Raw genomic sequence first — 57671 nt, 5'->3', positions numbered from 1 at the left:
CTGACCGAGTATGGTATGCGGCATTCCCTAACATCAATACGGCTAGCGGCATTATTCAAAATGCTTCCGCCGTGGGTACCGTTTCGCCGGCCTTGGTGGCTGAAGCACGATTCTTCCGGGCCTTCGACTACTTCCTGTTGGTACAAACTTTTGGTGGGGTGCCATTGGATTTAGGTTCGGGAGAACTGGAGTTTAACACCAACCCGATTAGAACCTCAGTCCGTAACACGGTACCCGAAGTCTATACTAAAGCGGTTTTCCCGGATCTGTTGAAGGCTATTGCTGATTTGCCGGCTAATCCGCGGGTTACGGGCGGCGTAACCAAAACGGTTGCCCGTCTCTACCTGGCCAAAGCCTACCTGACGTATGCCTGGTGGCTGGAAAACCCGAACAATATTCCGACGTATCCGGCCGCGCAGCGGGTAGATCCGAACGGCAAAAACGCCCAGTGGTATTACCAAGAGGCTTATAATGTGGCCACCGAGGGTATTGATAACCCAGGGCCATATCGTTTGCTGCCTACGTACTATGACGTGAACGTGGGCACGAATGACCGCAATGCGGAAACGATGTTGTACGCCGACCACACCGAATCCAGCGAGCAATACAACGGAAGCAGTTTAAGCTTTGGTAGCGGTGGGGCCCCTGATAACTTTGCCGGCTGGATGCTGACCTGGAACTACACCGCCATTAGAAGCTTTAAAACTTCAGATGCAACCGGCACCGGCAATGCGTCTTCCGTGCAGCGGGAAGCCGTGCAGCCGTTGGGGCGTCCTTGGGTTCGGATGGCTCCTACCATCGGCGCTGTTGCCACCACCTTTGCCGACAAAACCAACGATTCGCGCTACGATGGTACGTTTACGACAGTATACCGCGGCAACTGGCTGAAAGGAACGGGCGTTCCGGAAGCGACTTTGTATAATGCTAACAAGCTGCCGGTAAACCAGGGCGATGCCATCCTGACGTTCCTGAATGCCGATCCGGCTACTGCTATTACCTACCCCAGCGGGGCCGGTGGCAGTGGGGTAGGCGCAGGCGTACTACCCGGCCGTGCCGATTGGGTAATTGCCCCCAATGGTATCAGTCGAATTGTTTATCCGGGGCTGTGGAAACTTGGTCCTTACCGCACGGATAACGGTACGGGCTTAGGACAACCCAATGCCGCCAGCACGCGTCCGTTCAACATCGCCAAGTTCTCTGAGCTATACTTCGTAGCTGCCGAAGCAGCCGTGAAAGGAGCAACTCCTAAAACAGATAAGAGCGCCCGCGAATTGATCAATGTGATTCGGGCCCGGGCCGGCAAGTGGCGTTTCGACAATAACGGCAACGTGCCCAAAGTGCAGGATAATAGCGCTGCCATGGTAGCGGCTACCCCAACCGCTATAGACATTAACTACATCCTGGCCGAACGCTCGCGCGAGTACTACGGCGAAGGCTACCGTTGGTTTGATCTGGTGCGCACCCAGAAATGGAACGAGCTGGCTGGTACCTACCGTATTGCGGGCAACAACTACGGCGACCATACGCCTGCTACCGTCACGCGGACCATCCAACCCTACCACTACCTACGCCCCATTCCGCAGGGGCAGCTTGATGCATTAGACATGCCGGCAGAGGCAAAAGCCGCTTACCAAAACCCCAGCTACCAATAGGCTGATGCAAAAGATTGGCTGCCCGTCTTGGGCAGCCAATCTTTTCTTTTTTCTCTGAGGCGTTGTGTGCGCAGAAGGATAGTAAACTGTATAGTAGCACGCACGGCAAGTTGCTGGTACGTGTGAGGAAGCGCGAGCCCGTCTTTTTAGGTATTGAGATTATCGGTTGCTACGGTCGTCCCTGGCAACTGCGGATTAGCTGCGAGCAAGCGTATTCAAACACTGACGCATGAATTCCTTTCTAAAAGTAGTATTGTTTTCCTGTACCTGCGTGCTGCCCGCCCCGGCAGCATTCAGCCAAATTCGCCTGCCAAAGCTCGTGAGTAATGGCATGGTACTACAGCGCGAGAAACCCATCACCATCTGGGGCTGGGCCGCAGCGGGGGAGAAGGTCACCATCACTTTTCAGGGTAAAACCTACCGCGCCACTGCCGATACCAAGGGGCAGTGGCGCGTGAGCCTACCCGCCATGAAAGCCGGTGGCCCTTACGACATGACCCTGACGGCCAGCAACCAGCTGAAAGTAAGCGACATTCTGCTTGGGGACGTGTGGCTGTGCTCGGGTCAATCGAACATGGAAACCACTATGACCCGCGTGCGCGACAAGTACCCCGAGGAGGTAGCCACCGCCAACAACCCGCGCATCCGCCAGTTCAACGTGCCGATGAGCTACGCCTTCACCGGCCCCAAGGCCGACCTGAAAGGCGGCAGTTGGGTACCCGTAACGCCGCAAACCATTGGCGACTACTCGGCCGTGGCCTACTTTTTCGCCAAGGATCTGTACGCTAAGTACAAGGTGCCTATCGGTATTATCAAAGATGCCGTAGGTGGTTCGCCGGCCGAAGCCTGGCTGAGCTCCGACGCCCTCAAGCAATTCCCTACCTATCAGCAAGCCGCCGAAAAGTACAAGGACAGCACCCTAGTAGCCAGCATCCAGCAGCGCGACCAGGCTGCGGGCCGCGACTGGCAGCAGCGCCTCTACAAAGCCGACCAGGGCGAAGCGCCCGGCCAAACCAAATGGTCGGACCCCAGCTACAACGCCGCCGACTGGGCCACGATGAACGTGCCCGGCTACTGGGCCAACCAAACCCCGTTGGGACCCGTGAACGGTGTGCTCTGGTTCCGGAAGGAAGTGGACGTACCGGCCAGCATGGTGGGCAAGCCCGCTCGCCTGGAACTGGGTACGCTGGTGGATGCCGACTCTACCTATATCAATGGGCAACTGGTAGGCACTACCGGCTACCAGTACCCGCCCCGCAAATACGATTTTGGGCCGGGTGTATTGAAACCTGGCAAGAACCTGATTGTGGTGCGCCTGGTCAGCAACGGTGGGCGCGGGGGCTTCACCCTCGATAAGGAGTACCGCTTGATGGCTGGCGGCCAGACGCTGGATTTGCGCGGCCCCTGGCAGTACAAGGTAGGCGCTACCATGTCGCCCGCACCCGGTAGCACCACCTTTCAGTACCAGCCCGGTGGATTGTACAACGGCATGATTGCCCCCGTAACGCCCTACGCTATCAAAGGCATTCTGTGGTACCAGGGCGAATCGAATGCTGGCCGTACGCAGGACTACCAGACCCTGATGAACAGCCTGATTGCCGACTGGCGCCAGCACTTGCAGCAGCCCAATTTGCCTTTCCTCTTCGTGCAGTTACCCAACTTCAATGCCGCCAAGAAGGAGCCCGGTGAAAGCGGTTGGGCTATGATTCGTGACATTCAACGCCGCCTGCTTGAAGTGCCCAACACGGGTATGGCCGTGACGCTAGGTCTGGGCGAGTGGAACGACATTCACCCTGTAACCAAGCAGCCTGTAGGGCACCGCTTGGCTTTGGCCGCTCAAAAGGTAGCCTATGGTGACAAGAACGTGGTGGCCTCGGGTCCTCTCTATCAGTCGATGCAGAAAAACGGCAACAAGGCTACCCTTACGTTTTCGGGGGTAGGCAGCGGGCTGGTTGCCCAGGGCAAAGGGCCGTTGGAGGGCTTTGCCGTAGCTGGAGCCGACCACCAATTTCATTGGGCGCAGGCGCGCATTGAAGGCAATAAAGTGGTCGTGTGGAGCGACCAAGTGCAAGACCCCGTAGCCGTACGCTACGCCTGGGCCGACAACCCCGAAAACGCCAACTTAGCCAACAAAGAAGGCCTTCCCGCTTCTACATTCCGCACCGATGATTTCTAATTCTAAACGCTTTCTAACGAGCCTATTGCTGGCGGGCCTAAGCCTCAGTACCCAGGCACAGCAGTCGACCACGGCCCTCTACCTAGACCCCAAGCAGCCGCTGAACACCCGCGTCAACGACCTAATCAGCAAGCTCACGCTGGAAGAGAAGGCCGATCAGATGATGTACAACAGCAAGGCCATTGAGCGGCTGAACATCCCGGCGTATAACTGGTGGAACGAGGCCCTGCACGGAGTAGGGCGGGCCGGCGCGGCCACGGTGTTTCCGCAAGCCATCGGGCTGGGCGCTACCTTCGATGAGGACCTAGCCCAACGCGTATCCACCGCTATATCCGACGAGGCGCGGGCCATGTACAACGTGGCCGTAGCCAAGGGCTACCGCCAGCAGTACAGTGGCCTCACCTTCTGGACGCCCAACATCAATATCTTCCGTGACCCGCGCTGGGGTAGGGGACAGGAGACGTACGGCGAAGACCCTACTCTGACTGGTCGGATGGGCGTGGCCTTTGTGCAAGGCTTGCAGGGCAACGACCCGCGCTACCTCAAAACTGCTGCCTGCGCCAAGCACTTTGCCGTGCACAGCGGCCCCGAGAAACTGCGCCACGAGTTCAACGCCCAGGCCTCGCCCCAGGATTTGTGGGAAACCTATCTGCCTGCGTTTCACCAGCTAGTCAATGCCAAGGTAGAAGCCGTGATGTGCGCCTACAACGCCACCAACGGCGAGCCATGCTGCGGCAACAGCTACCTGCTGCAAGACGTGCTGCGTGGCCAGTGGCAGTTTAAGGGCCACCTTGTGAGCGACTGCTGGGCATTGGTGGATTTCTACCAAGGCCACAAAGTGGTGAAAACGCCCGCCGAAGCCGCCGCCCTAGCCCTGGAGCGGGGCGTAAACCTGAACTGTGGCAGTGTGTACCCCTCCCTACCCGAAGCGGTGCAGAAGGGACTCACCACCGAAGCGAAAATGGACAGCTCGCTGGCTATTCTGCTGCGCACCCGGTTCAAGCTGGGATTGTTTGATCCGCAGGGTAGCAGCCCCTACGACAAGCTGGGTGCCGAGACCATCAACAGCGCCAAGCACCGCGCCCTTGCCCGCGAGGCGGCCCAGAAGTCCATTGTGCTGCTCAAAAACAACGGCGTGCTGCCCCTGCGCAACGACTTGCCCAAGTACTTCGTGACCGGCCCCAACGCCGCCAACCTCGACGCGCTGCTGGGCAATTACTATGGCGTGAACCCATCGATGAGCACCATTCTGGAAGGCTTGGTGGCCGGCGTAAGCCCGGCCAGCCAGATGCAGTACCGCCCCGGCGCCCTGCTTGACCGACCTAACCAAAACGGTGTGGACTGGGTGAGCGGCACGGCCCGCACCGTGGATGCTACGTTTGTGGTGCTGGGTATCAACGGCCTGTTGGAAGGGGAAGAAGGCGAATCCATTGCCTCGCCCTCATTTGGCGACCGACTCGACTACAACCTGCCCAAAAACCAGATTGATTTCTTGCGCGGCCTGCGCAAAAACAACGACAAGCCCATCGTGGCCATCGTGACAGGCGGCTCGCCCATGAATCTGGCCGAAGTGCATGAGCTGGCCGATGCCGTGGTGCTGGCCTGGTACCCCGGCGAGGAAGGCGGCAACGCCATTGCCGACGTAGTGTTTGGCAAGGTAGCGCCCTCAGGCAAGCTGCCCATCACCTTCCCCAAATCTCTGGAGCAACTGCCTGCCTACGAAAACTACTCAATGCAGGGCCGCACCTACCGCTACATGACGCAGGAGCCGTTGTATCCCTTTGGTTTCGGGCTGAGCTACGGCAAATTCGAGTATGGTGGGCTGAAGCTGCCCAAGAAAGCAGCCAAGAATAAGCCCGTGGAGGTGGAAGCTACTGTGCGCAATGCAGGTAAAATGGCCGGCGAGGAAGTGGTGCAGCTCTACGTAACGCATCCGTCCCGCGCCGGGCAGCAAGTGCCGCTGTTTGCGCTGAAGAACTTCCGCCGCGTGCGCCTGGAACCGGGTGCCAGCGCCACTGTGAAGTTTACACTCACGCCCGAACAACTGGCCTTGGTTAACGCCCAAGGCAAAACAGTAGCCGCCAACGGACCCGTTACGATTTCGGTGGGTGGCGCCCTCCCCGGCAAGCGCAGCCAGGCGCTAGGGGCCAGCGCGCCAACCGTGGCTACAGTCGTCGTACGGTAACAAGATGGTGTTCAAAGCAGGATGAACTCCGTAGACCATACAAGAAAAAAATAGGTTTATTGCAGCTATCGGAACCGTTTTCGAAAACGGTTCCGATATAAAAAAGGCTTTTACGCTTCGTTTAAGCGGTTTTCAGACTGGTATCCTGCTTAGTGCGGGTGTATATTTCGAGAATATTAACCCTACCTTTTCCTTCTATGAACTACCTGCTTGGGTATGATATCGGCAGCTCGTCGGTGAAAGTTGCGCTCCTGAATGCCGACACGGGTAAGTGCCTGGCCAGCGCCACCTCACCCCGGCAGGAAATGGAAATCCTGGCCGTGCAGGCGGGCTGGGCCGAGCAGCGTCCTGAGCGCTGGTGGCAGGAAGCCATCAACGCCACTCAGGAGTTGAAGGCCAGCTACGGTTTCGATGCGACGCAGGTAGCAGGCATCGGCATCACCTACCAGATGCATGGGTTAGTGCTGATGGATAAGGCCGGCAAGGTCTTGCGCCCCGCCATCATCTGGTGCGACAGCCGCGCCGTGGACTACGGCAATGCGGCCTTCGAGGCCTTGGGCGAAGAATATTGCCTGCAAAATTTCCTCAACTCGCCCGGCAACTTTACGGCGTCTAAGCTGAAGTGGGTGCACGATAACGAGCCGGAGGTATACGCGCAAATCTACAAAATCCAGCTGCCCGGCGACTATATCGCCTTTCAGATGACGGGTGAGCTGCAAACCACCGTGTCGGGTCTGTCGGAAGGCGTGTTCTGGAACTTCCGCGAGCAGGCGGTAGCGCAAGAGCTGCTCGACTACTACGGTCTCGACCATGACTTGCTACCTACCTTGGTAGATACCTTTGCCGAGCAGGGCCGCCTGACGCCCGAAGCCGCCCAAGAGCTAGGCCTGGCACCCGGAACACCCGTGAGTTACCGCGCCGGCGACCAGCCCAACAATGCCTTCTCCCTGAACGTGTTGCAGCCCGGCGAAATTGCCGCTACGGCCGGCACCTCGGGCGTGGTCTACGGCATCAGCGACCAGCCGGTGGTAGACTCCCGCTCTCGCGTGAATGCTTTTGTGCACGTGAACAGCCAGCCCGATCAGCCCCGCAACGGCATGCTGATGTGCATGAACGGCACGGGTATTCTCAATAGCTGGCTGCGCAAAATTGTGGGCGAGCTGCCTTATGATGAGATGAACCGCTTGGCTGCCCAAGCGCCGGTAGGGGCCGAGGAGCTGCTGTTTCTACCCTTCGGCAATGGCGCCGAGCGCATCCTCGAAAACGAACCGACCACTGCCGAGCTGCTGGGCCTCAGCCTTACGCGCCACGATCGTACCCACGTACTGCGCGCCGCGCAGGAAGGCATCGTGTACGCGCTCAACTACGGCATTGACATTATGCGGGCGGCGGGTGTGCAGGTGCACACCGTGCGCGCCGGCAACGCCAATATGTTCCTGAGTCCGGTGTTTCGGGAGGCCTTTGTGAATACGGCTAACGTAACACTGGAACTGTTTAACACCGACGCCGCCCAGGGTGCAGCCCGCGGCGCTGGGGTAGGAGTGGGACTCTACGCCTCGCCCGCCGACGCCTTTGTGGGCCTGGAGCGTATTCTCACGCTGGCGCCTACCTCCGAGTTACAAACCCAATATCAGGAAGCCTATGCCCGGTGGCACCAGGCGCTTACCCAACAGATTCTTTCAACTTCAACCATTTCCCACCATGTCGAGCAACACGCTAACTAAGACGGAGCATTTCAAAGGCATAGACGTTATCAAGTACGAAGGCCGCGAGTCGGACAACCCATTGGCGTTCAAATGGTACGATGAGAACCGTGTGGTAGCCGGCAAAACCATGAAGGAGCACCTGCGCTTCGCTGTGGCTTACTGGCATACCTTCACCGGCACTGGCGGCGACCCGTTTGGTCCTGGCACCAAAGAGTTTGGCTGGGATGCCAAGGGTGATATCCTGGGCCGCGCTCACGATAAGATGGACGCTGCTTTCGAGTTTTTCACCAAGCTGGGCACGCCTTACTACTGCTTCCACGACGTGGATTTGGTGGACGAGGCGTCTTCCCTGAAAGAGTACGAAAGCAACCTGCAAGCCATCGTGGGCTACGCCAAGCAGAAGCAGCAGGAAACTGGTGTGAAGCTGCTATGGGGCACGGCCAACGTATTTTCGAACCCGCGCTACATGAACGGCGCCAGCACCAACCCCGACTTTTCGGTGCTGACCTATGCCGCTACCCAGGTGAAAAACTCGCTGGACGCGACTATCGCTTTGGGCGGTGAAAACTACGTGTTCTGGGGTGGCCGCGAGGGCTACATGACCCTGCTCAACACCAACATGAAGCGCGAGCTGGCGCACATGGGCCGTTTCCTGGCTACGGCCCGCGACTACGCCCGCAAGCAGGGCTTCACCGGCAAGTTCTTCATCGAGCCTAAGCCCGCTGAGCCTACCAAGCACCAGTACGACTTCGACGCCGCCACGGTAATCGGCTTCCTGAAAGAGTATGGCCTGGAAGATGATTTCATGCTGAACCTGGAAGTGAACCACGCTACCCTAGCTGGGCACACGTTCCAGCACGAGTTGCAAGTGGCCGCCGACGCCAACATGCTGGGCTCGATGGACGCCAACCGCGGCGACTACCAGAACGGCTGGGACACCGACCAGTTCCCCAACAACCTGAACGAGCTGGCTGAGTCGATGCTGGTGATTCTGGAGGCCGGGGGCTTCAAGCACGGCGGCATCAACTTCGACGCCAAAACCCGCCGCAACTCCACCGACCTGGAGGACATCTTCATTGCCCACATTGCCGGTATGGACGCCTTCGCCCGCTCGCTGGTGATTGCCAACGACATTCTGGAGAAGTCGGCCTACAAGAAATTCCGCACGGAGCGTTACGCCTCGTTCGATTCGGGTGCGGGCGCGGCCTTCGAGCGCGGCGAGCTGACCTTAGAAGACTTGCGTCGTCTGGCCTTCGAGCACGGCGAGCCTACCCCTCGCAGCGGCAAGCAGGAGTGGTTGGAAAGCCTGATCAACCAATATATTTAAGCTGAAAAGATGAAATGCTCTCCCTGGTTGGCTGCCTAGCAACGAACCGGGGGGAGCATTTTTTCCATGTATGTATTCCCGCCACCCCACAAGGGGGTAGGCGCGGGGCGGTATGTCCTGTTACGATCTTCCTTATCGACTTTCCAATGAAAACTAAAAGCAGCCTATTGTATCTCGGTTTGGCTGGCTTCTGCCTGGGATTTGTGCAGAAATCGGAGCCGACCCTGAAAGATGCTTATAAGAAGGATTTCTACGTGGGGGCAGCGCTCAACTACCGCCAAATCGGCGGACAAGACGCCCAGGCTACGGCCCTGATCAAGCAGCAATTCAACACCATCAGCCCCGAAAACCTGCTGAAGTGGGGTCCGGTGCACCCGCAGCCCGACAAGTACAACTTCAAGCCTGCCGACGACTACGTGGCCTTTGGCCAACAGAACAAGATGTTCATTGTAGGCCACACGTTACTATGGCATCAGCAAACGCCCAATTGGGTCTTTGAGGGCGAGAACGGCCAACCCGCTAGCCGCGAGGTGCTGCTGAAACGTCTGGAGGACCACATCAACACCGTAGTGGGCCGCTACAAAGGCAAGATTGGCGGTTGGGACGTAGTGAATGAGGCCATCGACGACCAGCAGGGCGACCTGCGCAAGACCAAGTGGCTGGAAATCCTGGGCGAAGATTTCGCCGCCAAAGCTTTTGAGTACGCCCACAAAGCCGACCCCAAGGCTGAGCTCTATTACAACGATTATAGCCTCTACCGTCCTGAAAAGCGGGAAGGCGTGATTAAACTTGTGAAAGGCTTGCAGGCCAAGGGCATCAAGGTAACGGCCATCGGCATGCAGGGCCACTACGGCCTCACCAAGCCTACCATTGCGCAGGTGGAGGAAAGTATTGTGGCCTTCGCGAAGCTGGGTGTGCACGTCAACTTCACGGAGCTGGATATTGATGTGCTGCCGAACCCCAGCCGCCGCCAAGGCGCCGACATTGCCGAGACCTTCGGTGCCGATGCCAAGTACAACGTCTACACCACCGGCCTACCCGACTCGGTGCAGCAGCAACTCACGAAACGATATGCCGACCTATTTGCGTTGTTCCGGAAGCACCGCGACGTGATTGACCGCATCACCCTCTGGGGCGTGACGGATGCCGATTCTTGGCTGAACGATTGGCCCATCAAAGGCCGCACCAGCTACCCGCTGCTGTTCGACCGTCAGTACCAGACCAAGCCCGCCTTCCGGGCTGTGGTGCAGGCTGCGCGGTAGGGGCGCGTTGCACCACAGCTCATTTTCGTGGGCGTTGTGGTCAACTTCCCTACCTGCCATGTGCAACGACGGGCGCGTGCAACGCGCCCCTACTACCCTGTTTCCTACCCGCGCGTTAACCCACCTACTATGCCTTCTTTATCTATTCCCCGGCGCTTCATCTTGCTGCTTGTTACCGGCCTGACGCTCGGTGCCACGCAGCCCGCTCAAGCCCTTGATGGCACTTCCTACGTCACGTCGAAAAAGCAAAAGGGCAGTTTCGCGCTGGAAGCTGGCGGCAAAGCCGCGCCACTCTACGCCAGCGCTCAGGACTGGCCAGGCGTGCTGCGAGCGGCTAAAGATTTGCAGGCCGACATCCACCGCGTGACCAGCGTGACGCCTACCCTCACCACCGACCAGGCGCCGAAGGGTAGGGAAGTGGTACTGATTGGGACCATCGGCAAGAGCCCGCTCATTGACCAATTGGTGCGCGACAAGAAGCTCGACGTGTCGGGGGTAGTGGGCAAGTGGGAAGTGTTTGTGGAACAAATAGTTGACAAGCCGATGCCCGGCGTAGACCGCGCCCTGGTGATTGCCGGTAGCGACAAACGCGGCACCATCTACGGCATCTACGATTTGTCGGAGCAGATGGGGGTATCGCCGTGGTACTGGTGGGCCGATGTGCCAACCAAGCCCCAAAAGGCCTTGTATGTGGCGGCGGGTAGGCACACGCAGGGCGAACCGAAGGTGAAATACCGCGGCATCTTCATCAACGACGAGGCGCCGGCCATGTCGGGCTGGACGAAGGAGAAGTTTGGCGGCTTCAACTCAAAGATGTACACCCACATGTTTGAGCTGATCCTACGCCTGAAAGGTAACTACCTCTGGCCTGCCATGTGGGGCAACGCCTTCAACGACGACGACCCGCAAAACCCCGTGCTGGCCGACGAGTACGGTATTGTGATGGGCACCTCCCACCACGAACCCCTCACTCGCGCCCACGACGAGTGGCGCCGCTATGGCAAAGGCCCCTGGAACTACCAGACCAACGCCGACGTGCTGCGCGAGTTCTGGCGCGGTGGCATGCAGCGCATGGGCACCCGCGAAAACGTAGTGACCATTGGCATGCGCGGCGACGGCGACGAGCCGATGAGCGAGGGTAGCAATATTGCCCTGCTGGAGAAAATCGTGGCCGATCAGCGCCAGATTATTGCTGATGTAACTGGCAAGCCCGCCGAGCAGACGCCCCAGCTGTGGGCGCTCTACAAAGAAGTGCAAGACTACTACGATAAAGGAATGCGCGTGCCCGACGACGTGACCTTGCTCTTGTGCGATGACAACTGGGGCAACCTGCGCAAACTGCCCAAACTGGGCGAGAAGCCCCGCGCCGGCGGCTACGGCATCTACTACCACTTCGACTATGTGGGTGGCCCGCGCAACTACAAGTGGTTGAACACGAACCCGCTGCCACGCATCCGCGAGCAAATGCAACTGGCCCACGAGTACGGCGCAAACCAGATTTGGGTGGTAAACGTGGGTGACCTAAAGCCGATGGAGTTGCCTATCAGCTTCTTCCTCGACTATGCCTGGAACCCCGACAATATAAAAGCCGACGAGGTAGGCGAATACACTCGACAGTGGGCCGCCCAGCAGTTTGGCGAAAAGCACGCCGCGGGCATTGCCGATATTCTGGCCAAATACGCCAAATACAACGCCCGCCGCAAGCCCGAGCTGCTGAGTCAGAACACCTACAGCCTGATCAACTACAGCGAGTTTGCCACCGTGGTAGCCGACTACAACCAACTACTGGCCCAGGCCGAAACCATTGGCCGGCAACTTCCCGCCGCAGCGCAAGATGCCTACTTCGAGCTGGTGCTACACCCCGTGCTGGCCTGCGCCAACCTGAACGAGTTGTACTACACCGTGGCCCTAAACCATGAAGCCGCCCAGCATAACCGAGCCAACGCCAACGAGTTGGCAGCCAAGGCCAAGGCGCTGTTTGAGAAAGACGCCGAGATTTCGAAGCGCTACAACGCCATTGCCAGCGGCAAATGGAACCACATGATGGACCAGATGCACATCGGCTATAAGGCCTGGCACGACGAGAAGGCCGACAAAATGCCGGAGGTGCAAACCATTGCCGCAACGGCGGCTACGGCGCCAGCGCTATCTGTTGCCGCGGCCGTGCAGAAACCGCAGCCGCAACCCGCGTCGGGCGCGGCCTTCGTGGAGGCTGATGGCTACGTGTCCGTAGAGGCACCGCACTACAGCAAGGCTGTGGATGGTAGCCAGGCGAAATGGCAAACTATTCCGGACCTGGGGCGCACGCTGGGCGGCATCAGCACATATCCAACGACGGCGCCCATTACGCAACCTGGCGGCAACAGTCCACATCTGGAATATCAGATGCAGCTTTCTACGGCCGGCCCCGTCACTGTACAAGCCTACCTGGCGCCTACCTTGAACTTTACGGGTGGCGAGGGGCTGCGTTACGCTGTGTCGTTCGACGACGAAGCCCCGCAAATCGTGAATCTGCACACGGGCATGGTAGCCGACAACGGCAACCGCCCCTGGGAAAAAGCTGTGGCCGAGAATATCATCCTGAAAACCACTCAGCACACCCTTGCCACGCCCGGCAAGCACATGCTGAAGTTCTGGCGCGTTGATCCGGGCGTGGTGCTGGAAAAGCTGGTGGTAGACTGCGGCGGACTGAAGCCCAGCTATCTGGGTCCGCCGGAAAGTGCTACGGGTACCAAGCCAGCTCCTGCGGCAACGAAAAACAGCGTGGGGCAGCGCTAGTGCTACCCCGCATGGCGTGCTCTATTTCGTTACCTTTTCGGCACCGGACTCTCTTTAGCGCATACAACCAGAGCATTGTTTATCATGACGCATCGTTTTCTACTTCTTTCCGCTTGCTTGCTGCCCCTGCTCGGCCACGGGCAAAGCACGGTCTTGCAAAGTTTTCCCCTCTCGGCGGTGCAGCTGCTGGACAGCCCATTTCAGCAGGCGCAGCAAACCGATAAGGCTTACATACTGGCCCTCGACCCTAACCGGCTGCTGGCCCCCTACCAGACCGAGGCCGGCATTCAGCCAAAAGCGGAGCGCTACGGCAACTGGGAAAACACCGGCCTCGACGGCCATATTGGGGGGCACTACCTCTCGGCGCTGGCGCTTATGTATGCCGCCACCGGCGACGCGCAAGTGCAGCAGCGCCTCACCTACATGATGGACGAGCTAGACCGCTGCCAGCAGAAAAACGGCAACGGCTACCTTGGGGGCGTGCCGGGCGGCAAGGCTATGTGGCAGCAGGTGAAAGCCGGCAACATCAAAGCCAACAGCTTTGGGCTGAATGATAAGTGGGTGCCGCTTTACAACCTGCACAAAACCTACGCCGGCCTGCGCGACGCCTACCTGATTGGCGGCAACGCCAAGGCCAAAGACATGCTGATCAAGCTGACGGATTGGTGCCTGGACCTTACGGCCAACCTCACCGATGCCCAAATTCAGGACATGCTGCGCAGTGAGCACGGCGGCCTGAACGAAGTATTTGCTGACGTAGCCAGCATCACCGGCGACGCAAAGTACCTGAAGCTGGCCCAGCGCTTCTCGCATCAGGCCGTGCTAGAACCGCTGCTGGCTAGCCAAGATGTACTCAGCGGCATGCACGCCAATACGCAGATTCCGAAAGTTATTGGGTTTGAGCGCGTGGCAGAAGCTGGTGGCAACCCTACCTGGTCCAACGCAGCCACGTTTTTCTGGAAAACCGTGGTGGAAAACCGCACCGTATCGATTGGGGGCAACAGTGTGAGTGAGCACTTCAACCCGGTTGATAACTTCTCCTCCATGCTCGAAAGCACGGAAGGACCGGAGACGTGCAACACCTATAACATGCTCAAGCTCAGCAAACAGCTGTACCTGCGCAGCGCATCTACCCGCTACCTCGACTACTACGAGCGGGCTATGTACAACCACATTCTTTCCACGCAACACCCCGAGGAGGGCGGCTTCGTGTACTTCACGCCCATGCGCCCGCGCCACTACCGCGTGTATTCGCAGCCGCAGGAAAGCTTCTGGTGCTGCGTGGGTTCGGGGCTGGAAAACCACGGCAAGTACGGCGAGCTGGTGTATGCGCACCGCAACCAGCAGGAGCTATTGGTGAATCTGTTTGTGCCCTCGCGCCTTGCCTGGGCCGAGCAGGGACTCATCCTAACCCAGCAGACGAAGTTTCCCTTTGAGGAACGCTCGCAACTGCAATTGCAGCTGAAAAAGCCGCGCACCTTTGCCCTCAGCATCCGGCAACCCAACTGGGTGCCGGCCGGCCAACTAACCATTCAGGTAAATGGCAAAGCCGTGACGCCTACCACCGCCGAGCCGGGCTACGCTACCGTAACGCGCAAGTGGCGTTCGGGCGATGTGGTGACGGTGGCTCTACCCATGCACACCACCGCCGAGTACATGCCCGACCACTCGCCCTGGGTGTCGTTTGTGCACGGGCCGCTGGTGCTGGCCGCCGTCACAGACACCACCGATCTGGCCGGCTTGCACGCCGACAGCAAACGCATGGCGCACGTGGCAAGCGGTCCGCTCTACCCCGTGGAGGATGCCCCACTGCTTGTCTCTACCAGCCCGAATGTGGCCGAAGGTATCAAGCCTGTAGCTGGCAAGTCGCTGACATTCAGTGCTGCTGGCCTCATCAACTCCGATAAGTACCGCAACGTGCAGCTAGTGCCGTTCTACCAGATTCAGGATGCGCGCTACATGGTGTATTGGCCCGTGACAACGCCCGAAGGCTTGGCCGCCCGTAAGGAAGAAATCCGCCGCCGCGACGCCGAAAAACGCGCCCTGGAAGCCCGTACTATCGACCAGGTAACGCCCGGTGAGCAACAGCCCGAGTCGGACCACAATTTCCAAAGCGACCGTTCGGAGACGGGCATTCACAGCAACCGCCACTGGCGGCACGCTACAGGCTGGTTCAGCTACCAGCTGCGCAATCCTAACCGGGCCGCGCGTGCGCTGCGCGTCACTTACTCCGGCGGCGACCGAAATCGGCAGTTCACCATTCTGGTCAACGGTGCGCCGCTGACTCAGGTAACGCTCACGGGCAATCAAAAAAGCGACTTCTACGATGTGGAGTACGCCCTACCCGAATCTCTGCGTCGCGCCAACGCCCCTACTACCCTTACGGTGAAATTTGAGGCGGCAGCGGGCTCCACGGCGGGCGGCGTCTACGACGTACGGCTGCTTAACTAACGTCCTACTTACCGCCAGCTACTCCTTCTGCTAAACAATTCGAAACATCATCGCCATCCGAACCCGATACTATGTTACCAAAGCGTCCGAGACTATTCATCACTGCCCTAGCAGCGCTACTGCTACAAAACGCTGTTTCTTCTGCACAATCGATTGAGTTAGTCAATCCTATCCTGACCGGCTTCTACCCCGACCCTAGTATTACCAAGGTAGGCAAGGACTACTACCTAGTGAATTCAACGTTTTCCTACTTTCCCGGCATTCCGGTGATGCACAGCCAGGACCTCAAAAACTGGAAGCAGGTAGGTAACGTGATAGACCGGCCTTCGCAAATGACTTTCATGGGCGACCGGATGACCCGTGGGCTGTTTGCGCCGGCCATTGAGCACCACAACGGCACGTTCTACGTGACGTGTACGCTGATCGACCACAAGGGCAACTTCGTGGTGACGGCCAAAAACCCAGCGGGCCCGTGGAGCGACCCAGTGTTCCTGCCCGAGGTGCGCGGCATCGACCCTTCCCTGTACTTTGAGGGCGACAAAGCCTATGTTATCTACAACAGCGACCCGCCCGGCACGCCCCTGTACGATGGGCATCGCTCCATCAAGATTATTGAGCTGAACCCGCAGACGTTAAAAACCGTGGGTGAAGCCAAAATAGTGGTGAATGGGGGAGTAGACCTCAGCAAAAAGCCCGTCTGGATTGAAGGACCGCACTTGATGAAGCGGGGCGACTGGTACTACCTCTACGCGGCCGAGGGTGGTACGTCGGTCAACCACACCGAGGTAGTGTTCCGCGGCAAGACGGCCCTGGGGCCGTTTGTGCCTTATGAGAAGAACCCCATTCTCTCGCAGCGCGAACTGCCCAAAGACCGCAAAGACCCTATCACTTCGGCTGGTCACGCGCAGTTTGTAGAAGGACCCGATGGCAAGACGTATGCTATTTTCCTGGCTGTGCGACCCTACGAGGACAACTTCTATAACACGGGCCGCGAAACGTTTATCGTGCCTGTGGAGTGGAAGGATGAGTGGCCGGTAACGGTGCCTGGCCCCAACGGAGTGCAGTATTCCTACAAAGCCAACTTCCCCGAGGTAAAGCAGAAAGGCGCCCTACCCCAGAGCGGCAACTTCGCTTACACGCTCACCTTCGAGAAGCAACTCGACCCCGCGCTACTGTTTATGCGCACCGTAGACAGCACGAATTTTTCGCTGAGCAAAGCCAACGGCCTGACATTGAAATTGAAGCCGGAAACAGTGGCCGAAACTGGCAACCCGGCCTTCATCGGCAAGCGCCAGCAGCACATGTACGGCAGCGCCGAAACCGAACTGACGTTTGCGGCCAAGGCAGCTAACGAAACGGCGGGATTGGTGGTATTCCAAGATGAGAAGCACTTCTACTACCTCTGCAAGTCGGTGGAGAATGGCAAGCCCGTTGTGCAGCTGCTCAAGAGCACGGCCGACGCGAAGAACACCGAACTGCTGGCGAAAGCGCCTTTGAAAGCGGCGACCGGCAAAGTGCAGCTGCGCATCAACGCCGACGGTGATACCTATAGCTTCCGCTTTTCAGAGGACGGCAAAAAGTATACACTGTTGAAAGACAAGGTGGATGCGCGCTTCTTGAGCACGCAGGTGGCGGGTGGCTTCATTGGCTGCCTCTACGGTATGTATGGCACCTCGGCCGGGCAGCCCACCACCAATACGGCCTCCTTCAAGTGGCTGAAGTACGAGGGCCACGACCCCATGTACAAGAAATAAGACGCGGTCCGCTAGCTACGCTTCCACCTTCCTTTCTCTATGCGCTTATACTCAGTTATTTGCTTGCTCGTGCTACCCCTTGCTGCTGCCCAGGCCGCTAAGCCCATCCAGATTAGTAGCCCCGACGGGGCCGTGCAGGTGACGGTAGATGTAACGGCCCAAGGCCAGCCTACCTACGCTGTGCGCTACCGCCAGGCCGAGCTGCTACGACCCTCGCGCCTGGGCCTCCGCCTTGCCAGCGCCGACCTCACGCAGGGCCTCAAACTCACGAAAGCCGACAAGCAAACCGCTGTGGCCGACGACTACCAGCTGGCCACCGACAAGCGCGCCAACTGCCGCTACCGGGCCAACCGGCGCGTGCTGCACTTTATGGGGGCGGCCGGGGCGCCGCAGCTCAGCGTGGTGTTTCAGGTGTCGAATGATGGGGTAGCGTTTCAGTATGTGCTAGAGGGACCTAGTAAGGAAGTACAGCACATCACGGCCGAAGCCACTTCCTTTCATTTGCCGACTAGTGCTAAAGGCTGGCTGCACCCACACGCCAAAGCCCAGACGGGATTTGCAAACACGCAGCCCTCGTATGAGGAAAACTACCAGCGCGGCATCGCGGCCGGTACGCCTTCTACCATCGGGCAAGGGTGGTCGTTTCCGGCCTTGTTTCAAACCGCCGGGCACTGGGTGCTGCTGACCGAGGCCGGCATGGGCCGCACCTACGCCGGCACCCACCTGGCCCACGAGTCGCCCGATGCCGAGTATGCCGTGGCCTTTCCGCAGGCTCCCGAAAAAACGACGCCCGACGCGGCCCTGCTGCCCGAAAGCAGCTTGCCGTGGAGTACGCCCTGGCGCGTGGTGGTAGTAGGAAATTCGCTGGCGCCCATCGTGGAATCGACGCTGACGACGGACCTGAGCGCGCCCGCTACAACGCCGGTGCTCACCGAGGCGCCCGGCAAATCGTCGTGGTCGTGGGTGCTGATGGGGGACCAAAACACCACCTACGACGTGCAGCGCCGCTTCATCGATTACGCCGCTACTATGGGCTGGCGCTACTGCCTCGTGGATGCCCTCTGGGACAAGCAAATCGGCTACGACAAAACCCAGGAGCTGGCTCAGTACGCGCGCTCCAAAAACGTAGGCCTGCTGGTGTGGTACAACTCGAACGGCCACTGGAACCAGGCTCCGCAAACGCCCGCTAACGTGCTGTTTGAACCCGAAAGCCGACGCAAGGAGTTTGCGCGCATCAAGCAGATGGGCGTGGCCGGGGTAAAAATCGACTTCTTCGGAGGCGATGGGCAGTCGTTTATGAACTACTACCAGGATATCCTGACGGATGCTGCCCAGGCTGGCCTTCTGGTCAACTTTCACGGCACGACCATCCCGCGGGGCTGGAACCGGACTTACCCCAACCTGATGACGATGGAGGCCGTGAAGGGCTTCGAGTTCCTGACCTTCGACCAGCGCAACACCGATCAGGAGGCCACCCACTGCGCTACACTGCCCTTCACCCGCAACGCCGTGGGCCCAATGGACTTCACGCCCATGGCCTTTTCGGAGATACGCGGCAAGGAGCGTCGCACGTCCAATGCCTTTGAGCTGGCGTTGTCGGTGCTGTTTCAGTCGGGTATTCAGCACTATGCCGAGGTGCCCGAGGGCATGGCCGCGCAGCCCGCTTACGTGCAGGATTTCGTGAAGAAGCTACCGCCGCGCTGGGCTGACGTGAAGCTGATGGACGGCTTCCCCGGCGAGTATGCGGTGCTGGCCCGGCAGGCCCCCGGCGGCGGGTGGTATGTGGCCGGCATCAACGCCACCGACGCACCCAAAACCATTCAGGTTGACCTCGGCAAGCTAGGCCTCAAAAACGGCACGCTCATCACCGACGGCGACACCAACCGCAGCTTCAGCACGCGGGCCGTGGCGGGCAGCACCGTCAGCGTGACGTTGCCCGCGCGGGGCGGCTTCGTGGTGCAGCCCTAGGCCACTGATCGGCCTCGTCTCCCTACCATCTACCAAACGGTCAGCCCGTGCGAAGCGCCGCACGGCCGCTCATTTGCCTTATCTCTATGAACGCACGCTTTTCTTTCCTTCACCGCAGCCGGGTTGGCTTGCTGCTGCTAGGCTTGCAATGTGCTGGCCTAGGTAGCGCGGCGGCCCAGCGCACCTCCAAACCCAAACAGGCGCCCACTACGCAAAAAGGGGCTTTTTACACGGGCAAGTACCCGAATTTGCTGCGGGAGGCAGGCTACAGCCAAGCCGCCATCGACCAGAAAGTAGCGCAGGCCTACCACGACGTGTTTGAAGGGCCCAACAAGGTGTATTTCGAGGTAGGCGACTCGATGGCCTACGTGTCGGATGTGAAAAACCACGATGCCCGCACCGAAGGCATGTCGTATGGCATGATGGTGGCCGTGCAGATGAACAAAAAGCAGGTGTTTGACCGCCTCTGGCGCTGGTCGAAGAAGAACTTGCAGCACCAGAGCGGCCCGCTGGAAGGCTACTTCGCCTGGAGTTTCAGCACCACCACGATGAAGCTCAATTCGGAGGGGCCCGCCTCCGATGGCGAGCTGTACTTCGTCACTAGCCTGCTGTTTGCCGCCAACCGTTGGGGCAACAACACCGGCATCAACTACTACCAAGAGGCCCGCCGCATCCTGGATGCCTCGTGGAAAAAGGATGGCACCGGCGGCGTGCGTAACCTTTTCAATACCGAGCACAAGCAAATCACCTTTGTGCCGGTAGGGGACATGTACAACTGGACGGACCCATCCTACCATGTGCCGGCCTTTCTGGAAGTGTGGGCCACTTACGCCAAGGACGGGCACGAGCCGTTTTACCGGGCATGCGCCGATACGGCGCGGGCGTTTCTGCACCGTGCCTGCGCCGCTCCCACGGCCCTCAACTACGACTACACCGAGTTTAGCGGCAAGCCCCACGCGACCAAGTGGGCGCCGCCCGCCTTCCGCTACGACTCGTGGCGGGTGCCCATGAACATTGCCATGGACTACGTGTGGTTTGGCAAGGACAAGGCCTGGCAGGAGCAGTATGCTCGGCGCTTCCAAGGGTTTTTGCGCGGCAAGGGGGTGAACACCTTCGAGGACCAGTTCAACGTGGATGGCTCACGGCCCGAGTTTATTCTACAGGCCGGCGACGTCAAGAAATTGCGGCACTCCCTAGGCCTAGTGGCCACTAGCGCCTCGGCCTCGCTTATGCACCAAGACCGGGACCTGGCCTTTGTGCACGCGCTCTGGAATGCCAAGCTGGCCCCCTATGAAGACGGGTACTTTGACCCCTACTACGACGGCCTGCTGTACCTGTTTAGCCTGCTGCACCTGAGCGGCAAATACCAGGCTATCAAGCCTGCTTAAATCCGATTCTCTACTCACCTCAGCGTTCGTGGTCTATGCCTTATTCTTTGAAACGGAGTGTTTTAGCTATTGGGGTGTTCTTCGCCTCTGCGGTAGTGACCCCGCTGGCGGCGCAGGTAAAGCAGGCGCAAAACCCTGTCATCTTCGCCGATGTGCCGGACCTGTCGATGATACGGGTGGGGGATACCTACTACATGAGTAGTACGACCATGCACATGACGCCGGGCGTGCCCATCATGAAGTCGAAAGACCTGGTGAACTGGCACTTGGTGAGCTACGCCTCCGACACGCTGGGCAACCAGGATGAGCTGACGCTGCGCAACGGCAAGAGCACGTACGGCCGCGGCTCGTGGGCCAGCAGCCTGCGGTTTCACCAGGGCACCTACTACGTCTCGACCTTCGCCCAGACCACGGGCAAGACCTACATCTATTCCACCAAGAACATCGAGAAGGGTCCCTGGAAAGCCGTGTCGTTTAAGCCGAGCTACCACGACCATTCCCTGTTTTTTGATGATGATGGCCGTGTGTACCTAGTATATGGCGCCGGTAAGCTGCAGTTGATTGAGCTGAAGGCCGACGCCTCTGGCGTGAAGCCCGGCGCTACCGAGCAGGTGCTGATCGAAAACGCCAGCACCCCAGCCGGCCCCAACCTAGGCCTACCCGCCGAAGGTTCGCAACTGTTTAAGATCAAGGGCAAGTACTACCTCTTCAACATCACCTGGCCCAAGGGTGGTATGCGCACCGTGGTGGTGCACCGGGCCGACAAGCTCACCGGTCCCTACGAAGGGCGGGTGGCGCTGCAAGACCTAGGCGTGGCCCAGGGCGGCCTCATCGACACGCCCGATGGGCGGTGGTTTTCCTACCTGTTCCGCGACTACGGCGCCGTAGGCCGCATCCCGTACCTGGTGCCCGTGACGTGGACTGACGGCTGGCCGGTGCTAGGTAGTCCGACCGGCAAAGTACCTCAGACGCTGGCCCTACCCGCCAGCAAAGGCCTGATTCCGGGCATTGTAGCCTCGGATGAGTTTAGCCGGCGCAAGGGCGAGCCTGCCTTGCCGCTGGTGTGGCAGTGGAACCACAACCCCGAAAACTCCCTCTGGTCGCTGACTGACCGCCCTGGCTACCTACGCCTCAAAACTGGCCGCACGGATACCACCTTCCTGCTGGCCCGCAACACCCTCACCCAGCGCACCATCGGCCCGACTTGCGCCGGCACTACGGCTCTAGATGTATCGCACCTTAAGGATGGTGATTTTGCTGGCCTAGCCCTGCTGCAAAAGCGCTACGGCCTGGTAGGAGTGGAGTCGCGCAACGGCAAGAAGTCCATCGTCATGGTTAGCGCCGAATCGGAGAAACCCGTGGAGCTGCAACGCCTGCCGCTGATGCAGAACACAGTGTACTTCAAGGCGGAATGCGACTTCACCGAGCGCAAGGACGTGGCGACCTTCTACTACAGCCTCGATGGCAAAATGTGGAAAGCCATTGGCGGCCCGCTCAAGATGGCTTACACGCTGCCCCACTTCATGGGCTACCGGTTCGGGCTGTTCAATTACGCCACGAAGCAGGCGGGCGGCTACGCCGATTTCGACTACTTCCGAATTGCGGAGACACTTACCAGTGCTAAGTAGCTTTTACCCAACGGTCATGCTGAGCGCAGCCGAAGCATGACGGCCTCTTTTGACTTCACACTCTATCTGAAAATCCTACCCTCGATGCTGAAACACAAACTATCCTATATCCTAACTGGCCTAGCCTGCCTTGTGGGCGGCGCGGCCCAGGCGCAAAACCCGATTATTACCAACCAATTTACCGCAGACCCCACGGCGCGCGCGTTCAATGGGCGGGTGTACGTGTACCCCTCGCACGATATTCCGGCCGCGCCCGGCCGGGGACGGGCCGGCTGGTTTGTGATGGAAGACTACCACGTGTTTTCCTCGACTAACCTCACCGATTGGACCGACCATGGCGTCATCGTCACGCAAAACAAGGTGCCTTGGGTGAAGCCCGACAGCTACAGCATGTGGGCACCCGACTGCATTGCGCGCAACGGCAAGTACTACTTCTACTTCCCGACCACCCCCAAGGACACGACCATCAACAAGGGCTTCACCATTGGGGTGGCCGTGGCCGATAAGCCTACCGGGCCGTTTGTGCCGCAGCCGATGCCCATCAAGGGCGTGCGCGGCATCGACCCCAACGTGTTTATCGACCAAGATGGGCAAGCCTACCTGTATTGGTCGCAGGGCAACATTTACGGCGCCAAGCTGAAGGAGAACATGCTGGAGCTAGCCTCCGAGCCCGTGACGCTGGGCGAGCTGCCGACCAAAGGCTTGAAGGAGGGGCCCTACCTATCCAAGCGCAACGGCACGTACTACCTGACTTATCCGCACGTGGCCAACAAAACCGAGCGCCTCGAATACGCCACCAGCACAAGCCCCTTAGGTCCGTTCATAGTGAAAGGCGTGATTATGGATGAGTCGCCGACGGGCTGCTGGACCAACCACCACTCCCTGTTGGAGCTTAAAAATCAGTGGTACTTATTCTACCACCACAACGACTTGTCGCCCAACTTCGACAAAAACCGCTCGGTGCGCATCGACAGCCTGTTTTTCGAGCCCGATGGCGCCATTCGCAAAGTAATTCCTACCCTGCGTGGCGTGGGCCTCACCGATGCCAAGCAGAAAATTCAGTTGGACCGCTACAGCCGCCTGAGCAGCAGCGGCGCTACCATCGCCTTCCTGGATACGGCCAACAAGTTCCAGGGCTGGAAAACGGTGTTTGCCAACAACCAGGGCTGGGTGCAATACAACGGGGTAGCCTTTGGCAAACAGGCGCTCAAGACGGTGACGCTCCGCACAATGGCGGCTGCCGGCGCTACGGTGCAACTGCGCGCCGATGGAGCCACCGGTCCGGTGCTAGCCCAAGTAACCGTGCCCAAGGGTAGCAAATGGCAGGAGGTGAAAGCGCCCTTATCGGCCTTTAAGCCCGGTACCCATACGCTAGTTGTGTCCTCCAAAACAAACACGCCCGTAGCCATTGACTGGGTCAAATTTGACTGAGGGGTAACGAAGCCGTGCGCTTGCAAACCATCTGATATTCCCACCTATTACCTGGCCTGCTAGGCCTCTTCCCGAGGTATGAGAAATATAGTCCCCGCCATTCTGAGTGTTATGCTACTGAGCACTGGTAGCGCCTTAGCTCAAAAAACCATCATGGAAGCCCCTAGGGGCTTTGACCAGCCCGCTGCCGGCATTGCCACCGGTAAGCTGGACAGCATTAGCTATACCTCCAAAACCGTGGGCACGGTGCGCAAGGCGCTGGTGTACACGCCGCCGGGCTATTCCAAGAAAAAGAAATACCCAGTGCTCTACCTGCTGCACGGCATTGGCGGCGACGAGAAGGAGTGGCTCAAAGGCGGCCGCCCGCAGGTAATTCTGGATAATCTGTACGCGGCCGGCAAGCTCAAGCCCATGCTGGTAGTAATGCCCAACGGCCGGGCTATGAAGGACGACCGGCCCGTGGGCAATATCTACGGGCCGGATAAGGTAGCCGCCTTCGCCAACTTCGAGCAAGACCTACTCACCGACCTCATTCCCTACATCGAAAAGCACTACCCGGCCCTCAAAAATCGCGAGGACCGGGCCATTGCCGGCCTGTCGATGGGCGGGGGGCAGTCGTTGAACTTTGGGCTAGGCCACCTCGATAAGTTTGCCTGGGTAGGGGGCTTTTCATCGGCCCCGAATACCAAGCAGCCCGAGCAGCTGGTACCCGACCCGGCGAAAGCTAAAAAGCAGCTCAAGCTCCTCTGGATTTCGTGCGGCGACCAGGACGGCCTGCTGCCCATTAGCCAGCGCACCCACGACTACCTCTACGAGCACAACGTGCCGCACGTGTACTACCTGGAAGCCGGTGGGCACGACTTCAAAGTCTGGAAAAACGGGCTTTATATGTTCTCGCAGCAGCTGTTTAAGCCCGTGGATGTAGCCGCGCTGCCCACCTACACGGTACTGGGCGCGCCGGCCTCCACCAACGTGCGCAACGCTAAGTACCCCCAGATTCTGCCCGACAACCGCGCCGTATTTCGCCTGAAAGCCCCTGGCGTGCAAAAGGCCCAGCTGGACCTAGGGCGTAAGTACGACATGGTGAAGGACAGCACGGGCACCTGGACCGTCACCACTGATACCCTGAGCCGCGGCCTGCACTACTACTCTCTGGTGCTCGACGACTTACCTATTGCCGACCCCGCCAGCGACACCTTCTACGGCATGGGGCGCATGGCCAGCGGCATTGAAATACCGGGCCGCGGCACCGGCTTCTACGCTCTGCGTGACGTGCCCCACGGCGAGGTGCGGGAGCGGCGGTACTTCTCCAAAGTCACCAACTCATGGCGGCGGTTTTTCGTGTATACGCCCGCCGGCTACGATGCCAACACGGCCGCTAAATACCCGGTGCTGTACCTGCTGCACGGCGGTGGCGAAGACGAGACCGGCTGGGCCAAGCAAGGCAAAACCAACGTGATTCTGGATAACCTGATTGCCGACAAAAAAGCCAAGCCCATGCTCGTGGTGATGCTCGACGGCAACATGGGTGGCCCCGGCGGCCTAGCTGGCTTCGGCGAGCCTACGCTAAAGCGCTTTGAAGACGAGCTCAAGCAAACTGTGCTGCCGGTGGTGGAGAGCAACTACCGCGTAGCGCCCGGCGCTCAGAATCGGGCATTGGCGGGCCTGTCGATGGGTGGCCTACAGACGCTGTACGCGGGCATAAAAAACACCGACATGTTCAGTTACCTCGGCGTGTTCAGCTCGGGCTTCTTTGCCAATAACGCGGCTTTGTCGGACCCGCAGTATGCTTATATGAAGGCCAACGCGGGCACCATCAACACCAACCTCAAGCAGCTGTGGCTCTCGATGGGCGGGCCTGAAGACATTGCCTACGCCAACAACAAAGTGATGCGCGCCAAAATGGACGAGTTGGGCATCAAGTACGTGTACAGCGAGTACCCCGGCGGCCACACCTGGCCCGTGTGGCGCCACGATTTGTATCAGTTTGCCCAAAAGCTGTTTTAAGCAGCTAGCCGCAGCTAAGAAGTCTTAGAAGACCGTCATGCTTCATCTGGCGTCCGCTTATCGAAGCATCTCTCCCGCTTTGCAAGGACGATGTAGAGACGCATACTTGCGTCTCCTTGTTGAACGACTGGCCTAGGACCGCTAGCTAAACAATATCAGCACGCGGGAGACGCAAGTATGCGTCTCTACATCATCCTTGCAAAGCGGGAGAGATGTTCGACAAGCGGACGCCAGATGAAGCATGATGGCCTGAATAAGTCTATAAAACCCATTCCAACCCTCACTTTCTTAGGAAGTTAGCGTCCCATCCACCTACCTATGAAAATACTCCGAGGGCCAGCGCAGGCCTTTCTGATGCTACTCTGCTGGGCAGGTACTCTTGGGACGGCGGTGGGCAAGCCCAAGCCTACCCCGCTACGACTGTGGTACGACAAACCAGCCGCCAACTGGAATGAGGCCCTACCCCTCGGCAATGGCCGCCTGGGGGCCATGGTGTTTGGCGGGCCCCAGCGCGAGCGGTTGCAGCTGAATGAGGAGACTATTTGGGGTGGTGGGCCCAACAACAACGTGAAGGCTGATGCGCTGCCGGTGGTGCGCCAGCTCCGTGAGCAACTGCTGGCCGGACAACTGGTGGAGGCGCAGGCCCAGGCGCAAGCCCAGATGCAGCCCGCTGGCAACAGCGGCATGCCCTACCAAACGGCCTCAAACGTGTACCTCGACTTCCCAGGCCACGACAACGCCACCCACTACCAGCGCGACCTGGACATCGGCCGGGCCGTGGCCTCGGTGAGCTACGAGGTAGGCGGGGTGGCCTACCGGCGCGAAATGTTCAGCTCCCTGTCCGATCAGGTGCTAATCGTGCGACTCACGGCTAGCAAGCCGGGCCGCATCAGTTGCCTGATCAGTGAGGAAAGCCCCATGCAGCACACCCGGCACGCCGAGCAAAACCAGTTGGTGCTGGATGGTCGCGGAAGTGAGCATGAAGGGCAGGAGGGGAAGGTGCGTTTCCAGACGCGGGTGCAGGTTGTGGCCGAGGGCGGCACCTTGCAAGCCACCGACGCGGGTATTCGTTTGGATGGAGCCAACAGCGCTACGCTTTACATTTCTATCGGCACCAACTTCAACAATTACCATGATGTAAGCGGCGACCCGGCCGCGCGGGCCGCAGCCTACCTTGCCACTGCCGTGCGCAAGTCCTACAAGCAAGCCCTGGCCGACCACGTAGCAGCCTACCAGCGCTACTTCAACCGCGTGACGCTGAACCTGGGCGTGACGCCTGCTGCCCAGCTGCCCACGCCCCAGCGTCTGACTGGTTTTGCCCAGGGCAATGACCCCGCGCTGGCGGCTTTGTATTTTCAGTACGGCCGCTACCTACTCATTAGCTCCTCGCAGCCGGGTGGGCAGCCCGCCAACCTGCAAGGCATCTGGAACGACCAGCTCAAGGGACCCTGGGACAGCAAGTACACGGTGAACATCAACACCGAAATGAACTACTGGCCCGCCGAAGTCACCAACCTGACCGAGCTGCACGAGCCGCTGTTCGGGATGATCAAAGACCTGAGCGTGACCGGTCAGCAGACCGCCCGCCAGATGTATGGGGCCCGCGGCTGGGCCCTGCACCACAACACCGATATCTGGCGCATCACGGGCCAAGTTGACCCGCCGCAGTACGGCCTCTGGCCCATGGGCGGCGCCTGGCTGAGCCAGCACCTCTGGGACCATTACCAGTTCACTGGCGACCTAGGTTTTCTGCGCACCTACTACCCTGTGCTGAAGGGCGCGGCCACGTACTTCGTTGATGCTCTGCAGGAGGAGCCGACCCATCACTGGCTGGTGGTAGCTCCTTCGGTGTCGCCTGAAAATACGTATTCACTTCAAGGCAAGCAGATTGCCCTTGTTGCTGGCACCACCATGGACAATCAGTTGGTGCTTGACCTGTTCTCGAAAACCATCCGGGCCGCCGAGCTGCTGCAGTTGGATATGCCGTTTGCGGATAGTCTGCGCCGCTTGCGCGAGCGGCTGCCGCCCATACAGATTGGCCAGCATGGGCAGGTGCAGGAGTGGCTGCAAGACGTAGACAACCCCCAGGACCAGCACCGCCACATTTCCCACCTCTACGGCCTGTTTCCGAGCGGACAAATTTCGCCCTACCGCACCCCGGAGCTGTTTGAGGCTGCCCGCGTGACGCTCACTCAGCGCGGCGATGTGTCTACGGGCTGGTCGATGGGGTGGAAGGTGAACTTCTGGGCGCGCATGCAGGATGGTAACCACGCCTACAAGCTGCTCACCGATCAGCTGCGGCTGCGCTCCGGCGCGGGTGGCAACACGGGAGAGGGCGGTGGCACTTACCCGAACCTGCTGGACGCCCACCCGCCGTTTCAGATTGACGGCAACTTCGGCTGCACTGCTGGGCTAGCCGAATTGTTTGTGCAGAGCTACGATGAAGCTATTGACATTTTACCTGCCTTACCCGACGCCTGGCCTACGGGCGAAGTAACTGGCTTGGTAGCCCGCGGCGGCTACGTAGTGGACCTGGCCTGGGACAAGGGCAAGATTACTCGTGCGCGCATCACTTCGAAGCTAGGAGGCAACTGCCGCATACGGGTGCATAGCTCTATAGCGGCTGCTAGCGGCTTGACGCTGCGGGAAGCGCAGGGCGAAAACCCCAACCCGTTTTACCAAAACATAGCCGTTAAGCCGCCCCTGGTTTACTCCAAAACTACCCCTAGGCGGCCCACGCTGGCCCCGTCGTTTGTGTATGATTTTCCCACCGAAGCCGGCAAAACCTATTCCCTAAAAGCCCAGTAGCTCTGCGGTTCTTTCCTACTCAGCCCATTCCTAGCCCTATGAAAAAGACCTTGCTTGTCGCCCTACTAGCCCTTGGGGCCTACCTACCTTCGCAGGCGCAGAACCCGATTATTAAAGATGTATTCACGGCCGACCCCGCCCCACTTGTGTACCGCGACACGCTGTTTCTATACACCGGCCACGATACGGCTTCGGTGCAGGAAACCAACTACAAAATGCCGGACTGGCGCATCTATTCCACCACCGACATGGTGCACTGGAAAGACTACGGCACGCACCTCTCGCCCCGCACCTTTGCCTGGGCCACCGGCGATGCCTACGCGGCGCAGTGCGTGTACCATAAGGGCAAGTTCTACTGGTTTGTATCCACGTTCCATAAGAAGGACGACAACAGCCAGGGTGGCGCGGCCATCGGCGTAGCCATGTCGGATAGGCCTACCGGGCCGTTCAAGGACGCCATTGGTAAGGCGCTCATCGTGAACGAGATGACCAAGGACAAGCCGCATGCCTGGGACGACATTGACCCCACGGTTTTTGTGGACGACGACAAGCAGGTATATATGTACTGGGGCAATGGCAGTTGCAAGTGGGTGAAGATCAAGGATAACATGACTGAGCTGGCTGGCCCCATCAATACCTTCACGCCCAAAAACTACATCGAAGGGCCCTGGCTGTACAAGCGTAAAAAGCTCTACTACCTTGTGTATGCCAGCGCCGGTACCAAGCCTGAGATGATAGAGTATTGCACGGCCCCCAGCGCCACCGGTCCCTGGACCTATCGCGGCATCATCCAGGAAAACGTGCCCAACAGCTTCACGACTCACCCCGGCATCATCGACTACAAGGGCAAGAGCTATTTTTTTTACCACAACGGCTCCTTGCCCACTGGCGGCAGTTACCGCCGCTCCATCTGCGTGGATGAAATGCACTACAACAAGGATGGCTCCATCCAGCCCATCGTGCAGACTACTAGTGGGGTAGGGCCTGTGAAATAAGGTATGGCACCAAAATGTAGGTTGTGCAAAGGCAACCGTTCGGGTAGTAGAAATCCACGACGGCGCCCACGTGCGGTAGCGAGCTAGTGCTGGCAGGGCTGCGGATCTACCTTGTTGATCATGCGGAAGCGCATAAACTTGCGCAGCAACGACGGGCTTTTGTGCAGCAGCTCATCGTTGGGCGCGGCCGAGGTCAGCTCAAACGTGCGGCGCTGCCCGTTGCGAATGTACTCCACCCGCGCTGGCCGCACATCAGCCACCCGATTTTTCAACTGAAAGAATGTTATCAGCTTGCCTTCGTCGGCAATTCGTTGCAACTCAGTGTCCGACGAGGCTACTACCTCAATCATGTCTTTCTGAAAGTCGAATATCTGTGCACTCACCGGAATAAACAGGTGATTGGTGATGCCCCCTTCTGTGCGCAGGTTGGAAAACATGGCGAATGAAGATTCTGTTTTCAGGCCGATATACGGACTGATACCATTCAGGAAAACCAGTAACGGAAGGAGGCAAAAGAACGCGTTGGGTAACGTAAAAAGGCGCGTAGGGAAATACTGCCGCGCTTTATATAGAGAAAGAAGAAAGAGTAGTATATATAAGAAACTATAGGCGCCCCATATTATCTGAAAATAATCAGTAGAAATTTTACTGATTATTTTAATGCCACACAGTAGAAATACGAAAAGCGCAGTCCATAGCAAAGTGTGAGACAGTGTAAACTGAGAAAAACGTTGTTTAAATGCGAACCAAGAATTAATTGAGTTTTTATAGAGACGATGTATAGTAGTACTAAAATTATAACCAGTGAATAAAAAATAAGCGGCAAAAATCATGGATGAGAAATCATAGAAACCATTGTAGGAATTAAAGGCAATGACGCAATGAAATACAAGACCAACTACTAAACCGATATTGCGCGTTTTTCTAAAAATAAGTAGTAACGGAATTAATGTTTCAATCGCAATAGTTAAGTAGATATTGGCTAATATAAATGCAGGTGAGTTCGGCAGGAGGGCTTCTGCGTGTTGGGCTTTATACAGCACAGCAGCGCAGCTAGCACTAGGTGAGAAGAAAGCCCAATTGAGCTTGTGGAGCACAACAAAGAAGTAGAGAACGAGTAACTCTAACCGCACAGCAGGTGCAAAAGCCCGTAGAAAAGCTGCTCTATCTACTTGCAAGCTGCGCTTCTTGATTACTACCCACAGCAGGGCCTGTAGAATAGTTAGATTCACGAAAGTGGTGAAAAGCCAGTGGTTGCTAATGGCAGGTAGACTAAAAAAGACTTCGTACAGCTGCAACTCAATAAGCGCCAGCAGCCGGACGACAGAAGATGGTTTGCTCAGCACGACGAAGGCAGCGAGCGTTAGAAGTACGTAATGCAGCTGGCTGGTGTAAATACGGGACTGCGCCATGTGAAAGAGCGTAGCAACGGCCCATAATGCGCAGAAAATGGCGTAGCGCGTGGCATCAGTAGCCGGCTGCTCGGGCGTAGCTATAGAACCGGAGAATAAGGAGCTAAGCCCGCTGTGTTGTGGGCGCAGTTCCGCCTGGGTTACCTTATACATGTAACGATACTAGTAGTGTTAACTCGACTTAAATAAGCTGAAGAAAATATTATTTAAACAGCTGGTGGATAATATAACGCAGTAAAAGGATGAGCACAGGGTGTTCTATAAACATCATAAATGCCTTGGTATTGTATGAGTCTGCTTTCATCCATTTTATGCTGGAAAAAATCGGTAGATAATAAATATGACGTGCTGATAGAATGCACCAGCTGCGACTGTTGTGCATTAGTCCTAAGTAAATAATATAGTCTCATTTTTAATTTTATCATCAAAGTAGCATTCTTGTTGATTTTGTAATAGTCTTGCACAAACCGCGCAACTCCTTGCTTATCCAATTGCAAAAAGTTGAATTGATGCAAAATAACGCCAGCTGTGGCGTCATGCAGCGGTACAGCATAGGCGCCAAGACTAGGTAGCGTTACGGCACCGACGCCCAATCCTACTGTTTTTAAAAATTTTCTGCGTAACATATGGTGGGAGTATTACGGTCGTTCAAATAAATCGTCGTTAGAAAGACTGGTCGGCAGCGTGAAGCGACAGGGCCGATAGGGTAAGTGTAGGATTGGCAGGCGTATAGGTGGGAAAACTACCGCTGCCCAATACAAATAAATTGCGATACTGGTGGTGACGTAAGTGTTTGTCTACTACGCCATCTTGGGCAGTGACGCCCATACGGGTAGTACCCAGGATATGCGCTTCGGAAGAATAAGGGTCTTCGTACATAATTTTCTCGACGGGCAGACATGACAGCACCTGAGGCAACTGTTGTTTCATGCGCTCGATTCCACGCAAAGCATAGTCGGAAGGACCACCAAAGTGCACCATTGGCTTCATGATGTCGGCCGTAGTGGTTACGTAGTTTTCAGCAGTGGGCATATCCTCAAATATCATCCGAAAACTGGCCATATGGCGCCATTTCCCCCTTTCAGGTCGGAAAAAGGGTGTGTTGCTAGACTCCATTAGACAGGCCGCTGCCTCCCGGCGATGGTCACCGTCGTAGAGCATATAGCCGTTGGCGTTCACCCAGGTGCTACCCCCTACGCATTCCAGATTATCGAGGTAGACGTTCGCCTGTAGGCCTAGTTGCTCGCCCAGGCCGCGCCCCGTATGGGCGTTGGTATCGCCAGAGTTGAGCAGGATATTGGCATTAAACAGCGCATTAGTACCCAACGCTACTACTTCGCCGGCTACATGGTAGTCGCGGTCGTTTTGGCGAAAGCTCACCTTCCGAACACGATCTTGCACCAACTCCAAACCATACACCTGTGCACCCGTCAATAGCTCTACACGTGGATCATCGTACGTGCCGAAGTTGGAGTTGTCGACGGTGAATTTGGCATTTACAGGACATACGCTGCACACGCCGTTGGCACAACAGGGGTTGCGGCCATTCATAGGAATACGGGCGCGGGCGGTGGGCTGGTTGATATAAAGCTTGCCGTACTTTTTGTGCAAGATTTTATCGACCTCCGTAAATAAGTGTGGAGGCTGCGCGTAAGGTTTACGGCGGGGAAATGGTGTTTCGGCTGGGCCGGAAATGGCCATCAGGTCTTCTACCTGCTCGTAGTAGGGGTCCAGTTCGTTGTATTGTATGGGCCAGTCGTTGCCGACGCCATACAAAGTTTTCATTTGGAAATCATTAGGGAGGAACCGAGGTGTACAACCGTACCAACAGTTGGAACTGCCACCATAGCCCACAGTAAACAGCCAATCTTTACGGGGCTGGGCATTTATAAAGGTCTCCTGGCACTCAGGATTGCGGCCGATATAAGATGTTTGTTCGCCTTGTTTTTCCTTCACGCGCTCTGCCCAAGGCACTGCGTGGCCTCGCTCCAACACCAGGATTTTTTCCGTAGCAGGTCGCTTCGCAAGGTACTGTTGTAAAAAGAAGGTGGAAGCAAATCCTGTCCCAACTACTATCAGATCGTACGCGGTATGTTTCATTACGCTAGTTAATTACTAGCAAAATTAGATAATTTATCATATTTATACTATATAATATAAAAATAATAATAATAGATAAATATACAATAAATATGATTATATTTTGCTACTGTTGAGTAAGAAGATATAAAGCAAAACTATATAAAAAGCTATAAACTAGGAATATACGTTATTTATATGCTCTATATTCTTACAAGGCTAAGCACCTTGTATAGCATGCCATAGCCAAGTGAACAGCACAAAGAGACCCCAAGCAAGCAGACCGAAAAACAGGAGCATACCAATAAGCACCAACGCAATCAATCCTTTGCCGCTGCCTTGGTATTTGCCTTCTACATAGTGCTCCCTTAGCAAGCGCACATTGCGGTCATTGGCTTTATAGGCGAAGTCAAAGACATTGCCGAGGATAGGAATAGCGCCGACGATGGTATCGAATAGCACGTTGAGGACCATACGCACTACGACACTACCCTTCGCGCCGTGACGCATCATGGTCACAAGCAAGACGGTAGATATGGCAAAGGTTGATAAATCCCCGACGATGGGTAGGAGGCCCAATACGGGGTCTAGACCAAAGCGGAAGCGAGTGCCGGGCATCCGAAACTGGCTGTCCATCAAACGGGCTATGCGTTCTACCCATACCAGACGATCATCTTCAACGAGGGTAGGCGTGCGGGGCGAAGTAGGGGTAGTAGGCATAAGGAGAGTGGTGAAATGGTGAGTAGTAAGCCGTGAGTGACAAAGAATTAAACACACTTCATCACCTTGTAGCTTTACTTTTTCGTGGGCAGCAGATCAATCCAGCCATCTTCACTAACCACAATGGCTAGGCAAGGATACTGACTGGATTCTACGTAACGCAGGGCTGAATTGTAGCGTGAGCCGCGCGAAGAATCGCCTTTGGCCGTGGCGAGGCCATCAAGGATGGCCCCGATGCCGTAGCAGGTGCCGGCCGGGTCGATAACCACGGCCCCGTCGATGTTGGTGACCAGGCGCAGCAAGCCGGGTGTCATCAGGCGGGGCGCCACTTGAAAGCACTGCCGTGTGAGGCGGGCCGCTTCCTGCGCCGCGCCCTCCGAAATCAGCAGGATGGTGCCATTGGGCTGGTTGGTAGCCTTTTGGGTGAGCAGCCAGAGGCGGTCTACACCCTCCGTTTCCAGGTGCGGAAACACAAGCTGCACCACACGACCAAAGTTGTCCTGGGCCACGGTGCCCTGGGGTAGGCGAGGCGTGTTCGACACTACGCGCATCATTACGTTGCCGTCGTGGCTCAGCTCCCAGCTATAGTGGCGGGTGAAATGCACAGTGAACACCGGCTCGTATTGTGGGTCGTCGGTGTCTACCAGATAGCCCAGACCAAAGACATCGGTGGCATCGCTTACCAGCGAAGCGCGGTCTTCGCTCATTTCCAATAGCTTACGGATAGAGCGATGGTCGCGCAGGGGAATAGGGGCGTCCAGCGTCAGCACTGGCTTGATAGCCGGGTGATGACGACGGCCTACTAGCATGGTGCCCACGCCTTCGTCGCCCTCGTGGCGCAGGGCGGCTACGCCATTGCAAGCATCGTAGAGGCCGTGGGTGCCAGCGGCGGCGCGCAGCATAAAGCGGCGACCAGCGGCGCGTAACACCTCGTTGTAGTCGCGGTCGAGAATGGGGTGGTCCTCATCATTCTCTGTTTCGCGCAGGGCTCGGCCACAATCGTGCAAAAACTCCTGCACCACAGCATCGAGCAGGGAGTTGGACCGCCCGCCTGGTACTGGCGGCAACATATAGTAGCTGTTGTAAGCTTCAGCAGATAGCTGCAACACCACAAACACCAAGTACCCGTGCACGTTGATGGGGGCTGAGCAGAAGTTCACCCGGTTTTCCTGCTGCTGCTCTACCAGTTGCGCAAGCGTATGCTCGGTGGAGCGGCGTAAGAGCTCATACCAGCGGGCTTTTTCGTAACGGTCGTGGTCGAGAGGGTGCAGGTGGTAGACCACCTCGCGGGGGCCTTCGGGCTCCAGGGAGGCCGCGTATTCTTTCACCCCGGCAAAGCGCTGGGGGGCATAGCGGTGCTTGGCAGGCTCTATCACAATGGCGCCGGGGTCGTCGGCCTCTTTGGCGGAGGCCAGACCCAGTAGCAGCACTTCGGGCTTCAGATTACGGTCGAGCAGGTTGAAAACGCCATCGGCTGAAAGCTGGGCCGAGACGCGAAATAAGCTTTGATGTTCCCACATAGGGTAGGGCGGGTCGGGAGAGAATAGAGGGGTATACGGAAAAAGCGGGCTAGTAGTCGGGCGAAACCTGGCAATAGAGAACACCAGTGGGTTTGGGAAACATTGGGGTATCTTGTATCTTCGGGAAGAAGTCGTCCACCGTTACCCCCGCCCGTATGCTGGTTGATTTACTGTTAGGTGGTCTGTGCGCCATTATGTTCCTACCCCTCACTACGGGATACTGCGCTTACAGCTACGGCCGTTCGTTCTGGCTATGGTTCGCCCTGGGCTGCTTCCTTCCCATTGTTTCTTTTTTCGTGCTATTCGCCCTCATCGCACGTCGCCAGCTCAACCCCGGCCAGCAACTCGTAGACGAAGCCAAGCAAATTCTGGCGCAAGCAGCGGTGAAGAAAGGGTAGAGGTTTTTGAGGGTAGGGGGAGTAGGAGGGTAGAGCATAGAAGCGGTAAAACATGTGTCATCCTGAGCGCAGCGAAGGACCTTATCACAGTAGAACGAGTCGTTAATACGTCTGTCGTTCGACCGTCATAAGGTCCTTCGCTGCGCTCAGGATGACACATGTTTTACCATCCAAACCTCACACGCCCTCTACCCTCACACCTCCTTACCCTCATACCCTCAAAAACTCCTGTATACCCTTCGCGGCCCAGGCGCCGGTGCTGAAGCAGCCTTGCAGCAGATAGCCGCCGGTGGGGGCTTCCCAGTCCAGCATTTCGCCGGCCACGAAGGTGCCCGGCTGGTGGCGCAACATCAGGTGCTCATCTATTGCTTCCCAAGCCACGCCTCCGGCCGTACTGATGGCCTCATCGAGAGGGCGCAGGCCGGTGATGGGTAGGGGCAGGGACGTGAGTAGGGAAAAAAGGCCATCGGGCGTAGTAGGGAGCGGTCCGGCCGGAGCCAGCTCGCGCAGCAGTGTAGGCACGGGCGGCCCCAGGCGCAACGTCTTACTCAGAAAGGAGGCCAGCGAAGCTCCGCCGGGTCGGCGGGCCAGGTGCTGCCGGAGTCGCGCGTCCGGCAGGTCGGGCTTGAGGTGCAGATGCAGCAGGGGTGGTTCGCCCGCGGCTTGCATGGCCCGCAGGTAGGGCGTGAGGGCGTAGACGGGCGTGCCCTCCACGCCATAGTCGGTGAGGAGTAGCTCGCCACGCACAGTGTGAGTGCCACAGCACAGCACAATGTTTTTGAGCGGCTGGCGCCCTACCTTCTCCCGGAAAAAAGCCGACCATGCCACCTCCGCCCCGCAATTGGCCGGCGCAAAGGGCACGCACTCCACCCCGGCTGCCAGGAGCAGAGGCAGCCAACGGCCGTCGGAGCCGGTTTTGGCCCAACTGGCACCGCCCAGGGCCAGCAGGGTAGCATCGGGCCGGACGATGAAGTCTTCCCCCGTGGCCTCGTTACGCAGGTGGTGCGCGCCGGGAGCATCGCCGAAGCCTAGCCAGCGGTGCCGCGTGTGCAGCTGCACGCCCAGTGCCCGTAGCCGGTCCAGCCACGCCCGCAGCACGTGGGCGGGCTTGTGGTTGGGGGTAGGAAACACGCGCCCGCTAGTGCCCACAAAGGTGTCGATACCCAACTCGGCCAGCAAACGGCGTAGCTCAGCTGGCGAAAACAGGTGCAGGTAGCGCGCAAACTCGGGGTGGCGCGTGCCGTAGCGGGTAGCAAACGCGGACGGTGGCTCGCTGTTGCTAAGATTGAAGCCGCCGTGGCCGGCCACCAAAAACTTGCGGCCTATGGTAGCTTGCGCCTCATAGAGCGCAACGGCGTGGCCCGCTTCGGCTAGCTGCCAGGCCGCTAGCAGGCCGGCGGGGCCGCCCCCCACAATGGCAACGGTAGCAGGCATGGTGATAATCAACAAAGCAAAACCATCCGGCAACTATCCGGGTTTATCGGCGCAAGATACGGCCGGTGGCCAGCTATATCGTCAGTGTACGCGAAATAGCGTAAGTTTCGGCTTTGCAGCGCAGATTGCCGTATAGGCAGCTACTGTTGGATTTACTTTTCTGTATGGGTTCATACACTATTCTGATTGGCTTAAGTATAGCCGTCATTCTTTCTTACTTGTTCAACCTGGCCGCCCGGGCCACTAAAATTCCGTCGGTACTGATGCTGCTGCTCACGGGCATTGCCCTGAAGCAGGTAGCAGAATATACCGATTTCGGGTTGGGCATTCCGAAGGTCGTGCTGGAGATATTCGGGATTATCGGCTTGATTATGATTGTGCTGGAAGGTGCGCTCGACCTCAAGCTCAGCCGCGACAAAGCCCCCCTTATTCGGCGTTCTTTTATAGCCGCCGCTATTATGCTGGTGGTGCAATCAGTCGCTATTGCGTGGCTGTTGCAGCTCTACGTGGGTGGGCCGTTCCAGAGCTGCCTGATCAACGCCGTGCCGCTGGCCGTGGTGAGTAGCGCGGTGGCCATTCCTAGTGTAGCCAGCCTGGCGGGCGAAAAACAGGAGTTTATCATCTATGAGAGTACGTTCTCCGACATCATGGGCATCCTGTTTTTCAACTTTGCCATTCAGGATAATTTCGCGCAAGGGGCGTCCATTCTCACCTTCTCGCGCGATGTTATTGCGGTACTCATTGTGGCCGTGGTTAGCACGGCGGTACTCACGTTCTTGCTGTCGCGCATCACGCTGCACATCAAGTTTTTCCTGATTTTCGCCTTCTTAATTCTGCTTTACAGTTTGGCCAAGGAGCTGCACTTGTCGTCGCTGGTGCTGGTGCTGGCCTTTGGTCTGGCCGTGAATAATGCTGAGTTATTCCTGAAGGGCAAACTGCGTGAGTGGTTCCACCCTGAGCGCCTAGCCAACGACCTGCACCAATTCAAGAACATCACCGGCGAGTCGGCCTTTCTGATTCGTACGTTCTTCTTCCTGCTGTTCGGTTTCTCTATCAATCTGAACAGCATCATCAACATCACATTGCTAGAACAGGGCATCCTCATCGTAGCTATCCTTACCCTGATCCGCTACATCTTCTTGCGCTACGTGGCCAAAACCGACCTGATGCCGGAGCTGTTTATTGCCCCCAAAGGTCTGATTACCATTTTGTTGTTCTACAGTATTCCGCCCCAGCACTTCATCGGCGAAGTCAGCGAGAGCATCCTGTTCGTGGTTATCCTCCTTACGGGCGTCCTGATGATGGTAGGCCTGCTGATTACGCCCAAGCAACCGGAGTTGGGAGAGTATTAAATGGTGAAGTTGTGCATGTCAAAGCGCCTGTCATCCTGAGCGCAGCGAAGGACCTTATCACATTGAACAAGTCGTTGTTACGATAGTCGTTCATGCGTGATAAGATCCTTCGCTGCGCTCAGGATGACAGGCGCTTTGACATGCACAACTTCACCATTTAATACTCTCACTACCTAGTCCACCTCGCGTAGAAGCTGGCGGCGGTAGCCGGCTAGGATGGAGGCGCGCAGGATAAAGCCTATATAGCGGCCCTCGGAACTGAGCACGGGTAGGGCGTAAGCATCGTGGTCTTCAAGCAGGTGTAGCGTGTCCAGGATGCTGTCGGAAGCGTGGATGATGGCGGCGGGCTCGCGCATCAGCTCGTGCACGTGGGTAGTAGTGTAGTGCTCGTCGTCGAACAGGGCATCGCGCACAGAGTCAAGCGATACGATTCCAAGTAGTTGGTTGTCTTTGTCGAGCACTGGGAAGATATTTCGGGTGGCGTGGCGGAACACGTTCACCAGCTCGCCCAGCGTATCGTCGGGGTGTACCGGGATGAAGTCGGTTTGCAGGAGGGCGCGCAGGTCTAGCTGTGAGAGCAGGCCCCGGTCGCGGTCCTGGTGCATCACCACGCCCTGCTTCACCAGCTTGCGCGTGTACACGGAGTAGGGTTCGAAGTACTTGGCTACCAGGTAGGAACACGAAGTCACGACCATCAAGGGTACAAACAGCGCGTAACCACCCGTGATTTCGGCAATGAGGAAGATGGCCGACAGCGGCGCGTGCACTACCCCGGCCAGCATGCCTGCCATACCCAGGGCAATGAAGTGCACTTCCGGCACCGGATGCACACCGCTCATATTCAGGAAACGAGCATACACGAAGCCCGCCATGGCGCCCACAAACAGCGAGGAACCGAACATGCCCCCGTTGCCGCCTGCCCCAAAGGTAAAGGTGGTAGCAAATACCTTAAACAGCACGCTACCAATGGCCACGGCTAAGATCAGCCACACGCTTTGGTCGCCATACACGGAGAACAACGAGCCGTCGATGATGCGCTCGGGATGGCCGTTGAGTAGAAATTGCACCATCTCGTAGCCCTCGCCGTAGAGCGGCGGGAAGATAAAGACTAGAATGCCCAACAGCGTGCCGCCCATCAGCACCTTACGAAACGTTCCGGTCTGCTTTTCCCAAAACTTATCGGCCATGAAGTACACCCGGATCATGTACACCGACAGCAAGGCCGTGAACAAGGCCAACATGAGGTAGTAGGGAATAGCCTCTACGGGCCAGCTGGTGGTAATCAGCACAAACGGCTGGCCGGCGTACAAGGCTTTCGACACCACGGTAGCCGTGGCCGAGGAAATCAGCAGGGGAATAAAAAACGGCGCCGATAGCTCCGACAGAATGGCCTCTACGGCAAACAGCACACCCGCAATGGGGCTGTTGAAGATGGCGGCTACCCCGGCGGCCGCGCCGCAGCCTACCAGTAGGCGCCGTTCGCGCCGCCCAATGTGCAGCAGTCGCGCCATGTTGGAGCCAATGGCCGCGCCCGTCACGGAAATAGGAGCCTCCGTACCCGCCGAGCCACCAAATGTGACCGTGAAAAAGGCAGTTACAATCTGCGAATAGAGCTTGCTGCGCGGGATGATGCTGCTCTGCCGGGAAATGTTGTAGATGATGGGCGTGATGCCCCGGCTAAGTGTACCGCCCAAAAACCAGCGCGTAAATAGCACCGACAACGAAATACCGATAATGGGGTAGAGCGAGCGGGCAAATACCACATACTGCTCGGGCACCCACTTGAATATTAAGTGCTGGGAGAAATGAATGGAGTTCTTGAGCACTACCGCCGCCAGACCCGCCAGAACGCCTACCAGAATGCTGAGGATAATGAGATAGAGCCGGTCGTTGATGTGGCGTACGCGCCACATCAGTAACGGCCGCAGCAATCGGTGCAGACGACTTTTAGGCATGGAAACAGAAAAAAATAAGCAGGGTCATCCTATAACTGCAAAGGACATGAAAAGCCGGCAATATCCGCGCCGCAAGGTGAATGACGCATGAAATAACTCAATAATGAGCCAAGGAACTGGCTAACGCTCATTATAAGACGTTATTTTCACTACGCACTACTGCGTGGCATTGGGTAGGGCGTAGCCAGCGGCTTGTAAGGCGGCGCGTGTTTCCTGCATTAGATTGCTTTTCAGCTCCAATACCACGCGGCGGTAATCCTCGGAGAACGTCCAGAAGTACACGCGTAGGTCGACGGTAGTGCCGGTGCCTTTCTCTTGCAGCACATAAGGCGTGCGCGGTTCCTGGTTTTGCACGCCCTGCGTATTTTGTACTTTTTTCAAAATCAGGGCCATCACCTTTTCTGGCCCGGCATCTTGGCCGTAGTCTACGCTGAGCAAGAAGTCCTGCCGTATGCTGCCGTTGCGGGTGAAATTGGTGAGAGGCTCCTTTAGCACCACTGAATTGGGTAAGTAAATGTGCTTGCCGTCAAAAGTTCTAATGATGGTGGTGCGTAGGTTGAGGGCTTCTACGTGGCCCTGCAAACCCTTCACTTCCACAGTGTCATGAATTTGGAAGGGGCGGTTGAAGGCCAGAATCACACCGGCCAGAAAGTTCTCGGCAATGTCCTTGAACGCAAAACCTACAATGAATGCCGATAGTCCGGCCGCGCTCAGCAGCCCCGTTACTACCCCCGAGAAGCCGATAACTTGCAGGGCCAGCAGGAAACCAGCTAGTACCAGCACCCACTTGCTGAATTGAATGAGAAAATCGGCTAGCAGTAAGTCGTCGGAGTGGTTGCGCACCCGCGCACCGAGCAACTTGCTGGCGCGGTTGGCGACTACCAGGGCGACCACCACGATAAGCAGCGCAATAATGAGTTTGGGAGACAGGTACAGGAACTGTTTCCAGTAGGTGGCCAGTACCCGTTGCATATCATGCAGCATAGAAGGTAGGGAAGAGTAACTACACAAAAAGCCCCGACCAGCGGGGCAGAGACATGGTGTACTCTACGCGGGGTCGGGGCAATGTGTTAGGCAGAACAGTAAACCCTACCTGGTTTTGAACTGCTGAATGGCGTTGCGCGTGAAATCCGATAGCGCAAGCCGCCCGCTGATGGCAGCTCGCTCAGCCAGAAGCGTATCCCAGTTTTCAGTGCCGTGCCAGAGCACCCGCTTCAACTCCGCCAAGGCCTCGGGATGGTAGCCAACCAACTTGGCGGCAAAAGCCGCTACGGCGGCATCCAGCGCTTCAATGGAATCGGTGAGGGTAGCGTAGAGCCCTTTTTCCTGGGCCCATTCGGCGCTGCGGAACTCGGTGGCATCCAGGGCCAATTGCGCAAAGGCGGCATTCCCGATTTTGCGCTCCACGGCCGGCCCCACCACAAATGGCCCGATGCCAATGATCAATTCGCTTAGCTTCACGGCCGCTTGTTGGGTGGCAAAACAGTAGTCGGTGGCGGCGGCCACGCCTACCCCGCCGCCAATGGCCTTGCCCTGCACCCGCCCGATAATGATTTTGGGGCAGGTGCGGCAGGCGTTTATCACCTTCGCGAAACCCGAGAAAAACGTTAGCCCCTGCGCTTCGTTCTCAATAGCCAGCAGCTCGTCGAAGCTGGCGCCGGCGCAGAAAGTCCGGTCACCTTCGCTCCGCAGGATAATGACTTTTGTGGCAGGCTCTTGCCCTACAGATGTAATGGTTTCGGCCAACTGCGTGAGCAGAGCGCCAGGTAGGGAATTGTGGCTGGGATGAAAAAAGGAGATGGTGCTGATGCCCTGGGCGTCGGTTGAGGCTTCAACTTTGCCGGCAATTAGAATGTCGTTCATGGGTAGGTTTCTCGCAGTGTTGCGCAGAGAGTTGCGCAGTGTTTCGCAGTGCTTTGGCGTCAGCACACTGCGAAACACCGCGCCAACATTGCGAAACACTGCGAGAAATCTAGTCCTGGTTTTTCTTTTTGACCATCGTCAGAATCGTAGCTACGGCCACGGTTTCGTCGGTTTCGTCGGTCACCGTCACCAGCCAGCGCACAATGCCTTTGGCCACGTCGTCATCGTCGCGCTTCTCCTGGGCTATTTTCTCCTTCACCGTGAGCTGCACGCCAATGGTAGTGCCGGGGTAAACGGGCTTTGTGAAGCGGCACTCATCCAGCCCATAATTGAGCAGTACCGGCCCTTTGCGCGGGTCTACAAACATGCCGGCCGCCTTGCTCAGGATGTAGTAGCCGTGCGCCACGCGACCCGTAAAGAGCGTGCCTTCCAGGGAGGTAGCGTCCACGTGAGCATAGAAATTGTCTCCGGATACCTGGGCGAAGTTGGTGATGTCGGCTTCCGTTACGGTGTGGCGATGGGTAGTATACGTCTGCCCGATTTCCAACTCCTCGAAATAGTGCTGAAACGGGTGCTTGTCGCGCTCTATCTGCTTGGCTTTGGGCTGATACACATCCGTAATAGTCGTAATCATCGACGGGGAGCCTTGAATAGCCACGCGCTGCATAAAGTGTTCTACGCCCCGGATGCCGCCCATTTCCTGCCCGCCGCCAGCCCTACCCGGTCCGCCGTGGATAAGCAAGGGTAGGGGCGAGCCGTGCCCAGTGCTTTCCTTCGCCATTTCCTCGTTCAAGACCAGAATACGGCCGTGGTGGGTGGCCGCGCCCAGCACAAACTCCTGCGCCACGGCCGGGTCGTTGGTCGCCACGGAGCACACCAGCGAGCCTTTGCCCAGATTGGCCAGCGCAATGGCTTCGTCTATATCATGGTAGGGCATGAGGGTAGCCACCGGCCCGAAGGCCTCTACCTCGTGCGTATCCGTAAACCGGAACGGCTCTGGGTTCAGCATCACGATAGGCGACACAAATGCGCCTACCTGGCAGTCGCCCCCAATTACGGCCACCTGGTCCAGGTCGCCGTACACGATGGGTGTATTTTGGGCCAGGCGCTGCACCTGTTCGCGCAGGCGTTGCACCTGCGCCCGGCCGGCCAGCGCGCCCATGCGCACACCCTCGGCCTGCGGGTGCCCAATGGTGGTCTGCGCCAGCGCTTTACCCAAGGCAATCTGTACGTCTTCCACCAGGTTTTCAGGCACCACAATGCGGCGGATGGCAGTGCATTTCTGCCCGGTTTTGGCCGTCATTTCGCGGCGTACTTCCTTGATAAACAAGTCAAACTCTGCCGTACCTGGTACGGCATCAGGACCCAGCACAGCGGCGTTCAGCGAGTCGGCTTCCATCGTAAACGGCACTGCTTCCTGGATGATACGCGAATGGGCGCGCAGCTTACGTCCAGTCTCAGCCGACCCGGTAAACGTGACTACATCCTGGTAGGTCACATGGTCGAGAATGCCCTCGCCCGAGCCGCAAACCAGTTGCAGCGCGCCTTCGGGTAGTATTTTAGAAGCAATGATTTCGCGCACCACAGCCTCAGTGAGGTAGGCCGTCGGCACGGCGGGCTTCACAATAGCCGGCATACCGGCCAGCAAATTCACGGCAATCTTCTCCAACATGCCCCAGATGGGGAAATTGTAGGCATTGATGTGCACCGCTACGCCCTCCTTCGGCACCAACAAGTGATGCCCAATGAAGTTGCCGCCCTTCGACAGCGCAATGGGGTCCGACTCTACGTAGAACGGCTTGTCGGGAAACTTGCGGCGCAGCGAAGCATTGGCAAACAGGTTGCCGATGCCGCCCTCAATGTCAATCCAGCTGTCGGCGCGGGTAGCGCCGGAGCGGTAGCTCAACGTATAAAAATCCTCTTTTTTACTGTCGAGGTGAAAAGCCAAAGCCTTCAGCATGCGGCCTCGCTCGTGGAAGGTCATCTTGCGCAACGCCTTATTGCCGGTGCGGCGGGCATAGTCGAACATAGCCGCATAGTCAAGACCTTCGCCGTTGGCAATGGCCACTACCTCGCCGGTGCTGGCATCATATAATTCCTGCTGCTCGCCGGTGCCGGCCATCCAGCGGCCAAGAGCGTAGTTTTCGAGTTGGGTAGGCATAGGGTGGGAAGGTTTAGATCGAGAACTAAAACCGGCTGCTGGCTACAGCGTAGCCCCGGCTTCTGTTGGAAAGAACGTTTGCCTGGCTTGCGCCATGCGGCGCAGGAGCGGACTGGCACGGTAGCGTTCCTCGTGGTACTCGTGGTAGAGGTCGTCGAGGATGTGCAGGACGCGCGGCAGGCCCAGCGCATCGGCCCAGGCCAGCAGGCCTTGTGGGTAGTTGACACCGGTGGTCATGGCTACTTCCAAGTCGGGGGCGGTGGCTACGCGCAGGTGCAGGGCATCAGCGGCCTCGTTGATGAGCATGGCCAGTATGCGGTGAAGAATGGCTTGGCCCAGGGCTTCGTCTCGGGTAGGCGAGGGGGTAGGGGCACCGGGTGCATAGTCGTAGAAACCGCGGCCCGATTTACGGCCGTAGTAGCCGGCTTCCAGCAGCCGTTTTTGCGTGAGCGAAGGTCGGTAGCGTGGGTCGTAGAAAAAGGCCGTCCAGACGGATTCTGTCACGCGGTAGTTCACGTCGTGCCCGATGAAGTCCGTCAGCGCAAACGGCCCCATGCGGAAGCCGCCTAGCTCGGTCATGGCCCAGTCGATGGTAGCCGCGTCGGCCACACCTTCTTCCAGCAGCCGGATGGCCTCGCCGTAAAACGGGCGTGCCACGCGGTTCACGATGAAGCCTGGCGTGTCCTGCACCAGCACGGGGCGCTTGCCCCAGCTCTGCACCAAGGCGCGCACCTCGTCGGCCAGGCCAGAGCGGGTTTGCACGGCCGGCACCACTTCCACTAGCTGCATCAGCGGGGCCGGGTTGAAGAAATGAATGCCCACAAACCGCTCTGGATGTTGGCAAGCGGCAGCAATGGAGGTAATGGATAGGGAAGACGTATTTGTAGCCAATAAGCAGTCGACACTCACTACGCTCTCTATCTCCTGGAAAACCTGCTGTTTTGCGGTCAAGTCTTCCACAATGGCTTCCAGCACCAAGCCGCAATCCGCAAAATTCGCCTGCTTTTCGGTGAACTGGATACGGGTGAAGGCCGCGGCGGCGTCTTCCACTGTCAGCTTGCCTTTCTCGGCTAGCTTATCCAGGCTCTGCCGAATGCGTTGGGCGGCCTGTTGTAGCGCCGTCTGGTTTTGGTCGAGCAGCCAGACGGGGTGTCCGGCGGTGGCTGCTACTTGCGCAATACCCGCGCCCATCGCGCCGCTGCCGATAATGCCAATGGTCATGGTTGTATAGTATAATACAGTACGTAGTCATTCCGACCAGCGGGAGAAATCTCGTTTGCTAGTAATTTCTGACAACGAAGGTTACTGTGACACGCGAGATTTCTCCCGCTGGTCGAATGACGTTTTAATGGCTTTTACTGTCCCTTAAACACCGGCTGACGCTTTTCCATGAAGGCGGCTACGCCCTCCTGATAATCGGCGGTGTGGCCGGCGCGGAGTTGATAGTCAGCCTCGGCGCGGAGCTGTTGGGTGAGGTCGTTGGTGGAGCTGAGGTTCAGCAGTTGCTTGGTGTAAGCGAGGGCGCGGGTAGGTAGGGCCGCCAGTTTCTGGGTGAGCTTCGTTACCTCCTCGTCGAAGGCATCATCGGCAAAGGCTTTGTAGATCATGCCCATCTGCACGGCCTCGGCAGCGCCTACCTTGTCGCCGAGCATCATGAGGGCTGAGGCGCGCTGCTGACCCACCAGGCGGGATAGGAAATACGTGCCGCCGCTGTCTGGTATCAAGCCTATCTTGCTAAAAGCCTGAATAAACGAAGCCGATTCTTTGGCTACTACCACATCACAGGCTAGGGCCAGGTTGGCGCCCGCGCCGGCTGCCACGCCGTTCACGGCGGCCACCACCGGCTTCTCCAAATTGCGAATCAGCTCCACAATGGGGTTGTAGTGTCGCTCCACAATCTCCGACACCTCGGGGCGGTCTGGCCCGGTGATTTCCGCCAAGTCCTGCCCGGCACAAAACGCCCGGCCGGTGCCCGTGAGCACCACGGCGCGCACGCTTTCGTCTTGCTGGCACGCTTGCAACTGGTCCTGCAAGGCCAACGCCAGCGGCTTGTTGATGCTGTTGAACACATCGGGGCGGTTGAGGCGCAGCGTGGCTACGCCGGCATTGAGGGAGAAATGGAGGGAATCACTCATAAAGAAAAGTAAGGGGAAAGTCTACGCGTGGCATTTGAAGTAATCGAACGGCTCGCGGCAGTCGTTGCACTGGTAGAGGGCTTTGCAAGCCGTGGAGCCAAACTGGCTGACTAGATGCGTGTTATCGGACTTGCAGAGCGGGCAGCGCACGGCCGTATCGGCCCCGAATAGGTTGAGCATATGGCCCGTGGCGGTGCCGTCTACGGGCGGCGCAATGCCGTAGTCCTCCAGCTTCTGACGACCGGCGGCGCTCATCCAATCTGTGGTCCAGGCGGGGCGCAGCTGGGTATGAATCGTCACATTAGAAAACCCCTCAGCCAGCAGCCGCAGCCGAATGTCGGTGGCAATGGCATTCATGGCCGGGCAGCCCGAGTAGGTAGGCGTAATGGTGATGGTTGCGTGCTCATCCTCAACCACTACATCGCGCACAATACCCAAATCGAGGATGCTGAGCACCGGCACCTCGGGGTCCGATACCTCTTCCAGCAACTGCCATAGCTTTTTGGCTGTTAGCGGTTGGCTGTTAGCTGCTAGCTGTTGCGGCGTTGTGGCTGTTAGTTTATGCACGATTAGGTGAGTTAAGAGAAGCTATCAGCTAACAGCCAATAGCTAGCAGCTAAAAATACTACCAGGTCATGCCGGGGTAGGCGCGTTGCATGTACTGCAATTCAGCCAGTAAGTAGCCTAGGTGCTCGGAATGGCGGCCCAGTTTGCCGCCCTGCTGCATCACTACGCCCTCGGGCAGGGGTAGGGTGGCCTCCGCGAATACGTGGGCCGTGTGCGCCTGCATGGCTGGCAGTAGGGATGCGTAGTCGGGGAGGAGGCCGGCGGTTTGCAGGGTGTGCTCGGCGGGGGTAGGGGTGGTCAACTCGTCGGCGTAGCGCCAGAGGGTGCGCAGGGCTTTTTCAATGCGCTGACGGCTTTCCTCCGTGCCATCGCCCAGCCGAATCACCCATTCCGAACTCCACTTCAAATGATACGCAGCCTCCTTCACCGATTTTTCGGCGATGGCAGCCAGCCGCTCATCGGGGTAGCGCTGAAGCTGTTGCAACACATGGTAGTGGAAGTTGTCGAAGAGGAACTGCCGCACAATGGTAGCGGCGAAGTCGCCGTTGGGCTGCTCCACTAGCAGGGGGTTGCGGTATTCGGTAGCTGGGCGCAGAAACGCGAGGTCGTCCTCGGTGCGGCCTTGGCCCTCCAGTTCGGCGGCGTACTGATAGAGGCTGCGGGTTTCGCCCAGCAAGTCTAGCGCAATGTTAGCCAGAGCCAAGTCCTGTTCCAACACCGGCCCGTGCCCGCACCACTCCGACAAGCGGTGGCCTAGCACCAGGCTCGTATCGGCCAGCTGCACCAGGTAGGTCAGCAAGGCCGCGTGCACTTCGGGCGGGTACGTGGGTAGGGGTTGGGTGGTAGTTGAAGCAGATTGCATAACCTACAGATTTACATATGTTTGATGGAGTCCGGGACCTCGAAGAAGGTAGGGTGCCGATACACTTTATCCGCCGCCGGATCGAAAAAGGCAGCCGCATCATCGGGGTTAGAAGCGTGGATGTGACGCGACTCTACCACCCAGATACTCACGCCTTCGAGGCGGCGCGTGTACACGTCGCGAGCGTTTTGCATGGCCATAGCGGCGTCGGCGGCGTGCAGGCTACCCACGTGTTTGTGGTCGAGGCCCTGCTTGCTGCGGATAAAGACTTCCCACAGGGGCCATTCAGATTGTGTCATTTTATTAAGCTGTTAGCTGATGGCTATTAACTGTTAGCCACGTGTACAAACCAAGATAGAGCTAGTAGCTAACAGCCATCAACTAATAGCTTTCTCCGTTCTTTTCTTGGCATGTGCCAGGGCGGCTTCGCGCACCCAGGCGCCGTCTTCGTGGGCCTGCACACGGGCTTGCAGCCGGTCGTGGTTACAGAGACCGTTGCCCTTCACCACCTGCCAGAACTCGTCCCAATCTACTTCGCCGAAATCGTAGGCCTTTTTGTCTTCGTTCCAGTGCAAGTCCTTGTCGGGAACCATAAGACCCAGAAACTCGGCCTGAGGCACCATCATATCCACGAATTTCTGGCGCAGCTCGTCGTTGGTGAAGCGCTTGATACGCCACTGCATCGAGCGCTCGGTGTTAGGCGACTCCGCGTCTTTCGGCCCGAACATCATCAGGGTAGGCCACCACCAACGGTTGAAAGCTTCTTGGGCCATAGCTTTTTGCTCGGGCGCACCCTCACACAAGGTCTGCATAATCTCGAAGCCCTGACGCTGGTGAAAGCTCTCCTCTTTGCAAACGCGCACCATGGCGCGGGCGTAGGGGCCGTAGGAAGTGCGGCACAGCGGCACCTGGTTCAGAATGGCGGCGCCATCTACCAGCCAACCCACGCAGCCAATATCGGCCCAGCTGAGGGTAGGGTAGTTGAAAATGCTGGAATACTTGGCCTTACCCGAGTGCAGGTCGGCCAGCATCTGGTCGCGGGAGGCGCCCAGGGTTTCGGCAGCCGAGTAGAGGTAGAGGCCGTGGCCGGCTTCGTCCTGTACCTTCGCCAGCAAAATGGCCTTGCGTTTCAGGGAAGGCGCCCGCGTAATCCAGTTACCCTCCGGCAGCATGCCTACCAACTCAGAATGAGCGTGTTGAGAAATCTGCCGAATCAAGGTTTTACGGTAAGCATCGGGCATCCAATCCTTCGGCTCAATGCGCTCATCGGCGTCGATACGGGCTTGAAACTGTTCTTCCTGGGTGAGTTCTAGCGTTTCCATAGTTTTCTAACAATGGTTAACTAACATTTGTTAGTTAAAGGTAGGGAATTTAAATGCTCTGTCATTCTGAGCGGAGCGAGGAATCTGAGTCAGCCATTAGGGTTTCCTCTCATATCAAATTCAGATTCCTCGCTCCGCTCGGAATGACAGAGCATATCACTTACTGGTCAAAATCCACCTGGACCTCTGCCGAAACCGGTCGGGCCTGGCACGTGAGCACGTAGCCTTTTGCCACTTCGATGTCAGATAGTGAGTAGTTTACGTCCATTTCTACCTGGCCGGTTGTGATGCGGGCGCGGCAGGTGCTGCACATGCCGTTTTTGCAGGAGTAGGGCGCATCTACGCCGGTAGCCAGCAGCTCGTCCAGGATGGTATTGCCGTAGTACGACATTGGCAGCACGTGCGTGTGGCCGTCGAGCTGCACCGTTACATGGCTCTGCTGGTCGTCGTGGCCGGGCGGTGGGGTAGGGGCAGCAGTGGTAGGCCTAGGTGTACTGGTCCCGAATAGCTCAAAATGCACCTTCTCGGGCGCCACGCCAGCCTCCGACAAGGCAGCGCGCACGTCTTGAATCATCTGCTCGGGGCCGCAGATAAAGCACTGGTCGATGAGGCTAGGCGGAATGAGTGTGGTCAGGAACTGCTGTACTTTTGCCTGATCGAGGTGGCCAAAGAATAGGTCTGTATCGCCCTGTTCGCGGCTGAGGACGTGGTAGACACGCAGGCGCTGTAAGAACGTATTCTTCAGCGCCTCAATAGCTTCCTTGAAGATAATACTGTTGCGGCCCCGGTTGCCGTACACCAGCGTCACGCGGCTTTGGGGCTCCGTGAGCAGCACCGTTTTGATGATGCTTAGGATGGGCGTAATGCCGCTGCCCGCGGCAAACGCCACGTAGTGCCGGGTTTGGGTAGCAAGTAGGGTAGCCGGCCCAAAGCTGCCGGCCGGGGGCATCACCTCCACCGCGTCGCCGGCCCGCAGTTCTTCCACGGCTAGCTGCGAGAACCGCCCGCCGGGTACTTTCTTCACTGCTACGCGCCACTCCTCGTCTAAGGGGCTGCTGCACAGTGAGTAGGAGCGCCGAATTTCCTCGCCGCCTACCTCCCGCCGAAACGTGAGATATTGTCCCGGGCGGTACTGGAACGTTGCCCGTAGCTCGGCGGGCACGTCCAGCGTGAGGGCCACGCAGTCAGGCGTCTCGCGAGTGATGTGCTTGATTTTAAGGGTATGGAAGCGGGGCATTTTCCTTAGTTTTTAGTTTGTCATCCTGAGCTTGCGAAGGACCTTATCACGCGTGAACAAGTCGATGTTATGCTGGTCATTCTACTGGCATAAGGTCCTTCGCAAGCTCAGGATGACAATGCATAGTAGGCGGACTCACGATTCATCTAGCCAATCCATTCAGCAGAATCGTCATGATGTTTTCCTCCAGCTCTTCGGGTGTCACATCGCGGCCGGGGCGGTACCACAACTCCACCCAGCGCACTGCTGATAGAATGGTGAACAGCGCCACCGACACGTTGACGGGTTGCAGCTCGCCGGCGGCTATGCCCTGCTCGATGAGCGCGGCAAAGCCTTTCTCGTAGCGTTTGCGGGCCGTTTTGAAGGCTTCCAGCGTGTCGCCGGTGAGGTATTTCCAATCGTTGTTGCCGACGGACACGGCCGCGCCGTCCTCAATCATCAGCTGAATATGACGGCCAATCAGCGCCCGGATTTTCTCCACGTACGTGGCTGCCATCTGCTCTACCTCCGTGAGCTGTCGGATGTAGGTATCGGAAACGTGAAAGCAGATCAGCTCCAGAATCTCGTCTTTAGACTTGATGTGGTTGTACATACTGGCGGCCTCCATGCCTACCTGCGCTGCCAAATCGCGCATAGAGGTGCCGCCAAAGCCCTTCAGCTTGAATAACTTGGCTGCCTCGTCCAGAATCAGCTGGCGCTTGGCGGAGTTCGTGCGTTTGCTCATGCAACGAGGCGGAGATGATAACTACATAGAACCAGTGCTGCTTGCGCAGTGGCCTAAAGATACTTCAACTAACAAACATTCGTTAAAGTTGGCGCGAAGTAGAGATGCAACAATTTGTGTCTCTACGCCGTGCATCAACATAAACGTCAACTGCCCGGCTGCCTGTGCTTCAATAAGCAGGACAACCGGGCAGTCAGATAAAAACCGAAACCTAGAAACTAGGGGCGGCGGTTGATGGCGTTCAAATCCTCAAACGCGTGCTTAAGACGCTCTACGAAGGTGGTTTCGGCGGAGCGCAGCCACACGCGTGGGTCGTAGTACTTCTTGTTGGGCGAGTCGGGACCGGTGGAGTTACCGATCTGGCCTTGTAGGAAGTCTTCGTTCTTCACATAGTAGTCGCGGATGCCCTGCCAGAACGCCCATTGCAGGTCGGTGTCGAGGTTCATCTTCACAGCGCCGTAGCTGATGGCCTCGCGGATTTCCTCGCGCGAAGAACCCGAACCGCCGTGGAATACAAAGTTGATGGGTTGCGGGCCGGTTTTGAAGTGCTCCTGCACGTAATCCTGCGAGTTTTTCAGGATGATGGGTTGCAGCTTCACGTTGCCGGGCTTGTATACGCCGTGCACGTTGCCGAACGCCGCCGCAATGGTAAAGCGGGGGCTTACCTTGCTCAGCTCCTCGTAAGCGTAGGCCACTTCCGAAGGCTGGGTGTAGAGCTTGGACGAGTCCACGTCAGAGTTATCCACGCCGTCTTCTTCGCCGCCGGTTACGCCCAACTCAATTTCCAGGGTCATGCCCAGCTTATCCATGCGCTCCAGGTAGCGCTTGCAGATTTCGATGTTCTCCTCGATGGGCTCCTCCGACAAGTCCAGCATGTGCGAGCTGTAGAGTGGCTGGCCGTGCGTCTGGAAATGCTTTTCGCCGGCAGCCAATAGGCCGTCGATCCAGGGTAGGAGTTTCTTAGCGGCGTGGTCGGTGTGCAGAATCACAGGCACATCGTAGAGGGCAGCCATTTGGTGCACGTGCTGGGCACCCGAAATGGCACCGGCAATGCTGGCACGCTGATCGGAGTTAGACACGTACTTGCCAGCGAAGAACTGCGCGCCACCGTTTGAGAACTGCACGATAACGGGCGAATTCACTTCGTGGGCGGCTTCCAGCACGCCGTTCACAGTGTTGCTACCCGTCACGTTGACGGCGGGTAGGGCGAAGGCATTATCCTTGGCGTATTGGAACAACGACTGTACTTCGTCGCCGTGGAGCACACCAGCGCGCAGCTTGGTTAGGGTTTGGTCGGCCATAGGGCAAAATATAGAGGCAATGAAAAAAGAATTCGTGGGAGCGTCAAACCTACGAAAACCGGCCGTTAGTTGCTAACCGGCCACGCTGGTAACGCTGCCATTCATCCTCTTTCCTAACCAGCTACTACCCCAAATCGTTTAGCGCCAGTGTCGGATACGCAGTCTACAGCCGACGGCGGTAGGGGCGCAAGGGAGTAGATGAAAGGGGCTTAATAAGGGGGCCTACCCCGCCGTGGAGTGCAAAATATGCTGCCAGAGCAGCTTCCAGACCCGGCTTATCGTCCAGGCTTAGGTCGGCCAATACGTTGGCCTGATCCAAAGGAGCTGCCGACAGGCTGAGGCGGCAACGGTTAATCAAGTAAGGGTGCTCGAGGTAGACGTGGGTGCCATCCTGCGCAGCGTGGGTGTGCATGCAGCGCCAAGAATCGTCGTTGGGGCTCCGTTGCGTGGTGCGGGAATGGTTGTCCAGAGGTTCAAAACCCAGGGCACTTAAATAGGCTTGTGTCATGGGTGAAGGTATGTATAAATAATTGATTTTCAGGTATAAATACTTAAAGCGCTAGTGCATACCCAACTGCGTACACCGCCCGTCAGATACAGCAGCAGCACTAGAAAAGGTTTTTGCAACAAAAATCAAAAAATGCAATCGGCTAATGCCCAGAGTATTTGCTGCTTAAGTGAAATAACGCGTAACAATTTGGTAATAAGTGGGCGTATCTAAGCAGACTTTCCTTAAAAACACCGTTTAAGGTGGTGCTGCACGGGTAATGCAGTGGACGATAACCGCACATATTTCTGATTCTACTCTTTACGCATGCGCACTTTTCTCTCCCGCGGTCTGGTCGGCTTTGCTCTGTGGCTTTCTGTTGTTACGCCTACCCTAGGCCAGGTTACGCCGGCGCCCATTACGCCCGCTGATACTATCACCCGCCCCTACGAAAACCCCAATGGCATTCCAACCCCGCCAGCCGCGCGGCCGCCGTGGTACAAGGGCAAGCTGGTGCGGGCAAGCATCATTCCGGCCATTCTGATTACCTACGGCGCCACTACCATCAACGGCAACGGCTTCTATAGTAGCTACCAAGCCAACCGCGACATTCACAAGCTGTTCCCTACCTTCCGCACCCGCGCCGACGATATCTTGCTTGTGGCACCCTACCTGGAGCTGGGCGCCGTGCTGCTGGCCGGCGTCGAGTCGCGCGACGATAACCTGAACATCGGCTTGGTAATTCTTAAGAGCGAGGCCATCATGCTCAGCAGTGTGTTTGCGCTGAAAAACCTCACTAAAATTCGCCGGCCTGATAATTCCGATATGCTGTCTTTCCCCTCGGGGCATACAGCGCAGGCGTTTTTGGCGGCCAGTATCGTGCACAATGAGTTTCGGCACAAAAGCCAATGGTATGGCATTGGCGCCTATACCATTGCCACCAGCGTGGCCGCGCTACGCATGATTAATAGCAAGCACTGGCAGAGCGATGTGGTGGCGGGAGCCGGCATTGGCATCTTATCGGCGCACGTGGGCTACCTCACGCACCGCAACCGCTGGGGCCGCAAGCCCATCCTGCCTAAAGGCATGAGCTTTTCGCCTACTTGGCAATACAACGCGCCTGGTTTGGGCATGGTGTGGCAGTTGTGAGGTGGTGAGTGAATAAAAGCGTCTGTCATCCTGAGCGGAGCGAAGGACCTTCTGCCAGTTGAACGAGTCGTTGGTACGCTTGTCGTTCTACCGTGATAAGGTCCTTCGCAAGCTCAGGATGACAGCCGTATTTTCTATTCACAAACTCACCACCTCACCACTTACTCCTCCATAATATCCTCATTCCAGAGGGTAGGCTCGGCTTCGATGAACTCCTGCATCATCTCCACGCACTCGGGCAGGTTGAGGATTTCCACCTCCACGCCGTGCGACTGCAAAAACTCCAGCGACTCGCCGAAGGTCTGCGCTTCGCCTACCACTACCTTCGGAATCTTGAACTGCACGATGGTGCCGGCGCACATGTAGCAGGGCATGAGAGTGGTGTAGAGCACCGTGTCGCGGTAGGTGCGCTGGCGGCCGGCATTGTTGAGGCAGTCCATCTCGCCGTGCAGGATGGGGTTGCCCTCCTGCACACGCTTGTTGTGGCCGCTGGCCACTAGTTCGTCGCCGCGGCGCAGCGCGGAGCCAATCGGAATACCGCCTTCTTTCCGGCCAGCGCGGGCCTCATCGATGGCGGCTTGCATGAATTGGTCTTTCATGGGGTAGGAGTTTTTATTGAAGTAGAAGCTATTTAAATTAACTGAAAGAGTCACCGAAACGGTGTAGAGACGCATACTTGCGTCTCGTCGCTTGTGTCGTGCGTGCGGAACCGTTCAACGACGAGACGCAAGTATGCGTCTCTACACCGTTCAACAAGCAACTGAAACAGTTTCCTAGATAAAGTAGAATACCGAGAACGGTCATTCTAGCTACCGCGCGCAAATGCCCCGGTAGGCGCAATACTGGCACCTATCTAGGTCGTCGGTTTTGCGGATAGGCTCTAGCGGGTCGAGAATGCGGTGCACCAGTTGCCCCAGCAGCTCCTCGCTGGCCTGGCGAAACGACTGGCCGTCCTCCGTCAGAAACGACATATCGGCCGTGAGCAGGCCGCCAGGTAGATTGCGCATGGAGAGGATGGCCGCGTCGGCGGCCGGCTGGCCCTCGGCTTCTAACATAAAGCGGTAGAGCCAGAGCTGACGCACCTTCTCCGCGCCCGAGCTAGCCTCCATCAGTAAGCGTTCTACGGCCGCAGAGGCAGGCTCTTTGGCTTTTTGCAGCTTCAGTTCGAAGCCCTGCACCATACCGGTTTTGTAGTCTACCACTCGCAGGCTGCCATTGGGTAGGCGGTCGAGGCGGTCGGCGTAGCCGATGAGGCGCACTGGCAGCTTTTCGCCGTCGGGCATAGGCACGAATACCGTGGCAAACAGCTGCTGCTCCAACCCATGAATCTGCAAGGGTAGGGCGCCTGGCTGCGTGAGTAGGCTCTCGAAGTAACGCCGCACTAGCTGTACGGCTACCTGGCCCAGCACGTAGTTTAGGCCTTCGTCGGCGCGGGCGTGGCGCTCTTTTTCCTCGCGGCGCAGGGCGCGGGCCACCTCTTTATCGGCCTGTTTGATGAGCCCTGGAATATCCTCGGCCGTGAGCAGGCGCTGCCCCTGTGCAAAAGGCTGCAACAGCTTTTCCAGCGCCGCGTGCACCGCCGTTCCAAACCCATCGGCTCCCAGCGTTTCCTCTACCTCCTCGGCCTCCTGAAACCGCGCAATGCGGGAGAAATAAAACTGCAACGAGCAGCCCACGAACTGGTTGAGCGCTGAGGGCGACAAGCCGCGCTCCAACGCGCCGCGTAGAGCGGTCAGCATTTCGGGGTCTTTAGCAAGGGTGAGGTCGCCAAGGGCCGTTTCTACTATTTCAGTGCCTATGGGTATTTCTTTTGCTGGCGAGGGTAGGGAAGAAGGTGCCGTTTCCACCGTCACATCGCGCAGCTCCATTCGGGAGTTTTGCAGACGTAAGTCGTTCTCTATCTGCAATAGAAAGCGGCTTCGCTCGCCGGTGCGGCTGCCGTCGGCGCCGGGTAGCACGTGCAGTAGGTCTACGCGGCGGGCGCGCTGCAAGAGGCGCCAGAACTGGTAGGCGGTGGCCGCTTCGTGGTCGGCGTAAGTAGGCATGTTGAACTGCGTGAGCACGTCGTAGGGAAACAGCGACGCGTGATTTTTGGGGGCCGGCAGCACCCGCTCGTTACAGCTCAGAATGATGATATGGTCGAAGTCCAAGGCCCTGGTTTCCAGCAGACCCATTACCTGTACGTCGGCAATGGGCTCGCCGGAGAAGGGTAGACGAGTGCGGGCCATCTGCTCGTAGAGGAAGCGCCGGAACGAGCGCACCGACAGCCGCTGCTCCCGGCAGTCGAACACCGAATCGAGCCGCTTCACCAGCGTAAAAAACAGGTACAGATACTCCGCCTCAATGGCCGAGTGCTGATCCTGGTAGGCCTTCTTGAGTAGGTCGATGAGTGTGTAGCAGGCGGCAATGATGTCGTCGCAGGTGTCCCAGGTGGCAAACAGCGCCTCAATGAGCGGGTGTTGCTGGCCCATTTCCAGTAGCTCGGTGGCGGGTAGCAGCACGGCCTGGCGCTTGACAATCTGCTGGCAAATCTGGTCGAGCAGGTGGTGGGGCTGCTCGGGCTGCTGATCGAGCCAGTGCTGATAGCGCCGCAGAAACGGGTGCGTGAGCAGCTTTTGCACGGCCAAATGATGGTAGCGCGGCACGCCGTAGCCCGTTTCCTGCGAGCCCTCCCGGATGCCGGTGAGGTGCACCTCAAACAGCAAATCGACTAGGTTGAACAGGGGGGTGCTCTGGAAGCTCAGGCCCATGGTCACGTTGTACTCGGGCACGGCATCGAGGGGCAAGCCGTGAAGCACGGGTAGGAGCAGGGTTTCGTCGGGCAGCACCACGGCTACCTTGGCCTTGGGGTCGAGGCGGCGCGATTCGGCCAGCAGCTGCCCGGCTACCTTGCCTTGCATGGAGGAATTAGCCACGCCCACAAACTGCACCTGGCGGGGTAGGCCGCGCAGCAGCTCCGGTAGCCCGTGGCCGGGTACGCCGCCAAAGGCTTCGGCTGGCAAATCCCACAGCTTGCGGTAGCGGCGCAAGTGCTGGCCGGCGCGGTTGGGCGAGTCGGTTTCCAGGTAAAATGCGTCGCCATCAAACAGCACCTCGGCCCGACCGGCTTTGCGCAGACGCTGAATCAGTTTTTCTTCGGACTTCGATAAGGTGCCAAGTCCTAGGAATACATGCTGAGGTAGCGCTTCGCCGGCTTCCAAACGGTTCTTCACGCGGCGGGCAGCCAGGCGGTAGGCCAAGCCGGGGTAGGCAAGGTGGTCGTGTTCCATGCGCCGGCGCAGGCGCCAGTACACCTTCTCCAGATCATCCCAAAAACGGAAGTAGGCAGCCGTGGTGCTGTCCTCGGCGGGCGTGAGCGACAAATCCCAGCGCTCCAGGGCTTTGGCCTGGGTGAGGTATTCAAAGACTTTTTTCGGGTTGGCCAGGTTCTGATCGAGGTTGGAAAAGTCCTGCACCAGCAACCCCGACCACCCCACG

The 57671-nt window shown here is 57.8% G+C and carries 41 protein-coding genes (2 of these 41 only partly in view); 19 read left to right on the top strand and 22 right to left on the bottom strand.

Going from position 1 to position 57671, the window contains the following annotated elements:
* The 16 genes from F1C16_RS08885 to F1C16_RS08810 form a co-directional block, all read left to right on the top strand.
* Positions 1 to 1652: the 3' portion of a RagB/SusD family nutrient uptake outer membrane protein gene (locus F1C16_RS08885; protein WP_258049084.1), read on the top strand. The gene continues 166 nt to the left of window position 1, outside the view; 1652 of the gene's 1818 nt are visible here — the last part of the coding sequence; its start codon lies beyond the left edge, outside the window; its stop codon occupies positions 1650 to 1652.
* Between the two features lie 229 nt (positions 1653 to 1881).
* Positions 1882 to 3828 carry a sialate O-acetylesterase gene (locus tag F1C16_RS08880; RefSeq protein WP_185283966.1) on the top strand — a complete coding sequence of 649 codons (1947 nt, stop codon included), beginning with the start codon at positions 1882 to 1884 and terminating at the stop codon, positions 3826 to 3828.
* Positions 3818 to 6013: a glycoside hydrolase family 3 N-terminal domain-containing protein gene (locus F1C16_RS08875; RefSeq protein ID WP_185283965.1), complete on the top strand. Its 2196-nt coding sequence runs from the start codon at positions 3818 to 3820 to the stop codon at positions 6011 to 6013. Before F1C16_RS08880 ends, F1C16_RS08875 begins: the two co-directional genes overlap by 11 nt.
* Before the next feature lie 197 nt (positions 6014 to 6210).
* Complete coding sequence (locus tag F1C16_RS08870; RefSeq protein WP_185283964.1) at positions 6211 to 7737, top strand: xylulokinase; 1527 nt, start codon at positions 6211 to 6213, stop codon at positions 7735 to 7737.
* On the top strand, positions 7715 to 9046 hold the full coding sequence (gene xylA, locus F1C16_RS08865; RefSeq protein ID WP_185283963.1) for a xylose isomerase: 1332 nt from the start codon (positions 7715 to 7717) through the stop codon (positions 9044 to 9046). Before F1C16_RS08870 ends, xylA begins: the two co-directional genes overlap by 23 nt.
* A gap of 146 nt (positions 9047 to 9192) precedes the next feature.
* Positions 9193 to 10308 (top strand): endo-1,4-beta-xylanase, encoded by a 1116-nt coding sequence (locus tag F1C16_RS08860; RefSeq protein ID WP_185283962.1) that lies wholly within the window; start codon positions 9193 to 9195, stop codon positions 10306 to 10308.
* A 129-nt stretch (positions 10309 to 10437) separates the two neighbouring features.
* Complete coding sequence (locus F1C16_RS08855; protein WP_185283961.1) at positions 10438 to 13086, top strand: glycosyl hydrolase 115 family protein; 2649 nt, start codon at positions 10438 to 10440, stop codon at positions 13084 to 13086.
* A gap of 84 nt (positions 13087 to 13170) precedes the next feature.
* The gene (locus tag F1C16_RS08850) at positions 13171 to 15537 is read left to right on the top strand and encodes a glycoside hydrolase family 127 protein (protein ID WP_185283960.1); all 2367 of its coding nucleotides are present in this window, start codon (positions 13171 to 13173) and stop codon (positions 15535 to 15537) included.
* 71 nt (positions 15538 to 15608) lie between these two features.
* Positions 15609 to 17291 carry a glycoside hydrolase family 43 protein gene (locus F1C16_RS08845; RefSeq protein ID WP_185283959.1) on the top strand — a complete coding sequence of 561 codons (1683 nt, stop codon included), beginning with the start codon at positions 15609 to 15611 and terminating at the stop codon, positions 17289 to 17291.
* 39 nt (positions 17292 to 17330) lie between these two features.
* Positions 17331 to 19259, top strand: a complete 1929-nt coding sequence (locus F1C16_RS08840; RefSeq protein WP_185283958.1) for a glycoside hydrolase family 97 protein — start codon at positions 17331 to 17333, stop codon at positions 19257 to 19259.
* A gap of 86 nt (positions 19260 to 19345) precedes the next feature.
* Positions 19346 to 20647: a glycosyl hydrolase family 8 gene (locus tag F1C16_RS08835; RefSeq protein ID WP_185283957.1), complete on the top strand. Its 1302-nt coding sequence runs from the start codon at positions 19346 to 19348 to the stop codon at positions 20645 to 20647.
* A gap of 74 nt (positions 20648 to 20721) precedes the next feature.
* The gene (locus F1C16_RS08830; RefSeq protein WP_258049116.1) at positions 20722 to 22275 is read left to right on the top strand and encodes a glycoside hydrolase 43 family protein; all 1554 of its coding nucleotides are present in this window, start codon (positions 20722 to 20724) and stop codon (positions 22273 to 22275) included.
* Between the two features lie 36 nt (positions 22276 to 22311).
* A complete protein-coding gene (locus F1C16_RS08825) occupies positions 22312 to 23706 on the top strand; it encodes a family 43 glycosylhydrolase (protein WP_258049083.1) in 1395 nt (464 codons plus the stop codon).
* 78 nt (positions 23707 to 23784) lie between these two features.
* Positions 23785 to 25713: an alpha/beta hydrolase-fold protein gene (locus F1C16_RS08820; protein ID WP_185283955.1), complete on the top strand. Its 1929-nt coding sequence runs from the start codon at positions 23785 to 23787 to the stop codon at positions 25711 to 25713.
* 318 nt (positions 25714 to 26031) lie between these two features.
* On the top strand, positions 26032 to 28521 hold the full coding sequence (locus F1C16_RS08815) for a glycoside hydrolase family 95 protein (RefSeq protein WP_258049082.1): 2490 nt from the start codon (positions 26032 to 26034) through the stop codon (positions 28519 to 28521).
* A 38-nt stretch (positions 28522 to 28559) separates the two neighbouring features.
* Positions 28560 to 29516 (top strand): glycoside hydrolase family 43 protein, encoded by a 957-nt coding sequence (locus F1C16_RS08810; protein ID WP_185283954.1) that lies wholly within the window; start codon positions 28560 to 28562, stop codon positions 29514 to 29516.
* An 83-nt stretch (positions 29517 to 29599) separates the two neighbouring features.
* On the opposite strand, the gene F1C16_RS08805 is transcribed toward F1C16_RS08810, so the two are convergent.
* The 5 genes from F1C16_RS08805 to F1C16_RS08785 form a co-directional block, all read right to left on the bottom strand.
* Positions 29600 to 29953, bottom strand: coding sequence for a hypothetical protein (locus F1C16_RS08805; protein WP_185283953.1), 354 nt, complete (start codon positions 29951 to 29953; stop codon positions 29600 to 29602).
* Positions 29954 to 31134: 1181 nt separating this feature from the next.
* On the bottom strand, positions 31135 to 31554 hold the full coding sequence (locus F1C16_RS08800; RefSeq protein WP_185283952.1) for a hypothetical protein: 420 nt from the start codon (positions 31552 to 31554) through the stop codon (positions 31135 to 31137).
* A gap of 37 nt (positions 31555 to 31591) precedes the next feature.
* The gene (locus F1C16_RS08795) at positions 31592 to 32713 is read right to left on the bottom strand and encodes a GMC oxidoreductase (protein WP_246601710.1); all 1122 of its coding nucleotides are present in this window, start codon (positions 32711 to 32713) and stop codon (positions 31592 to 31594) included.
* 513 nt (positions 32714 to 33226) lie between these two features.
* Entirely contained in the window at positions 33227 to 33727 is a 501-nt protein-coding gene (locus tag F1C16_RS08790) for a DUF4112 domain-containing protein (protein ID WP_185283950.1), read from the bottom strand.
* A 74-nt stretch (positions 33728 to 33801) separates the two neighbouring features.
* Positions 33802 to 35247, bottom strand: coding sequence for a DNA integrity scanning protein DisA nucleotide-binding domain protein (locus F1C16_RS08785; protein WP_185283949.1), 1446 nt, complete (start codon positions 35245 to 35247; stop codon positions 33802 to 33804).
* A 155-nt stretch (positions 35248 to 35402) separates the two neighbouring features.
* Here F1C16_RS08785 and F1C16_RS08780 point away from each other — a divergent pair, with 155 nt between their 5' ends.
* Positions 35403 to 35645: a hypothetical protein gene (locus tag F1C16_RS08780; protein WP_185283948.1), complete on the top strand. Its 243-nt coding sequence runs from the start codon at positions 35403 to 35405 to the stop codon at positions 35643 to 35645.
* A gap of 210 nt (positions 35646 to 35855) precedes the next feature.
* On the opposite strand, the gene F1C16_RS08775 is transcribed toward F1C16_RS08780, so the two are convergent.
* The gene (locus tag F1C16_RS08775) at positions 35856 to 37079 is read right to left on the bottom strand and encodes a TIGR03862 family flavoprotein (protein ID WP_185283947.1); all 1224 of its coding nucleotides are present in this window, start codon (positions 37077 to 37079) and stop codon (positions 35856 to 35858) included.
* A gap of 164 nt (positions 37080 to 37243) precedes the next feature.
* Here F1C16_RS08775 and F1C16_RS08770 point away from each other — a divergent pair, with 164 nt between their 5' ends.
* Entirely contained in the window at positions 37244 to 38431 is a 1188-nt protein-coding gene (locus F1C16_RS08770; RefSeq protein WP_185283946.1) for a cation:proton antiporter, read from the top strand.
* Between the two features lie 173 nt (positions 38432 to 38604).
* On the opposite strand, the gene F1C16_RS08765 is transcribed toward F1C16_RS08770, so the two are convergent.
* The 14 genes from F1C16_RS08765 to F1C16_RS08700 all read right to left on the bottom strand — a co-directional run bounded on the left by F1C16_RS08765 (position 38605) and on the right by F1C16_RS08700 (position 53066).
* A complete protein-coding gene (locus F1C16_RS08765; RefSeq protein WP_185283945.1) occupies positions 38605 to 40386 on the bottom strand; it encodes a chloride channel protein in 1782 nt (593 codons plus the stop codon).
* 156 nt (positions 40387 to 40542) lie between these two features.
* The gene (locus F1C16_RS08760) at positions 40543 to 41370 is read right to left on the bottom strand and encodes a mechanosensitive ion channel family protein (protein ID WP_185283944.1); all 828 of its coding nucleotides are present in this window, start codon (positions 41368 to 41370) and stop codon (positions 40543 to 40545) included.
* Between the two features lie 105 nt (positions 41371 to 41475).
* Positions 41476 to 42249, bottom strand: a complete 774-nt coding sequence (locus F1C16_RS08755; protein ID WP_185283943.1) for an enoyl-CoA hydratase/isomerase family protein — start codon at positions 42247 to 42249, stop codon at positions 41476 to 41478.
* A 109-nt stretch (positions 42250 to 42358) separates the two neighbouring features.
* Complete coding sequence (paaZ, locus tag F1C16_RS08750) at positions 42359 to 44410, bottom strand: phenylacetic acid degradation bifunctional protein PaaZ (RefSeq protein ID WP_185283942.1); 2052 nt, start codon at positions 44408 to 44410, stop codon at positions 42359 to 42361.
* Between the two features lie 42 nt (positions 44411 to 44452).
* Entirely contained in the window at positions 44453 to 45631 is a 1179-nt protein-coding gene (locus F1C16_RS08745; RefSeq protein ID WP_185283941.1) for a 3-hydroxyacyl-CoA dehydrogenase NAD-binding domain-containing protein, read from the bottom strand.
* A 134-nt stretch (positions 45632 to 45765) separates the two neighbouring features.
* On the bottom strand, positions 45766 to 46545 hold the full coding sequence (locus F1C16_RS08740) for an enoyl-CoA hydratase-related protein (protein ID WP_185283940.1): 780 nt from the start codon (positions 46543 to 46545) through the stop codon (positions 45766 to 45768).
* Positions 46546 to 46566: 21 nt separating this feature from the next.
* Positions 46567 to 47112, bottom strand: a complete 546-nt coding sequence (paaD, locus tag F1C16_RS08735; protein WP_185283939.1) for a 1,2-phenylacetyl-CoA epoxidase subunit PaaD — start codon at positions 47110 to 47112, stop codon at positions 46567 to 46569.
* Between the two features lie 58 nt (positions 47113 to 47170).
* Entirely contained in the window at positions 47171 to 47974 is an 804-nt protein-coding gene (gene paaC, locus F1C16_RS08730; RefSeq protein WP_185283938.1) for a 1,2-phenylacetyl-CoA epoxidase subunit PaaC, read from the bottom strand.
* 11 nt (positions 47975 to 47985) lie between these two features.
* Positions 47986 to 48273 carry a 1,2-phenylacetyl-CoA epoxidase subunit PaaB gene (gene paaB, locus F1C16_RS08725; RefSeq protein ID WP_185283937.1) on the bottom strand — a complete coding sequence of 96 codons (288 nt, stop codon included), beginning with the start codon at positions 48271 to 48273 and terminating at the stop codon, positions 47986 to 47988.
* A gap of 78 nt (positions 48274 to 48351) precedes the next feature.
* Positions 48352 to 49296, bottom strand: a complete 945-nt coding sequence (gene paaA, locus F1C16_RS08720) for a 1,2-phenylacetyl-CoA epoxidase subunit PaaA (protein ID WP_185283936.1) — start codon at positions 49294 to 49296, stop codon at positions 48352 to 48354.
* A 160-nt stretch (positions 49297 to 49456) separates the two neighbouring features.
* The gene (gene paaE, locus F1C16_RS08715; RefSeq protein WP_185283935.1) at positions 49457 to 50533 is read right to left on the bottom strand and encodes a 1,2-phenylacetyl-CoA epoxidase subunit PaaE; all 1077 of its coding nucleotides are present in this window, start codon (positions 50531 to 50533) and stop codon (positions 49457 to 49459) included.
* Positions 50534 to 50675: 142 nt separating this feature from the next.
* The gene (locus tag F1C16_RS08710) at positions 50676 to 51257 is read right to left on the bottom strand and encodes a TetR/AcrR family transcriptional regulator (protein WP_185283934.1); all 582 of its coding nucleotides are present in this window, start codon (positions 51255 to 51257) and stop codon (positions 50676 to 50678) included.
* Positions 51258 to 51475: 218 nt separating this feature from the next.
* Positions 51476 to 52558 carry a class II fructose-bisphosphate aldolase gene (gene fbaA, locus F1C16_RS08705; RefSeq protein ID WP_185283933.1) on the bottom strand — a complete coding sequence of 361 codons (1083 nt, stop codon included), beginning with the start codon at positions 52556 to 52558 and terminating at the stop codon, positions 51476 to 51478.
* A gap of 163 nt (positions 52559 to 52721) precedes the next feature.
* Positions 52722 to 53066 (bottom strand): hypothetical protein, encoded by a 345-nt coding sequence (locus tag F1C16_RS08700; protein WP_185283932.1) that lies wholly within the window; start codon positions 53064 to 53066, stop codon positions 52722 to 52724.
* Between the two features lie 306 nt (positions 53067 to 53372).
* Between F1C16_RS08700 and F1C16_RS08695 the strand changes: the two genes are divergently transcribed.
* The gene (locus F1C16_RS08695) at positions 53373 to 54194 is read left to right on the top strand and encodes a phosphatase PAP2 family protein (RefSeq protein WP_185283931.1); all 822 of its coding nucleotides are present in this window, start codon (positions 53373 to 53375) and stop codon (positions 54192 to 54194) included.
* A 161-nt stretch (positions 54195 to 54355) separates the two neighbouring features.
* Here F1C16_RS08695 and F1C16_RS08690 read toward each other — a convergent pair whose 3' ends face one another.
* Together F1C16_RS08690 and F1C16_RS08685 are read right to left on the bottom strand one after the other, a co-directional pair.
* The gene (locus F1C16_RS08690; protein ID WP_219733467.1) at positions 54356 to 54793 is read right to left on the bottom strand and encodes a nucleoside deaminase; all 438 of its coding nucleotides are present in this window, start codon (positions 54791 to 54793) and stop codon (positions 54356 to 54358) included.
* Between the two features lie 210 nt (positions 54794 to 55003).
* Positions 55004 to 57671 carry the 3' portion of a PD-(D/E)XK nuclease family protein gene (locus F1C16_RS08685; RefSeq protein WP_185283930.1) on the bottom strand. 353 nt of this gene lie beyond the right edge of the window, so 2668 of the gene's 3021 nt are visible here — the last part of the coding sequence; its start codon lies beyond the right edge, outside the window; its stop codon occupies positions 55004 to 55006.

The organism is Hymenobacter sp. NBH84, from assembly GCF_014217645.1.
Lineage (GTDB): Bacteria > Bacteroidota > Bacteroidia > Cytophagales > Hymenobacteraceae > Hymenobacter > Hymenobacter profundi.
Note: the sequence above shows the minus strand (reverse complement) of the source record. Positions and strands in the feature narration are given on the sequence as shown.

Bases quoted from the DNA above. Each gene is read 5' to 3' on its own strand.
- F1C16_RS08880 (WP_185283966.1), top strand. From the start codon at position 1,882: ATGAATTCCTTTCTAAAAGTAGTATTGTTTTCCTGTACCTGCGTGCTG.
- F1C16_RS08875 (WP_185283965.1), top strand. From the start codon at position 3,818: ATGATTTCTAATTCTAAACGCTTTCTAACGAGCCTATTGCTGGCGGGC.
- F1C16_RS08870 (WP_185283964.1), top strand. From the start codon at position 6,211: ATGAACTACCTGCTTGGGTATGATATCGGCAGCTCGTCGGTGAAAGTT.
- xylA (WP_185283963.1), top strand. From the start codon at position 7,715: ATGTCGAGCAACACGCTAACTAAGACGGAGCATTTCAAAGGCATAGAC.
- F1C16_RS08860 (WP_185283962.1), top strand. From the start codon at position 9,193: ATGAAAACTAAAAGCAGCCTATTGTATCTCGGTTTGGCTGGCTTCTGC.
- F1C16_RS08855 (WP_185283961.1), top strand. From the start codon at position 10,438: ATGCCTTCTTTATCTATTCCCCGGCGCTTCATCTTGCTGCTTGTTACC.
- F1C16_RS08850 (WP_185283960.1), top strand. From the start codon at position 13,171: ATGACGCATCGTTTTCTACTTCTTTCCGCTTGCTTGCTGCCCCTGCTC.
- F1C16_RS08845 (WP_185283959.1), top strand. From the start codon at position 15,609: ATGTTACCAAAGCGTCCGAGACTATTCATCACTGCCCTAGCAGCGCTA.
- F1C16_RS08840 (WP_185283958.1), top strand. From the start codon at position 17,331: ATGCGCTTATACTCAGTTATTTGCTTGCTCGTGCTACCCCTTGCTGCT.
- F1C16_RS08835 (WP_185283957.1), top strand. From the start codon at position 19,346: ATGAACGCACGCTTTTCTTTCCTTCACCGCAGCCGGGTTGGCTTGCTG.
- F1C16_RS08825 (WP_258049083.1), top strand. From the start codon at position 22,312: ATGACGGCCTCTTTTGACTTCACACTCTATCTGAAAATCCTACCCTCG.
- F1C16_RS08820 (WP_185283955.1), top strand. From the start codon at position 23,785: ATGAGAAATATAGTCCCCGCCATTCTGAGTGTTATGCTACTGAGCACT.
- F1C16_RS08815 (WP_258049082.1), top strand. From the start codon at position 26,032: ATGAAAATACTCCGAGGGCCAGCGCAGGCCTTTCTGATGCTACTCTGC.
- F1C16_RS08810 (WP_185283954.1), top strand. From the start codon at position 28,560: ATGAAAAAGACCTTGCTTGTCGCCCTACTAGCCCTTGGGGCCTACCTA.
- F1C16_RS08805 (WP_185283953.1), bottom strand. From the start codon at position 29,953: ATGTTTTCCAACCTGCGCACAGAAGGGGGCATCACCAATCACCTGTTT.
- F1C16_RS08800 (WP_185283952.1), bottom strand. From the start codon at position 31,554: ATGTTACGCAGAAAATTTTTAAAAACAGTAGGATTGGGCGTCGGTGCC.
- F1C16_RS08795 (WP_246601710.1), bottom strand. From the start codon at position 32,713: ATGAAAACTTTGTATGGCGTCGGCAACGACTGGCCCATACAATACAAC.
- F1C16_RS08790 (WP_185283950.1), bottom strand. From the start codon at position 33,727: ATGCCTACTACCCCTACTTCGCCCCGCACGCCTACCCTCGTTGAAGAT.
- F1C16_RS08785 (WP_185283949.1), bottom strand. From the start codon at position 35,247: ATGTGGGAACATCAAAGCTTATTTCGCGTCTCGGCCCAGCTTTCAGCC.
- F1C16_RS08780 (WP_185283948.1), top strand. From the start codon at position 35,403: ATGCTGGTTGATTTACTGTTAGGTGGTCTGTGCGCCATTATGTTCCTA.
- F1C16_RS08775 (WP_185283947.1), bottom strand. From the start codon at position 37,079: ATGCCTGCTACCGTTGCCATTGTGGGGGGCGGCCCCGCCGGCCTGCTA.
- F1C16_RS08770 (WP_185283946.1), top strand. From the start codon at position 37,244: ATGGGTTCATACACTATTCTGATTGGCTTAAGTATAGCCGTCATTCTT.
- F1C16_RS08765 (WP_185283945.1), bottom strand. From the start codon at position 40,386: ATGCCTAAAAGTCGTCTGCACCGATTGCTGCGGCCGTTACTGATGTGG.
- F1C16_RS08760 (WP_185283944.1), bottom strand. From the start codon at position 41,370: ATGCTGCATGATATGCAACGGGTACTGGCCACCTACTGGAAACAGTTC.
- F1C16_RS08755 (WP_185283943.1), bottom strand. From the start codon at position 42,249: ATGAACGACATTCTAATTGCCGGCAAAGTTGAAGCCTCAACCGACGCC.
- paaZ (WP_185283942.1), bottom strand. From the start codon at position 44,410: ATGCCTACCCAACTCGAAAACTACGCTCTTGGCCGCTGGATGGCCGGC.
- F1C16_RS08745 (WP_185283941.1), bottom strand. From the start codon at position 45,631: ATGACCATTGGCATTATCGGCAGCGGCGCGATGGGCGCGGGTATTGCG.
- F1C16_RS08740 (WP_185283940.1), bottom strand. From the start codon at position 46,545: ATGAGTGATTCCCTCCATTTCTCCCTCAATGCCGGCGTAGCCACGCTG.
- paaC (WP_185283938.1), bottom strand. From the start codon at position 47,974: ATGCAATCTGCTTCAACTACCACCCAACCCCTACCCACGTACCCGCCC.
- paaB (WP_185283937.1), bottom strand. From the start codon at position 48,273: ATGACACAATCTGAATGGCCCCTGTGGGAAGTCTTTATCCGCAGCAAG.
- paaA (WP_185283936.1), bottom strand. From the start codon at position 49,296: ATGGAAACGCTAGAACTCACCCAGGAAGAACAGTTTCAAGCCCGTATC.
- paaE (WP_185283935.1), bottom strand. From the start codon at position 50,533: ATGCCCCGCTTCCATACCCTTAAAATCAAGCACATCACTCGCGAGACG.
- F1C16_RS08710 (WP_185283934.1), bottom strand. From the start codon at position 51,257: ATGAGCAAACGCACGAACTCCGCCAAGCGCCAGCTGATTCTGGACGAG.
- fbaA (WP_185283933.1), bottom strand. From the start codon at position 52,558: ATGGCCGACCAAACCCTAACCAAGCTGCGCGCTGGTGTGCTCCACGGC.
- F1C16_RS08700 (WP_185283932.1), bottom strand. From the start codon at position 53,066: ATGACACAAGCCTATTTAAGTGCCCTGGGTTTTGAACCTCTGGACAAC.
- F1C16_RS08695 (WP_185283931.1), top strand. From the start codon at position 53,373: ATGCGCACTTTTCTCTCCCGCGGTCTGGTCGGCTTTGCTCTGTGGCTT.
- F1C16_RS08690 (WP_219733467.1), bottom strand. From the start codon at position 54,793: ATGAAAGACCAATTCATGCAAGCCGCCATCGATGAGGCCCGCGCTGGC.